The following is a 56,519-nucleotide window of genomic DNA, read 5'->3' on the forward strand; positions in this document are numbered from 1 at the left end:
ACTTTTGGCACGCTGTTGAGTTCTCAAGGAACGGACGCTTCCTTCGGTCCCGTTTCACCGGGGCCCTCCGGGCGCTTCCCTTCGTTTACTTCTTTGTCCTGCTGTCTTGCGTTTCCGACTCTATCAGACTCTTTCGTGTCCGATTCCCGGTCGAAGCGGGCCTCGCATCTCGCCTTCCAGGTTCTCCGCTTTCGCGTTTCCCCTTTCCGGCGAGTCCGACTTTACCAGACTCTCTTTCGTTCCGTTTCCGGTCCGAATTCAATTTCTGGTGGCCCGCGGAGCGGCCTTGCCTTTCGGCGGATCCGACTTTATCAGAAACTCACGGAGCTAAACGAACGACCCGATGGTTTCGATAAGGAAGAATCATTTGGCCCGGCGGAGCTAACAGACGCTCCTGCACGAGCGAGACAGAAACTACGCGCTCAACTCGAACTTGTCCAGTCCGAGGCAACCGTTCAAATCTACCTCCCCACATCGACCGTGTCAACGGTTTTGTGGGCGAGGAGGACAGTAGCAGGTCAGCAGGGGTGAAAGCACATCGGCTGTCAGGCTGCGGTGGGAAGTTCGGCGCTGCGTTCGACCGCTTCGAGGTCGCCTGTGTCGCCGGCGCGGGCCGCGCGCCCGCCGAGGAGGTAGACGTACCCGAGAAAGGCCAGCTCAGCGGCGATGCCGATGGTGATCCGGGCCCACGTCGGGAGACCGGACGGAGTTACGAAGCCCTCAATGAGTCCGGAGACGAACAGGACCAGGGCCAGGCCGATCGCCATGCCCAGGGCGGCGCGGCCCTGCTGGGCCAGGGCGGCGCGGCGTGACAGGGGGCCGGGGTCGATCACGGTCCAGCCGAGGCGTAGCCCGGTGCCGGCGGCGACGAACACCGCGGTCAGTTCGAGCAGGCCGTGGGGAAGCACCAGGCCGAGGAAGACGTCGAGACGGCCCGCGGAGGACATGAGGCCCAGGCCGACGCCGAGGTTGAGCATGTTGAGGAAGAGGATCCAGATCACCGGTATGCCGAGGAACGCCCCCAGGATCAGGCACAGGGCCGCGGCCTGGGCGTTGTTCGTCCATACCTGTGCCGCGAACGACGCCGCCGGGTGGCTGGAGTAGTAGGTCTCGTACTCCCCGCCCGGTCGGGTCATCGCACGGAGGTCCTCCGGCGCGGCGATCGCGGCCTGAACCTCGGGGTGGGTGCCGATCCACCAGCCCAGCAGAGCCGCCACCAACGTCGAGAGCACCGCTGTGGGAATCCACCAGTGGCGCGAGCGATAGACCGCGGCGGGGAATCCCGCGGTGAGGAACCGGGCCGCGTCCCGCCAGGACGCCTTGCGGGTGCCGGTCACCGTCGAACGGGCACGGGCCACGAGCTGGGTGAGACGTCCGGTGAGGAGGGGATCGGGACTGCTCGACTGGACCAGCGAGAGATGGGTCGCCGTGCGCTGGTAGAGGACGACGAGTTCGTCCGCTTCCGCGCCGGTGAGGCGGCGCCCGCGGCGCAGGAGGTGTTCCAGGCGGTCCCACTCCGTGCGGTGGGCGGTGACGAAGACGTCGAGGTCCATGGGCGTGTGCTGCTCCAGGCATGGGTGCGTACGGGTTCGTACTACTGCGGCGCGCTGGCGGTCAGCTTGGCAGACTGTGCCCGGCTGGGGCAGAGAAGGTCGGCGAAGGGTGGGGCCCGATGAGTGAGCTGGTTACCGGGGATGCGGTCGTTCTGGGGGTGAGGACCGCACGGCTGCCGAGCCGGGCGCTGGCCTCGGCGATCGATCTGGCGGTGACGTTCGTCGTCTTCATCCTGATATCCATTCTTCTGGGCATCGCTTCCGCCTCGTTGGACGAGGCAGCGGTCGCGGCGATCGGGGTCGCCTCTTTCCTGCTGGTCCTGATCGGTGGGCCGGTCGCGGTGGAGACGCTGAGTCATGGTCGGTCCCTGGGAAAGCTCGCCTGCGGGCTGCGGGTGGTGCGGGACGACGGTGGGCCGATCCGGTTCCGGCACGCGCTCGTGCGGGGGGCCATGGGGCTCGTCGAGATCCTCATGACCTTCGGTGCCCTGGCCTCCATCGCTTCCCTGGTGTCGGCACGGGGGCGCCGGATCGGTGACGTGTTCGCAGGGACGCTGGTGATTCGGGAGCGGGTCGCGGCCACGGGCCGGTCCGTCGCCGTACCGCCTCCCCCGCCCTGGCTCGTCGGCCGGTTCGCGCAGCTGGATCTGTCGGCCGTACCCGACGAACTCTGGCTCGGGATACGGCAGTACCTCACGCGGATGCGGCAGCTGGATCCCGGTGTGGGGCGTTCCCTCGCGGAGCGGCTGGCCGGTGAACTGGTCGCCCTGACGGGAGCCGCCGCGCCCCAGGGTGTTCCCGCGGCCGCGTTCCTGGCCGCGGTGGTCCATGAGCGGCAGTCCCGGGACGCGCGGCGCGTGTTCGCCGGGCCTCGCGCCGAGGGGCCGGCGCCGTTCGCGCCCGTACCGTCCGGGCCTGTGGCGCCCGGGCTCACCGGGCCTGCCGGGGTGGGTGCGCCTGGCGGGGCCGGCGGGAGTTTCGGGGGGCCCGTGTCTGCCGGGGCCGGTTCCGGGGCGGGGGGCGGTGCCGCCGGTGGTCTCGAGCAGCGACGCGGGAGTGCTCCCTCGGGCGGGTTCGCCCCGCCCGGCTAGGCGGTGTCCGGCCCGGAACCGGGCGGCGGGACCTGGGCGCCCGGGGTGCCGGAGACGCGGGGTGACGGGGGCGTCTCCAGGTGTTCGAGCTCGACGCCGGGTGCCGCGAGGACCACGTCGCCGGCGATGTGGATGGTGTGCTGCTCCCCGGTATCCAGGGCGCTGACCTGGTATTCGTCCACGATCAGGGGGCCGTTGTCAGTGGTGTGCGCTTCACTGTTCACCAGCGCCCAGGACTGGTCGACGGTCCTGGGCGCGAGCACCGGGTCCGTGAAGGTGACCACGCGGACGCGGGTCGTGGGGGAAGCGGGGGTGAGGCGAAGGAGACGGGTCATGGCGATGAGGAACGCGGGGGATGTGCCGGCGAAGGTGTGGGCGCGGACGTTGCCTTCGGTGGCGTGGCTGCCGGTCGGGTCGGTCCGGACCCAGGTCACCCCTTGCAGGGCGGCTCCTCGCACCTGCCAGCTCGCGGCATGGAGTTCGAGCCTGATGGGCCGGCCCATCTCGTCCAGGGCGAGGTCGACGGAGCCGAGGTGGTCTCCGGTGGGGGATGTGGTCCGGGAGACGTAGCGCCAGCCGGAGGGGCCGGGGGCGCAGTGGAAGTGTTCTTCGCCGAGGGGGGTGTGATCGTGGAGGTCGTGGAGCGAATACCTGCCGCGGGGCATGGGGTCCTTCGGGTTCCTCGGGTCGTGCGGGGGCGGTAACGGGAGCAGGCCCCCGGCACGGGGGTGCGGGGGCCTGCGCTCGGAGCTGCTGCTGCGGGCTGTGTCGCCGCTCGGCGTTCGGGGGGCCGGTCTCCCGAACGCCGAGGGTGGACCAGCTACCGCGGAGGGGTCAGTAGCGGTAGTGGTCGGGCTTGTACGGCCCTTCCACCTGGACGCCGATGTACGCCGCCTGCTCGGGGCGCAGCGTCGTGAGCCTGACGCCCAGGGCGTCGAGGTGGAGTCGGGCGACCTTCTCGTCCAGGTGCTTGGGCAGCACGTACACGTCGGTCGGGTATTCCTCGGGCTTCGTGAAGAGCTCGATCTGCGCGAGGGTCTGGTCGGCGAAGCTGTTGGACATCACGAAGGACGGGTGCCCGGTCGCGTTGCCCAGGTTGAGGAGGCGACCCTCGGACAAGACGATGAGGACCTTGCCGTCGGGGAACGTCCAGGTGTGGACCTGGGGCTTGACCTCGTCCTTGACGATGCCGTCGATCTTCGCGAGGCCGGCCATGTCGATCTCGTTGTCGAAGTGGCCGATGTTCCCGACGATCGCCTGGTGCTTCATCCGGGCCATGTCCTTGGCCATGATGATGTCCTTGTTGCCCGTCGTGGTGACGAAGATGTCCGCCTGCTCCACGACGTCGTCCAGCGTGGCTACCTGGTAGCCGTCCATGGCCGCCTGCAGCGCGCAGATCGGGTCGATCTCCGTGATGATCACCCGGGCGCCCTGGCCGCGCAGGGACTCCGCGCAGCCCTTGCCCACGTCTCCGTAGCCGAAGACGACGGCGGTCTTGCCGCCGATCAGGACGTCGGTGGCGCGGTTGATGCCGTCGATGAGGGAGTGGCGGCAGCCGTACTTGTTGTCGAACTTCGACTTGGTCACCGCGTCGTTCACGTTGATCGCGGGGAACAGGAGGGAACCGTCACGGTGCATCTCGTACAGGCGGTGCACACCCGTCGTCGTCTCCTCGGTGACACCGCGGATCTCGGACGCGAGCTGGGTCCACTTCTGCGGGGTCTCGCCGAGCGTGCGGTTCAGCAGGGTGAGGATGTGGGCGAACTCCTCGCTGTCCGCCGTCGACGGGTCCGGGGCGGCGCCGGCCTTCTCGAACTCCACACCCTTGTGGACGAGGAGGGTGGCGTCACCGCCGTCGTCCAGGATCATGTTCGGGCCGCCGGTCGGGGTGTTCGGCCAGGTCAGCGCCTGCTCCGTGCACCACCAGTACTCTTCCAGCGTCTCGCCCTTCCAGGCGAAGACCGGGACGCCCGCAGGGGCTTCCGGAGTGCCGTTCGGGCCCACCGCGATGGCCGCGGCGGCGTGGTCCTGGGTGGAGAAGATGTTGCAGGAGGCCCAGCGGACCTCGGCGCCCAGGGCGACGAGGGTCTCGATGAGCACGGCGGTCTGCACGGTCATGTGCAGGGAACCGGTGATCCGGGCGCCGGCCAACGGCTGAGCGGCGGCGAACTCCCTGCGGATCGACATCAGACCGGGCATCTCGTGCTCGGCGAGCGTGATCTCCTTGCGCCCGAAGGGGGCGAGGGAGAGGTCGGCGACCTTGAAGTCCTGGCGGTTGGTTGCCGTCGTCATAACGGGCTGCTCCTCGTGATGGGTCGAGGGTGGGCTTTTCTCGGGGCTGACTCTGCGGCGCGACGGGCACACGAATGCCCGGGGGTTCGCAGTGCAGTCCGTCGGAGGCCCTCTGTCCCTCGCCCGGCTCGCTTCCGCCAGCCGGTCGACCGCCATCAGCAGCGACGTCTGTTATCCGTATCCGAATCTACACCGAACGGCCCAGTGAGCCCCAGCCCGTTCGTGGAGAAGGACGTGTGTGAGGGGTCACCGGGCCGATCGGGGCCGATGCGCGCTGGGTCAGTGGCCGGAATCCTTCGAGGCCGGGCCCTCGCCTGTGGCGGGTCCCGTTTCCGGGGCCTCGGCGGCCTCGCCCGGGTCGGTTCCGGTCGCCGCGGCCTGCGCGTTGTAGATGTCCGGCTCCAGGTAGATCACCCGGGCGATCGGGCACGCCGCCCGGATGCGGTTCTCGGCGGCGTCGATGGCGTCCGCGACCTCGGTCGCGGTCTCGTCGTGCCGGACCGCGATCTTGGCGGCGACCAGCAGTTCCTCGGGACCGAGGTGGAGGGTGCGCATGTGGATGATGCGAGTGACGGTCTCGCCGTCCACCACGGCCGCCTTGATCCTCTCGACGTCCTCGACGCCGGCGGACTCGCCGAGCAGGAGGGACTTCGTCTCGACGGCCAGGACGATCGCGATGAGGATCAGCAGGATGCCGATGCAGAGGGTGCCGATGCCGTCCCAGACGCCGTTGCCGGTGCCGAGGGCGAGGCCGACGCCCGCGAGCGCCAGGATCAGGCCGACGAGCGCGCCGAGGTCCTCCAGGAGGACGACCGGGAGCTCGGGCGCCTTGGAATGGCGGACGAATTCGGTCCAGGAGCGGTCGCCGCGCGTCTGGTTGGACTCACGGATCGCCGTGCGGAAGGAGAAGATCTCCGCGATGATCGCGAAGACCAGGACCCCGACCGGCCAGTACCAGGCCTCGATCTCGTGCGGGTGCTTGATCTTCTCGTAGCCCTCGTAGACCGCGAACATGCCACCGACCGAGAAGAGGACGATGGAGACGAGGAACGCGTAGATGTAGCGCTCGCGCCCGTAGCCGAAGGGGTGCTGGGGGGTGGCTTCGCGTTTCGCCTTCTTGCCGCCGAGCAGCAGGAGTCCCTGGTTGCCCGAGTCGGCGAGCGAGTGGACGCTCTCCGCGAGCATCGACGACGAACCACTGAAGAGGAACGCTACGAATTTGGCCACGGCGATCGAGAGGTTGGCGACGAGTGCCGCCACGATCGCCTTGGTTCCGCCTGACGCGCTCATGAGTGCGTGATGTCCCTTCGTCAGTGCGCGGCAGGTGCCGCCGCTGTGAGGCGGCACATTGTTGCAGCCGCCGGGACGGTCCGTGGGTCAGGCCGCCACGGTGGCCCGGAAGAGTGTTCCCGGTCCCGCCGCCTCGACGGTCTCGCCGGCCGGAACGTACGCGGACTCCCCCGGTGCGAGGGCGAGTTCGCCGACGGTGACCGAGCCCGCCGCGCAGAGCAGGATCTGGGGCGCGGGGGCGGTCAGTTCGGTGGGGGCCGCCCCTGGGGCGAGGGTGTAGCGGGAGAGGGCGAACTCGTCGGCGGGGGTCTCGTAGAGCTCCTCGCCCGACGGGGCCGCCTCCGGGCGCAGCACGCCGGGCTCGGTGGCCTCGAACCGGACGACCCGCAGGAGTTCGGGGACGTCGATGTGCTTGGGGGTCAGGCCGCAGCGCAGAACGTTGTCCGAGTTGGCCATGATCTCGACGCCGAGGCCGTCGAGATAGGCGTGCGGGACGCCCGCGTCGAGGAACAGGGCTTCCCCGGGCTGGAGTCGCACGTAGTTCAGCAGCATCGCGGCCAGAACCCCGGGGTCGCCGGGGAAGTGGTGGGCGATGCGGGCGTACGGGGCGTGGGCGCCGCCGAGGCGTTCGGCGGCGGCCGCCGTCTCCGCCACGGTCTCGGCCATCTCCGCCGGCTCCGCGCCGAGGATCGCCGTGAGCACCTCGCGGAGGGCCGCTTCCTCGGGGTGGGCGCGGAGGAGGTCCACGTACGGCTTGAGGGAGTCGACTCCCAGCGCCTCCATCGCGTCAGCCGCCTCGGTGGGGCCGCGGAAGCCGCACAGCCCGTCGAAGGGGGTGAGGGCGCAGATGAGTTCGGGCTTGTGGTTCGCGTCCTTGTACATGCGGTGCGGGGCGTCGATCGGGACGCCCCGGGCCTCTTCGTGGGCGTAGCCCTCGCGGGCCTGCTCCAGGTTCGGGTGGACCTGGAGGGAGAGGGGGGCGCCGGCGGCGAGGAGTTTCAGAAGGAAGGGGAGGCGGGGGCCGAACCGGGTGACCGTCGGCGCGCCGAGCTCCCCCTCAGGGTCCGCGTCGATGGCCTCGGTGAGGGCCAGCTCCGTCTTACCGGACGCGGTGGTACGGGTGATGCGCGAGGGTGCTCCGGGGTGGGCTCCCATCCACATCTCGGCCTGCGGTTCGCCGGTGGGGGCGATGCCGAGCAGGGCGGGAATGGCCGTGGTGGATCCCCAGGCGTAGGGGCGCACGGTGTTGGACAGCCGGTCCATGGAGTCGTCCTCGGGTGGGGCGGGGCGGGTGAGTGTGGCACCAGGGGTATCAGTGTTACGTGAGGTCCTGGGGTCGTGGGGGTGGCCGGGGGGTGACACGGTCCTGGAGGGCTGAGGGGGCTTCCTGGACTTCCTGGGTCCCTGAGGTCCCAGGGGTCCCTGGGGCCCCTGGGGCCCCTGGGGGTCCCTGGGGGTCCCTGGGGGTCCCTGGGGGTCCCTGGGGGTCCCTGGGGGTCCCTGGGGGTCCCTGGGGGTCCCTGGGGGTCCCTGGGGTGCAGGAGTTCCTTGGGGGGCCGCGGTCCTTGTACGTGGTGTCCGGTGGCCGGGCGTCTCTGTCAGGGCTGGGAGGCCGAGGCCAGTGACAGGTAGACCGCTGCGAAGTCGGTGATCGCGAGCAGTTCGGCCACGGCCTCCAGCGTGCTGCCCTCCTCCGGCTCCAGCTCGCTCACGGGAGTGTCGTGGCCGAGTGCCAGCTCCCGGGCCGCCGGATAGGCGCTGAGGCCTCCCGTCGGGCGGTCCCGGAGCAGGACGACCCGGGCCCTCAGCGTCTCGCCCTCGTCGACCCGGTCGCGGAAGAAGTCGTCGGGGTCCGCGCCCGCCGCGAAGTCCCCGGTGAGGAGCGTGCCGTGCGAGGGCAGCGCCTCGGGCAGTTCCGCGGTCAGGGCGGGACGGCCGGCGAGCTCGGACAGTACGGCGGCGAAGCGGCGTCCCACCGGGCCCGCGGCGTCGCCCTCCGTCCACAGCAGCGGCAGGCTGTCGGCGAGCTCGGCGGCGAGTGTCTTGGCCGGGTTGCTGTACGTGGCAATGGCCGGGCCGCAGCGTTCCGCGGTGCGGTCCAGACGGTCCGCCACCTTCTGCAGGTCCTCGGGGGGCGCGGTCACCAGGCCGACCCGGTCCAGGAGGGCCAGCAGGGGGGTGAGCAGGGCCCACAGGGTGCCGGGGCCGGCGGCGGAGGTCTCCGCGTCGTACTCGCCGTACGGGGCGGCGGCCATCGGGACGACGAGGCCGTGCACTCCGTCGACCGCCTCGCGCAGCGGTGAGCGGGTGGGGGCGACGGCGACGACGGTGCAGCCGCGGCGGTAGGCCTGCTCGGCGAGCAGGGCGAGACCCGGTTCGGAACCGTCGGCGGTCGCGATGAGGAGCAGGTCCACGGATCCGGCCCAGCCGGGCAGCGCCCAGCGGAGGGCGCCGGGGGCGGGGGCCACACCCGTGGGGTGGATGCGTACGACGGGGGCGGCCGCGCCCGCCAGTGCGCCGATCAGGTCGGCGACCCCGGATGCGGCGGTGCCGGGGCCCGCGACGAGGACGGCCCGCGGCCGGCCCTCCGGGTTCAGGCCACCGATACCGGCCTCGGCGGCGTGCCGGGCGGCGGTGCGGACCCGGGCGCCGGCCTCGGCGGCGCCGCGCAGCAGATCGCGGCGGTCGGCTCGGGCCAGGGCTTCCGGGGCGTCGAGCAAGGACTCGTCGAGCATGGCGGTGGGGCCTCCGATCACCGGGCGGGGTGCGGGCTGCGGTTACGGGTACGGGCGCGGTGGCGTGGCCTCCGGGCGGGCGCGGTGGGGAACGGTGGCGCCGGCCGGTGGCCGGCCGCCTGTCGTGCGCTGCCGGGGCCGTCCCTTTCGTCCTGCCCGTACGCGTGTCGCTCGCGGTCAGGCGGGGCGGCGCGCCTCGTCGACGAGAAGGACCGGGATGCCGTCCCGGACCGGGTAGGCCAGGCCGCAGTCGTCGCCCGTGCAGACCAGCTCGGGGCTGTCGGCCGCCGAACGGTCGTCGAGCGGGGAGTGGCAGGCCGGGCAGGCCAGGATCTCCAGGAGGCCGGCTTCGAGCGCCATGGGGTGAGTCCCTTCGAGCATGCGAGTCCCGATCCGCGTGGATCAGGCGTCGCCAGCCTACCGCTGGGGTGGAGGGGGCGCGGCCTGGCCGGGGGATGAAACGGGGGATGGGAGAAGGTGGCTGCCGTGCGGGTGGGGGTGCCGTGCGCGTGCGTGTGGCGGGGGTGGACGCCTGCGGCGCGCTTCTCCCCGCCCCGCCCCTTCCCGTAACCGGGGCTCCGCCCCGGACCCCGCTCCTCAAACGCCGGAGGGGCTGGAAAGAGCGGGGCCGACGAGGGAAGGGGGCGAACGAGCAAGAGGGCGGGGCGGGCCGGTCCAGGTTGGGGCAGGCCCGGGTCCGGCCAAGCCGGGTTCGGCCGGGCCAGGTTGGCGCGGGGGGCAGACGCCGAGGTGGCGAGCGGGGCCGGAGCGGATTCTGGCTGGTTCAGGCTTTGCGGATCAGATTCAGGACCTCGTCGCGTACCGCCGCCATCATCTCCTCGCCCCTCGCCTCGACGTTCAGGCGCAGCAGCGGTTCCGTGTTCGAGGCGCGGAGGTTGAACCACCAGTCGGCGGCCGTGACCGTGAGGCCGTCCAGGTCGTCGAAGGTGATGCCGTCGCGGGCGCCGTAGACCTTTCTGACCGCGGCCAGGCTGGCGGCCTGGTCGGCGACGGTGGAGTTGATCTCGCCGGAGCCGCTGTACCGGTCGTACTCCGCGACCAGTTCGGACAGCGGCTTCTGCTGGCCGCCGAGTGCGGCGAGTACGTGGAGGGCGGCGAGCATGCCCGTATCGGCGTTCCAGAAGTCGCGGAAGTAGTAGTGCGCCGAGTGCTCGCCGCCGAAGATCGCGCCGTGCTTCGCCATCTCCGCCTTGATGAAGGAGTGGCCGACGCGGGTGCGGACCGGGGTGCCGCCGTGCTCGCGGACCACCTCGGGGACGGACCAGGAGGTGATCAGGTTGTGGATGACGATGCCCTCGCCGCCGTTGCGGGCCAGCTCACGGGCGGCGACCAGGGCAGTGATCGCGGAGGGGGAGACGCCCGCGCCCCGCTCGTCGACCACGAAGCAGCGGTCCGCGTCGCCGTCGAAGGCGAGACCGAGGTCGGCGCCCTCGGCGAGGACGCGGGCCTGGAGGTCGACGATGTTCTTGGGGTCGAGGGGGTTGGCCTCGTGGTTGGGGAAGCTGCCGTCCAGCTCGAAGTACAGGGGTACGAGGTCGAGCGGGAGGCCTGCGAAGACCGTGGGGACCGTGTGGCCCCCCATGCCGTTGCCCGCGTCGACCACGACCTTGAGGGGGCGGATCGCCTTGAGGTCGACCAGGCCGAGGAGGTGGGCGGCGTAGTCGGTGAGGGTGTCGCGCTCGGTGATCGTGCCGGGGGCGGTGGCGGCCGCCGGCTGGGGGGCGCCCTCCGACCACTGCTCGACCAGGGTGCGGATCTCGGCGAGCCCGGTGTCCTGGCCGACCGGGGCGGCGCCCGCCCGGCACATCTTGATGCCGTTGTACCGGGCCGGGTTGTGCGAGGCCGTGAACATCGCCCCGGGGAGGCCGAGGGCCCCCGACGCGTAGTACAGCTGGTCCGTCGAGCAGAGGCCGATGAGCGTGACGTCCGCCCCCCGGGCCGCCGCACCCCGGGCGAACGCGTCGGCGAGCCCCGGCGACGTGGGGCGCATGTCGTGGCCGATCACGATCGCGTCGGCGGCCGTGACCTGGACGAACGCGGATCCGAAGAGTTCGGCCAGCGATGCGTCCCACTGGTCGGGGACCACTCCGCGCACGTCGTACGCCTTGACGAGCTGCGACAGATCAGCAACCACGGCCGGTCCTCCTGGGGTCTTTGCGGACCGCCCAAACTACCCGGCCGGGCAGAGCCTCAGGAGTCGGCCTCAGGAGTCCGGTGAGCGCAGCACTCTCAGGTGGCCTCGGCGGGCCACTTCCACCGGGTCGGCGGCGCGTGGTCCCCGGCCCCCGCCGTCCGGACCCCGGTCGTGCGGGCGGGCCGCTTCGCGGACCGCGTTGGCCAGTGCTTCGAGGTCGTCGCCGCTGGGGTGCGCCGGTGCGGAGCCGTCGGAGAGCCGCACCACTTCCCAGCCCCGTGGCGCGGTAAGCCGCTCACTGTGTTCGGCGCAGAGGTCGTAACAGTGGGGCTCGGCGTAGGTGGCGAGCGGGCCGAGGACCGCAGTCGAATCGGCATAGACGTACGTCAGTGTCGCGACGGCAGGGCGGCCGCACGCGGTGCGCGAACAGCGACGTACAGGGCTCACGATGTTGGACGGTACCGCACTCTTGAGCGGGCTGCGACGACTCCCCCCTCGGGTCACCCCACCGTGTCGCCCGGTGACCTGCGGCACCGCGGCGGTCCCGGCGACTGCCCTGACCTGCGTCGGGGCGGGGCCCGGCGATCGCACCGCGGTCGCGCCGGTCGCGGGCGGGGGTGGATCGCGGCGTCGGGCTCAGGGTCGATGATCGGATCACGGGCCTGAAAAGGGCTCAACCTTGGCCGAAATGTTCAACTGCGGACATCCGGAATCGGGACGACCCCCTCTCCGGAAGGTCCGGTCAGCCGCGTCGGCGCGCCGATCACCCGGCCCCCGGAGCGTTACGCTGCGTCGGTGATGGACAGTTCCGTACCTCCCCGCCCGTTCGAGCCGCGGCCCCGGCGCCGCGACCGGCATGGCCGCGGTATGCGCGGGCCGGTGGCGCCACCGCAGGTACCGCTGTCGGCCAGCCGGGGCGAGACCTTCCGTGATCTGGTCCAGGACTCGGTGGAGCGGCTGGAGCGGCGCTGGCCGCAGCTGGCCGAGGTCGACTTCGTCGTCCTCGATGTGCCCGACACCCCGGAGGAGACCGTTCCGCTCGGCAGCGCGGTCTCCGCCGGCAAGGGGCGGCCCGCGCAGATCGTCGTCTACCGTCGGCCCGTCGAGATCCGCACCAAGAGCCGCGACGAGCGCGCCCTGCTCGTCCACGAGGTCGTCGTCGAGCAGGTCGCCGAGCTGCTGGGGCTGGCGCCCGAGTCGGTCGACCCCCGGTACGGGCAGGACTAGCCCCCGGGAGCCGGCCCCGGGGGGCTCGGGCCAGGGGGGCGGCTCGGCTGTCGGAGGTCGCTCGCCCTCAGTCGTCCAGGACCGAGAGGTCCTGGCGGGCCGACGGGACCTCGACCGTGCCCCCGTCGTCGGGGAGCGTCTGCACGGTGAACATCTGGACGCCGTCCTCGGTGCGCGCCAGGGTGCGCGACGCGTGGACCGGGCCGCCCGAGGTCGTCTCGACGGTCAGCGCGTAGGCGCCCTTGAGACCTTCCGGGACCTTCGGGGTGACGGCGAGGGTCGTGCCGGCCTTGACCGTGTGCGTCTCCACGACCGGTTCGCCTCCGTCGCTGCCCGCCGACGCGGTGACCTTCACCTCGGCGGTGGCGCCCGGCGCGGTCAGGGACAGCGTGGAGCCCTTGGCCCGGTTGTCCGGGACGCTCGCCCGTGCGCCGACCGGCCCGGTGGCCGGGATGTAGGCGATCTCCTGCTTGTCGCCCTTGCCGCGGACCACGCGCAGTGCGGCCACGATCGGGGTCGCCCGGTTCTTCTGGACGGGACTCAGCCGCAGGGAACCCGGTTCGCCCCGGGTGACGTCCTTGAGGTCGACGGCCGCCGTCATCGAGGACTTGATGTGCAGGGTGGCGTTCCCGGCCGGGGAGAACGCCGCGTTCTTCCCCAGGAGCTGGACCTTGACGTCGGCGTCGTCCTCGCCGGGTGCGAACGCCACCAGGTGTACGGAGGTGGCGTCGGCCGGGATGCCGGGCAGCACGAGTGTGCCGGCGGGGTCGTCGGACGCGGTGATCCAGTCGCTGCCCGTCTTGTCGTCGGCGCTCAGGACGACCGCCCCGACCCGGCCCGAGCGGGTGGTGACGTGGGCGGTCAGGTGGTCGACGGCCTCGTCGGTGAGGGTGGACAGCAGAACGGCGACGCTGGAGCGGGCCGGCACGGTGATGCCGTCGCCGACCTCGGACTTGAGCGCGCCCTCGGGGCCGTACAGCTCGATGTCGGCGACGGCGGCGGAGTCCTCGGGGTTGGTGAGGTGGAGGTAGTCCTGGCGGGACTTCGCGGTGCTCGCGCCCGGGAACCAGAAGTCCGTGTCGGGAGCGGTGCAGGTGACGCCGAGGAGCCCGCGGGCACCGCCCACGGTGACCTCCGTGGTCTGCTGGGCGGACCAGCCGGGGGCCAGCCTGCCGGTGGCCGTGCCGACGAGGGCCGGGGCGTCGGAGCCGTCAGCCTCGGCGACGACCGGCTTTCCGGGCTCCTTCACGGCGAGGACGGGCTTGTCGGCCTTCTCCTTCGCCTTCTTCGCCGCGTCCTCGGCCTTCTTGACCTTCTTCGGGTCGGTCTCGTCCTCGTCGTCCACGACCGGCAGGGCCGGCTTCAGCTCGGCGGTGCCCTTGGCGTCGCCGCCCTTGCCCGCCGGGGTGAACGCGGTGTACCGCGTCTCCGCGAGGTCGGAGTCGCTGGGCGCCGGGCAGACCAGGCTGGAGCGCTCGACCGGCAGCAGCGCGGCGGACTTCGTCACGGTCTCCGCCGGGGCTCCGGGCGCGGTGACCGTGGCGAATCCGGTGATGGCGGCCAGGACGGTGGCGCCCGCGATCAGGGACAGGTGGGTGGACTTCACTCGGAATCGCCTCGCGATGCGTTACCGGTCTGCCACGGGGCCTGGCCCGGGGCCGGGGGGTCGGTCTGTTCGCCGTTCTCGGCGGGATGCCGGTCGGGCCGGGGCTGCTGGGCCGGGTCGGGGTAGGGCTGCTGCTGGTACTGCCCGCCGACGTACTGCCCGTACTCGTCGTACGCGCTGGGGTCGTTGTTGTACGCGCCCTGGTCGTTGTAGGAGCCCTGGTCGTTGTACGCGGCCTGCCCGCCGTACGCGCCCTGCTCGCCGTACTGCTGTGTGTAGGGGTCCTGGGCCTCGTGACCCTGGTAGCCGGCGCCCTGTTGCTGTTGCTGTTGCTGTTGCTGGGCGTACGGGTCCGGCTGGTACGTCGCGTAGTAGTCGGCGCCCGGCTGCTGCTGACCGTCCCACTGCGCGTACTCGCCGTACTGCTGCTGTTGCGGGACCGCCGCGTAGCCGCCGTTGGCTTCCTGCGGGTCGTGCGCCGGGGGCTTCGCGGCATACGGGTCGGCGGACTGCTGCGCGGGGATGTACTCCCCCGGGTCCGCTGCCGGGTGCGGGACTCGCGACGGGTCGCGGTCGTCGGGGTGGACACCGGCCCCGGATTCCCCGGGCGCCCCGGCCTCCTCGGCGGCGGCCGCCGCCTCGGCCCGGGCCGCGGCGCGCAGCCTGCGGGCGCGGCGGCCCTCTCCGTCGACCGGCTCGGCGGCGACGGCGGGCGCCGCCTCCTCGGGCAGGTCGTCGTCGATCTCCCGACGGCGGCCGGGCAGGGCCATGACCACCAGGACCAGGAGGAGTCCGGCTTGCGCCCAGATCCACGCGGTGTGCGTGATGGGGGCGTCGTGGGTGAGGTCCAGACGGCCGCCCTCCGCAGGCAGTTCGAAGCCCTGGGCCCAGCCGTCGACGGTCTTGCGGGGCAGCGGCTTGCCGTCCAGGGTCGCCGTCCAGCCCGGGTCGGCGGCGTCCGCGATCCGCAGCACCCGTCCCTCTTCGCCGGACGGGATCTCGGAGTGGGCCTCGACGGCGGCCGAGCCGACCGGAAGGTGCTCGCCCTCGCCGGAGGCCGGGGTGATCATGACGCGGGCGACCTGGCGGTCCACCCGCCACAGGGCGCTGCCGTCGAGCTGGCTGAGGCGGCTGAGCCCGGGCGTCGAGTCGAGGACCCGGCTCATCTCGCGCGGTGCTCCGTCCCGGACGAGGACGTAGCGGATCGCGAAGCCGCCGAGCTGGCCGCCCTGGTCGGCGCCGGAGCCGGCGACGAGGTTGGCGACGACCTTGTCGAGGTGGCTGTTGCTGCCGCCCGCCTCGGTGAGTTCGCCGTCGCCGAGGCGGGCGCCCGAGCCGCGGACCAGGCTGTACTCCACGGAACCGGGCGAGCTGCCGCCGAGGACGAGGGTGCGGGGCTGGTCGCGGGTGGTGCTCTCCTCCGCCACGAAGGCGGGCACCTGGACGGGGTCGCGCCGCTCCAGGGGTCCGTCGGCGCCGCCGATCATCCAGCCGAACGCGGCCAGGACCGGGGCCAGCCCGGCGGCCAGCGCGATCAGGACGGCGACGGGCTGACGCCAGCCGAAGCTCTGTTCGGCGACCCGGATACGGGCCCCGTCCGCGCCCACCAGGGCGGCGGCGATCAGGGCGGCGCCGTAGACGAGGGTGGCGGGTCCGGCCCAGGTGGACCCGTTGGCGACGGCGGCGAAGAGGAAGCCGACGAGCGTGACCGCCCAGGCGGTGCGGACGGCGAAGTGCCGCTCCCCGCGCAGCAGCGCGGCGAGCGCCGCCAGCACGATGCCGAGGAGCAGGAAGCCGCCCGTCGCCCCGGGGCCGCCGGGGCTGATGCCGAGCAGGTCGAGGCCCGACGCCGTTCCCGTACCGAGGTCCAGGCCCGCTTCGGTCAGGAGCGCGGACGGGTCCGTCAGGAGGGTGAGCGACCAGGGGGCGAGGACCAGTACCGGGGTGCCGACGGCGGCGACGAAGCGGAGGCCGTACGCCGTGATGTCGCGCCGCCGCAGTACGAGGACGCCGATGCCGAGGACCGCGGCGAGCGGCCAGACGATCGGGGTGAACGCCATCATGACGGTCAGCAGCAGCGTGTACGCCCAGGTGGCGCGCCAGCTGCCGCGCTCCCCCGCCGCGCTGTCCACGCGCAGGCCGTGGGCGGCGACGCCCGCGCGGGCGGTCAGCGGGAGCAGGACGAGGAGGACGGCGGTGCCGAGGCGGCCGGTGGCCAGGGCGCCGGTCGCGGCGGGCAGGAAGGCGTACGCGACGCTCGCCCAGGCCCGCAGCAGCCGGGAGGGGAGCAGCGGGCGGGAGGCGAAGTAGGCGGTGAGCCCGGCCAGCGGGATCGAGCAGACCAGCAGCACGCTGATGGCGAGGCCGGTCGAGCCGAGGAAGAGGGCCGAGAGGGCGGCGAGCAGCGCGAGGTAGGGCGGGGCGGTCTGGGTGCCGCCGGTGCCGACGGTGTGCCAGGCGTCCGCGTAACTCCCCCAGAGCGCACCGAACTCGGCCGGGGCGGGCAGCAGGGCGCCGCCCGCCAGTGCGCCGCCGCTGAGGAGGTTGCGGCCGGCGATGAGGGAGACGATCAGGAGCAGCGCGAAGAGGATGGGTCCCGGTTTGCGGCCGATGCGCTTGAGGCGGGCGAACTGGTCGACTTCGAGGAAGTCGGCGTCGTCGCCGCCGGGCCCGGATTCGACGGCTCCGTGCCGTGAACCGCCGGAGTCGGCGTCGCTACGGCCGCCGAAGTTGCCCGCGACCTGGTCGACGGTGGCCCGGACGGTCGCGCCCGGCGGCGGGAACAGTGCGCGCAGCTCGGCGGCGTCGACGGCGCCCTTGCCGCGGTCGCGGCGGGCGGCGAGGATGCGGCCGGGGCGCAGGAGGGTGCCGAGCAGTCCGGTGACCTCGTCGAGGGCCTGACCGGGCACCTTGCCGACGAGGTAGGCGAGGGTACGGAGCAGGGTGCCGACGACGAGCCGGAGCAGGACCCAGGGCAGGGCCTTGCCGCGGGCGTTGACGAGCATCGTGTAGGCCGCGCCCGCCTTGTCGACGCGGTGCGGGCTGGCGACCGAGCGGCCGGCGCAGTCGATGGGGCGGCGTTCGCGGGCGGAGGCCTCGGCGTGCCGCAGGACGGCGTCCGGGGCGACGAGGACCCGATGGCCCGCCAGGTGGGCGCGCCAGCACAGGTCGACGTCGTCGCGCATCAGGGGGAGTCTGCGGTCGAAGCCGCCGAGCTCCTCGTAGACGTCGCGGCGGATGAGCATGCCGGCGGAGGAGACGGACAGGACGGTACGGACCTGGTCGTGCTGGCCCTGGTCCTGCTCGCGGCGGTCCAGGCCCGTCCAGCGGCGTCCGCTGTTGGCGATGGAGACGCCGACCTCGAGGAGTTGCTTGCGGTCGTACCAGCCGCGCAGCTTGGGTCCGACGATCGTGGCGTGCTGGTCGGTGTCGACGACGCGCAGCATCTCGGCGAGCGCGTCCGGCTCGGGCGCGCAGTCGTCGTGCAGCAGCCAGAGCCACTGGACCGGTTCGCCGTGCGGCAGTTCGGGGAGGTCGTAGTTCTCGTCGACCCAGGTCCGGCCGGCCGGGTCCCAGCCGCTGGGGCGCTTGAGGTACGGCAGGTCGTCCGGGGTCAGGATTCCCGCCGTGCGGGCCGCCTCGTCGACGGCGGTGCCGAAGCTCGTGCGGCGTGCGAGGTGCAGGACGCGTTCGTCGCCGAGCGCCTCGGTGACCAACCGGGCCGAGTCGTCGGCACTGCCGGTGTCGGCGGCGACGACGTTCTGTACGGGGCGTTCCTGCCCGAGCAGCCCGGCCAGCACGTCGGGCAGCCAGCGGGCGCCGTCGTGGGAGACGAGCACGGCGGTGACGACGTGCCGGGGGAACTCTGGGGCGGCGGCGGCCGCGTTCGGCGCCGCCGAGTGGCTGTGCACGGACATCGAGGTACGGGCCCTCCGGCCGGGTCCGGGGGCGTCCCCGGGGGCTGCATCGGTGTACACGCGCGCGCCGTCGGGGCGTTGGCGCGTCTCGGACGGGGCCCCACACTAACGGTACGGACAGGTGGCGGGGGTCGGAGCGGGTGAAGGGGCCGGGCGCGGACGTGCCGACGGCCCGCCTGCCGAGCCCCGGGGAAGGGGTCGGTGGACGGGCCGTCGGGGGGGAACGGACTCGGGCCTGCCGGACCGGAAGCCTGCCGGGCAGGGGGCGGCCTCGGCCGGAAGCGCGGGAAGGGGGGAGGTGGGGGATGGGGGGTGGGATGGGGGTGGAGTGTGCGGGGGCGTGCGGTTGGGGTGCGGGTCGCTCTGCGGCTCGCGAGGGGGCGGTCGGCGGCCGGTAGGTGGTCCGGGGTGCGCCGGGTGCCTCGTGGGGGTGCCGGGGTGCGCCCGGTCTGGTGGGGGTGCTCGGGTCCGCCCGGGGCTGGTCCGGGTGCGGTGGTCGGTGGCCGACGCGTCCTGTGGCGGGGCCTGCCTCGGGCAGACGTCAGATGGCGGCCTTCTTGAGGCGTCGTCGTTCCCGCTCGGAGAGCCCGCCCCAGATTCCGAAGCGTTCGTCGTTGGAGAGGGCGTACTCAAGGCATTCCGAACGCACCTCACAGGCGAGGCAGACCTTCTTGGCCTCGCGGGTGGATCCGCCCTTTTCGGGAAAGAAGGACTCGGGATCGGTCTGGGCGCACAGTGCGCGCTCCTGCCAGCCGAGTTCCTCGTCCGCGTCCTCGACCAGCAGTTGCTGGAACAGCTCGGTCATGTGCGCCCCTCGTCTGTCTCTTGCGTCCCGTGATGCAGCCGTTTGCGACTGAACGACACGAGTGAAATTACAAGTGTGTAGCTCCGGGCCAGTCAAGCGAGGATCTGCTATTGGCCCAGGGATTCACTCTGCGGAACCAAGCGTACGCAGAAAGTGTTGAAATCAGCAAAAACCTGACATATGCCACTGGCCCCACAACTCCACACCCTCTCCCGTGAGAGACGAGCGAAGGCGCCCTCGTGTTGCGATTTGATCACCGAAGCGATCAAGATCACAGTCAGGTCACGGAGCGTCAGTCGCGTTTGGGAGCGCGGATGATGCGCCACATGTCCCCGCTCAGGCGCGCATAAACCTTTCTCCAAACCCGGCAACCGGAAGGGGTGAAACATTGCCCCCATTTCGGGCATTGGGTTGACAGCGGACGGCCGAGCCGGTCTCCTTGGTCCCATGCCAGCGACCACAGCCATGCGCGTCACCCACCTCCGTGGGTTCCGTAGCGCTGTCCAGGCCCGCTGTTGCTGTTCCAGCTGTCACAGCTGTTGATGCCCTAGCGCTCCAGCTCTGATCCAGCCCTCTCCGGTCGAGCGTCATTCTTCGTCTCCTCCCGCTCCTCCCCGCACCTCGCACTTCCCGCGGCTCGTTTCCGGGCCGCCGACGCTCACCGCGCTCCCCGCTCGCGTACCCCCATGCCGAGGAACCACCGCAGCCATGAACAGCGACAGCGACCTTCAGATCGCCGGCGACATCCTCGAGGTCCAGCACCTCCTGCAGCCCGCCCGCGAGCACCCCTCCACCGTCTCCGAGTTCGTCGGACTCGCACGCTCCATCGCGGGCGACCGCGCCCGGTGGGCCGGAATCGTCCAGTACGACTCCGCCTCCCGCTGGTACCACCGCCTGCACCAGGGCCCCGGCTACGAGGTGTGGCTGCTCAGCTGGGTGCCCGGACAGGGCAGCGGGCGTCACGACCACGGCCTCTCCGCCGGCGTACTGACGGTCCTGGAAGGCGAGTTGACCGAGCACACCGAGCGCGGGACGCGAGCTCTCGGCGCGGGCGCGCAGCGTGCCTTCGCCCCGGGGTACGTCCACGAAGTGGTCAACGACTCGCTCGAACCGGCCGTGAGTCTGCACATCTACTACCCGGGCCTGACCGAGATGCCGATGCACGCCACGCAGAGCGCCCCGACGACCGTGGGCGCCGTACCCGCCTGACAAACTGCTCCGCATGCGCATTGTTGTTCTGGCCGGTGGCATCGGCGGTGCCCGCTTCCTTCGCGGCCTCAAGCAGGCCGCGCCCGACGCGGACATCACGGTGATCGGCAACACGGGTGATGACATCCATCTGTTCGGGCTGAAGGTCTGTCCCGACCTCGACACCGTGATGTACACGCTCGGCGGTGGCATCAACGAGGAGCAGGGCTGGGGGCGGACCGACGAGACCTTCCAGGTCAAGGAGGAGCTCGCGGCGTACGGCGTGGGCCCCGGGTGGTTCGGGCTCGGCGACCGCGACTTCGCGACCCACATCGTCCGTACGCAGATGCTGGGCGCGGGCTATCCGCTGAGCGCGGTCACCGAGGCGCTCTGCGCCCGGTGGCAGCCGGGCGTGCGGCTGCTCCCCATGTCCGACGACCGGGTCGAGACGCATGTCGCCGTCGAGACGGACGGCGAGAGCAAGGCGATCCACTTCCAGGAGTACTGGGTGAAGCTGCGCGCCTCCGTCGAGGCGCGGGCGATCGTGCCGGTCGGCGCGGAGCAGGCCAAGCCGGCCCCGGGGGTGCTGGAGGCCATCGGTTCGGCCGATGTCATCGTCTTCCCGCCGTCGAATCCGGTGGTGTCGATCGGCACGATCCTCGCCGTGCCCGGGATCCGGGAGGCCATCGCCGAGGCCGGGGTGCCGGTCGTCGGCCTCTCCCCCATCGTCGGGGACGCGCCCGTGCGCGGGATGGCAGACAAGGTGCTCGCCGCGGTGGGCGTCGAGTCGACCGCCGCCGCGGTGGCCCAGCATTACGGTTCGGGGCTGCTGGACGGCTGGCTGGTGGACACGGTGGACGCGGGTGCGGTCGGGGAGGTCGAGGCGGCGGGGATCCGCTGCCGGGCGGTGCCGCTGATGATGACGGACGTGGACACGACCGCGGCGATGGCCCGGCAGGCGCTGGAGCTGGCCGAGGAGGTCCGGGCGTGAGCGGTTCTCCTGGTGGCTCCGGCGGCGGTGGTGTCGTGGCCTCCTCCGGCGGCGGTGGGGCTGTGGCTCGCGGCGGTGGTGGCGCTACGTCCGGTGACGGTGGTGTCGCGGCTTCGGGTGCGCCCTCTTTCCGGGTCTGGGCGTTGGGCGGGATTCCCGAGGTGCGCGCCGGTGACGATCTCGCCAGGCTGATCGCCGCGGCCGAGCCCGGCCTGGTCGACGGGGACATCCTGCTCGTCACCTCGAAGATCGTTTCCAAGGCCGAGGGCAGGATCGTCCGGGCCGCCGACCGCGAGGCCGCCATAGACGCCGAGACCGTACGGGTCGTGGCCCGGCGCGGGCCGCTGCGGATCGTGGAGAACCGGCAGGGTCTGGTCATGGCCGCCGCCGGGGTCGACGCCTCGAACACGCCGGCCGGGACCGTGCTGCTGCTGCCCGAGGACGCCGACGTCTCCGCCCGGGCCATCCGGGACGGGCTGCGGGACGCCCTCGGCGTGGAGGTCGGCGTCGTCGTCACGGACACCTTCGGGCGGCCCTGGCGCAACGGGCTGACCGATGTCGCGATCGGGGCCGCCGGAGTGCGGGTGCTGGACGATCTGCGCGGCGGGACGGACGCGTACGGCAATCCGCTCAGCGCCACGGTGGTGGCCACGGCGGACGAGCTGGCCGCGGCCGGGGACCTGGTCAAGGGCAAGGCGGAGGGGCTGCCGGTCGCCGTGGTACGGGGGCTGCGGCACGTGGTGCCCCCCGACGGCGAGGACTCCCCCGGCGCGCGTGCGCTCGTACGGAGTGCGGCCGACGACATGTTCCGCCTCGGGACGTCGGAGGCGGTCCGTGAAGCGGTGACACTGCGGCGTACGGTGCGCGAGTTCACCGACGAGCCCGTGGACCCGGGGGCCGTGCGGCGGGCGGTGGCCGCCGCGGTGACCGCGCCCGCCCCTCATCACACGACGCCGTGGCGGTTCGTGCTGCTGGAGTCCGCCGCGTCGCGGACCCGGTTGCTCGACGCGATGCGGGACGCGTGGATCGAGGACCTGCGGCGCGACGGCAGGAGCGAGGAGTCGATCGCCAAGCGGGTACGGCGTGGGGATGTGCTGCGCGACGCGCCGTATCTGGCGGTGCCGTGCCTGGTGATGGACGGCTCGCACACGTACGGGGACGAGCGGCGCGACACCGCGGAGCGCGAGATGTTCGTCGTCGCGGCGGGCGCGGGCGTGCAGAACTTCCTGGTGGCGCTGGCGGGTGAGCGGCTGGGGTCGGCGTGGGTGTCCTCGACGATGTTCTGCCGGTCCGTGGTGCGGGAGGTGTTGTCGCTGCCGTCGTCCTGGGATCCGTTGGGGGCGGTGGCTGTGGGGCATCCGGCGGGGGCGCCCCGGGAGCGGGGCGTTCGGGACGCGGAGGCGTTTCTCACCGTGCGGTGAGGTCCTCGAGCGCCGGACGGGCTGCGTTCGGGGCTCCGCCCCGGTCCCCGCTCCTCGAACGCCGGAGGGGCTGGAGATGCCACACCCCGGAAACGGCTACAGGTGGGTGATGTCGCCCGGGGTCATCCTCGGGGACCGGCGTTTCGGGGTGTGGCCCGAGAGCAGGATCAGGCGGGTCGCTCGGTGGCGCTGGCCCTCGTACGGGGTCAGCAGGGACAGCATCTCCTCGTCGTCCGCGTCGCGGTTGTCCGCCAGGGCGTGGCCCACGATGCCCGGGAGGTGCAGGTCGCCGACCGTGACCGCGTCCGGTGCGCCGTTCGAGCGCTGGAGGGTCTCGGCCGAGGTCCAGGGGCCGATGCCGGGGATCAGTTCCAGGCGGGTCAGTGCCTCGGGGAGGTTCATCGTCGCGGCCTCCTCCAGTCGGCGGGCCACGCGGACCGCGCGCAGGATCGTCGACGACCGCTTGGCGTCGACGTTCGCCCTGTGCCATTCCCAGGACGGGATCAGCGCCCAGCCCCGTGGGTCCGGCATGACGTGCAGGCCCAGCTCCGCGGTGGGGCCGGGCGCAGGGGTGCCGAAGCGGCGGACCAGGTGGCGCCAGGCGCGGTACGCCTCGTCCGTCGTGACCTTCTGCTCCAGGATGGACGGGATCAGCGATTCCATGACCAGGCCCGTGCGGAGGAGTCGCAGGCCCGGGCGCCGGTGGCGGGTCAGGGCCAGCAGGCGGTGGCGGGGGGCGAAGGCGTCCGGGTCGTCGTCCGCTCCCAGGAGTGCGGGGAGCCCCTCCAGCAGCCAGTCCGCGCCGGGGCCCCAGGCCGCCGCCTCGATCCGGTCGCCGCGCGCCGCGAGGCGCAGGGTGCCGGGGCCCTCGGGCGTGCGGGTGGCCCGCCAGAACGTGCCGTCCGCGACCATCCGGAACGTGGGGTCCGCCGGGCCCCGGCGCAGGGGGCCGAGGACGAGACGGAGGTCCAGCCGGCCGGGCGGGGTCCACTCCCGGGTCAGCGGCGGTCCGTCGTGCGAGGGCGAAGCCGTCGGACGCGCCGGGGCGGCAGCCTGGTGCGGCAGCGCCGCACGCGCGGTGCGGGGGGCGAATCGTCCTGCCACGGGGGCCTCGGTGTTCCTGGTGTTCTCGGTGCGGAGGGGGCGTCCCTTCGAGGGTACGGGTACGGGGCTACTGGCACGGGGCTACTGGTCCGAGGAGAAGCGGACCGAGGCGTCCGGCAGGACCGCGCCGCACCAGATCCTGATCCCGTCGCGCAGTTCGTTGTCCGCGCCCACCTGCGCCCCGTCGCCGATCACCGCGCCCACCAGCACCGTACGGTCGCCGATCCGGGCGCCGGCCCCGACCAGGGAGTCCGTGATGACCGCGCCCGCTTCCACGACCGCGTCGGCCAGGATCGTCGAGCCGTCTATTCTCGCGCCCGCGCCGATCACCGCGCCGGCGCCGACCACCGTGCCGCCGGTGAGCTTGGCGTCCGGGGCCACGGAGGCGGTCGGCAGGACCAGGCGGTCGCCGCAGCGGCCGGGGACCGCCGGGGACGGGGCGCGGCCGAGGACGAGGTCGGCGGAGCCGCGGACGAACGCGCCCGGGGTGCCGAGGTCCAGCCAGTACGTCGAGTCGACCATGCCCTGGAGGTGGGCGCCGGCGGCGAGCAGTCCGGGGAAGGTCTCGCGTTCGACGGAGACGGGACGGCCGGCCGGGATGGAGTCGATGACCGAGCGCCGGAAGATGTACGCCCCGGCGTTGATCTGGTCGGTGACGATCTCTTCCGGCGTCTGCGGCTTCTCCAGGAACGCCGAGACCCGGCCCGTCGCGTCGGTCGGCACGAGGCCGAAGGCGCGCGGGTCCTCGACCCGGGTCAGGTGGAGGGAGACATCCGCCCCGGAGACGGTGTGCGAGGTGACCAGGGCCCGGATGTCGAGCCCGGTCAGGATGTCGCCGTTGAAGATCAGGACCGGTTCGTCGGGCCCCGAGAACAACTTCGGCGCGACGTTGCGGATGGCTCCGCCGGTGCCGAGCGGTTCCTGCTCGGTGACGTACTCGATGTGCAGGCCGAGCGAGGAACCGTCGCCGAAGTGCGGTTCGAAGACCTCCGCCAGGTAGGACGTGGCGAGCACGATGTGCTCCACCCCGGCCGCCCTGGCCCGCGCCAGTTGGTGGGTGAGGAAGGGGACCCCCGCCGCCGGAACCATCGGCTTCGGGGTGTGCACCGTGAGCGGGCGCAGCCGGGTGCCTTTGCCACCGACCAGGAGGATCGCTTCTTTTGCCTCTGTCACAGCACCGTCTCTGCTTCCTGCTGGGGCCTGGCCTGGTTGTGGCTGGCCAGTCTAAGCAGACCGGTCGGAAACGCCCCGGTCAGCGGCCCTGCAGTTTGGCGGAGGTGGTCCGGGCCTTGCCGAGCTTCTTGTAGAGACGCGCTCCGGGGCATTCGGTTGCGAAGGCGTTCCGATGGCCCGAGATGACGTTCATCTTGACCCTCTTGCCCTTCGCGTACTTGCCGCTGCCGCCGGAGACGAGGGTGACCTTGCCCTTGGGGTTGGCCCCGAACAGTCCGAGCTTCCAGGCGGTGAGCTTGGAAACGGCGGTCACCGCGGCGGCGGGCGGGTTGGTGGAGGAGTACGTGCCGAGCACGGCGACCCCCATGGTGTTGGAGTTGAAGCCCAGGGTGTGGGCGCCCAGGACGGCCTTGGAGACGCCTCCGGCGCGGCCCTCGTAGATGTTCCCGCACTTGTCGACGGCGAAGTTGTACCCGAAGTCGCGCCAGCCGCTGCTCTTGACGTGGTAGCGGTAGATGCTGCGGAGCACCGAAGGGGCCTGCTTGCAGGTGTAGTTGTTGCCGGTCGCGCTGTGGTGCACGAAGGCCGCCCTGACGGACTTGGTGTACGCGAAGTTGCGCTCGCGGAGCTTCTCGTCCGCGCCCCAGCCCTTGCGGGTGACGATCTTCGGGCGGGGGCCGATGTACGGCTTCGCCCCGGCCGCGACGATCGCCGCCTCCTCCTCCGTCGCCGCCTTGGTCAGCGCGGGGATGACGGCAGCGCCGAGCGGCGCGAGGTCCGCGTTGACGGCCGAGGCCGCGGCGGATTCGACGGTGAGCGCCTCCGGCACGGCCCCCGTCGTCGTCGGCGGCACCGGGTTGCCGACGAACGCCGCCGGGGTGACGGTCCGGCCGGCGTCGGCGGCGGGTTCGGGCGCGGGGTCCTCGCCGGGGTCGACGAGTTCGAGGCGCAGCCCTTCGGGGAGCGGCACGGCGGCGGACCCGTGCCGCGGATCGGCCGCGTCCGGGCGCACGCGTACCTCCACGCCGTCCGAGTCGCCGACCCAGAGCGGGGCGGTCGCTCCACGCGCGGCTCCGGACTTCCGTTCGGCGCTGCCGAGGTCGGGGGCGTGCTCGGCGTTGTGGGTCTCGACGTCCTGCCAGTCCGACCAGCTCGTGGAGCCGGTCGCCCTGGTGCGGACCTGGACCGTGCCGTGCAGTTCGGCTTCGGCGTCGTCCCAGACCACGCCGACCAGGGAGAACGGGCGGGCCGTCCGCCGGTCCAGCCCCTGGCCGGCCGTCGCCGGGCCGCCGGAGCGGTCGGACGGTGCGGCGAGGGGTTCCAGGGGCAGGGACTGCGTCGAGCCCGCGGGCGCGGCCGCACGGGTCTCGCCCGTGCGCGGCGGGGCCGCTTCGGGGACTTCGCGCGCGCCCCCTTCGTTCGTTTCGTTCCCCTGATTCGCTTCGTCCACTGCGTTCGCTTTGTGGGGGGCGGCTTCGATCCGGGCCGACGGCGGGCCCGACCCGGGCGACTCGGGGGCCGGGGAAGGAGGCCGGGCCGAGGCGGAGTGAGCGGCCGGGGTGGACAGGGCGGGGGCGGCGAGCGGCAGGGTGAGGGCTGCCGCGCAGGTGACGCCGACTGAGGTGACCAATAGTGCACGCATACGCATGATCCTGGCCATATGGTCAGGAGTCCGGCGACCCGGGCATCGGCCCCGGCGTGACGCGCCGTCGGCCGAACCGGTGTACGTGACACCCGTTCAGCCCGCCCCGCACAGCGGCCCCGCGTACGCTTGCGCGGATGAACTCCAGCGACCGCACCCCTGCCGACCTGCTGCGATCCGCGCTCGCCGCGGACCCGGCCCGCCCCCTGGTCACCTTCTACGACGACGCCACCGGAGAACGCGTCGAACTGTCGGTGGCCACCTTCGCCAATTGGGTGGCCAAGACCGCCAATCTGCTCCAGGGCGACCTCGCGGCGGAGCCGGGCGACCGGATCGCCCTGCTGCTCCCCGCGCACTGGCAGTCCGCGGTCTGGCTGCTCGCCTGCTCCTCCGTCGGGGTCGTCGCCGACGTCCAGGGCGACCCGGCCGCCGCCGATCTCGTCGTGACCGGCCCGGAGAGCCTGGAGCGGGCGCGGGCCTGCCGGGGCGAGCGCGTCGCCCTCGCCCTGCGTCCGCTGGGTGGCCGGTTCCCGCGGGCGCCCGAGGGGTTCGCGGACTACGCGGTGGAGGTGCCGAGCCAGGGGGACCGTTTCGCACCCTTCGCCCCGGTGGACCCGGACGCGCCCGCGCTGGCGGTCGGCGGGGTCGAGCTGACGGGGGCGCAGCTCGTCGCCCGGGCCCGCGAGGACGCCGACGCCCTCGGACTCGTACCGGGGTCCCGGCTGCTCACCGGGCGTACGTACGACACCTGGGAAGGCCTGAGCGCCGGACTGTTCGCGCCACTGGCGGCCGGCGGGTCCGTGGTGCTCTGCCGTCACCTCGGGCAGCTCGACGCGGAGGGGCTGGCCCAGCGGACCGAGAGCGAGCGGGTCACCAACACCGCGGTATGACAAGCACCCTGAGGTGCACTCGTCCGGCCCACTGCGGGCCGAGTCCTCGGGAATCGGCTCCGGAGCGGGTAGATGATCGGGCGGTACAGACCACTCTCCTGGCCGTGCACAACCAAGCGTGAGTTTCAGCCGTCTACTCCTGCGACCGGCGGCCCCTCGCGCCGCCGAACGTGAAGGATGGACGCAGACGTGACCGACAGTGCTGGCCCGCCGTCCGACCCGGACCACCCGGCCGGGGACAAGTCGCAGGGCGGGTCGCAGGAGGAGTCCGGACCCGGAGGCGTGACCCCCGGGGGCGGGACCCCCGGGGGCGGGACACCGACGGCCGGGGACGCCCAGGAGTCCGCGGAAACCCCTCGGGCGTCGGAATCCCCTCAGGCCTCGGAGGACTCGGCGGCCGCGAAGGGGACCCCGGCCGCCGGCGAGCCCGCGCCCGAGATCCAGGCGGGCGCCGAGCCCGGCCCCGACCCCGGCCCCGAGCCTGCCGAGGCCAGTAGCGGCGGGAGTGCCGGGGACGGTGACGGCCTGCCCGAGGCCGGGGGCGGCGACGGCGTGGGGACCTGGGCCGACCGGTCCACGGACGGCGGTGGCGCCCGCAAGGGCCACTGGCTCCGCTGGACCGCGCTCGCCGCCTCGTTCGTCGTGCTGGTCGCCGCGGGCGTGGGCTGGTGGATGTACCAGAAGCTCGACGGGAACATCACCACCGACACGAGCGCAGCCGCCGAGCTCAAGGCGTACGAGAAGGAACGGCCGACCCCGGTCGTCATGGACGCCCGGAACATCCTGCTCATCGGGTCCGACAGCCGGGCCGGGGACAACAGCGAGTACGGCCGGGACGAGGGCGGCAGCCAGCGCTCCGACACCACGATCCTGCTGCACCTGGCGGCGGACCGGAAGAGCGCGACCGCCGTGTCCCTCCCCCGCGACCTGATGGTGGAGATCCCCGGCTGCCGCACCTCGGACGGCAAGGAGACGCGGGAGCGGTTCACCCAGTTCAACACGGCGTTCGAGCTCGGCGGCACCGCCTGCACGATCCGCACCGTGGAACGGATGACCGGGATCCGCGTCGATCACCACATGGTCGTCGACTTCAACGGCTTCAAGGAGATGGTCGACGCCGTGGACGGGGTCGAGATCTGCCTCAAGGAGCCGATCGACGACAAGGACGCACACCTGGAACTCCCGGCCGGTCGGCAGACGCTGAACGGCGAGGAGGCCCTCGGCTACGTACGGGCGCGCAAGACCCTCGGCGACGGCAGCGACACCGAACGCATGGAGCGCCAGCAGCAGTTCCTGGGCGCCCTGGTGAACAAGATGCAGAGCAACGGCGTGCTGCTCAACCCGACGCGCCTCTACCCGGTGCTGGACGCGGCGACCAAGTCGCTGACCACGGACCCGGGTCTTGACTCGCTGCGCGACCTGTACGACCTGGTGCGCGGGATGCGCAACGTCCCGACCGAGCAGGTGCAGTTCCTGACCGTGCCCCGGCAGCCGTACCGCAACAACGCGAACCGGGACGAACTCGTCGAACCGGATGCGGGCGACCTGTTCGAGCAACTCCGCGAGGACCGGCCCGTCGCCGTGGTCCCGGCCGACGAACTCAAGGAAGCACAGCGGGACCAGGAAGGGAAGCAGGACGGGAAACCGGACGACACCGGGTCCGAGAGCCCGACGCCCACACCCACGTATTCGGGTTCGAGCGCGGCCGACGACCTGTGCAAGCAGTAAAGCAATTGCCAAGACATAGAGCGCAATCGACGCCTAATGGGAAGAATGCCCAGTTGTAAGGGGCGTGGAATGTGTCACGCACGTCGCTCGACGCGGAATCGGCCGGATAGTGTGACGCGATCCGGTGCTTCCGGCCGTCAGGTCGTGCACTGCTGGAGCGAAGGAACGAGCGCCTTGCCGGGGGAGGGCGCCTCGCGTGGCACCGACGGAGGACGCAGGCAACCGTGGACGCGCACAGTCGTGGACGGGCGGACGATATCGACCCCGCCGACCAGTGGGTACTCAACCCGCACACCGGTAATTACGAATTGCGACTGGATCACTCCACTGGGGAGTCGAGCAGCCCTTCGCGTACGGCTACGGCCGAGGGAACCGGTCGCCGGGGCGACTCCCGGACCGGTTCGTCCCGCGAGGGTTCGGGACGCCGCGGCGCCGGTACGCGTGAGGGCGAGGACGCCCCGGACGGGCCGCGCCGCGGGGTGCCCGGCCAGCGCAGCCGTCGCAGCTCCCAGGGGGGACGCGGGTCCGCCGAACCGCCCGCGCCCGGCCGTCGGAAGCGCAAGCCGCAGAAGTCGCGCAAGAAGAAGGCGTTGCTGTGGACGGGCGGGGTCATGGCGTTCGTCGTGGTCGCCGGTTCGGCCGGGGCGTACCTGCTGTACCAGAAGCTCAACGGGAACATCGACGCCATCGACGTGGGTGACGCCGGCAGCAAGAACGTCGTCACCGACGGCCCGATGAACATCCTGATCATCGGCACCGACAAGCGCACCGGCAAGGGCAACGAGGGGTACGGCGACAAGGGCAGCGAGGGCCACGCCGACACCACCATCCTGTTCCACGTCTCCGAGGACCGGACCAACGCGACGGCGATGAGCATCCCGCGCGACCTGATGACCGAGATCCCCGAGTGCGAGTCGAAGAACGAGGACGGCACCTCCACGGTCATCCCCGGCACCCCGAACCAACGGTTCAACACCAGCCTCGGCCAGAACGGCCGTAACCCCGGCTGCACCATGAAGACGGTCGAGAACATCACCGGGGTCAAGCCCCACCACTTCATGATGGTCGACTTCAACGCGGTCAAGTCCCTGACGTCGGCGGTCGGCGGCGTCAAGGTCTGCATGGCGAAGCCGGTCGACGACCCGAAGTCGCATCTGAAGCTGCCCCAGGGCGAGTCGAAGGTGCAGGGCGAGCAGGCACTGGCCCTGCTGCGCACCCGGGACAGCTTCGGCAACCGGAGCGACCTCGACCGGATCAAGGTGCAGCAGCAGTTCCTCGGCTCCATGATCCGCGAGATGAAGTCGAGCGACACCCTGACCAACCCGAAGAAGCTGTACTCGCTGGCCGACGCGGCCACGAAGGCGCTGACCGTCGACACGGCCATCGGCGACGCGACGAAGCTGATGACGCTGGCCGAGGAGATCGGCAAGGTCGACACGAAGAACATCAGCTTCCTCACGATGCCGGTCATAGACAACCCGGCCGAGCCGAAGCCCGTCACCGTGGTCGTGGACCCGGTCAAGGGCGAGCAGCTCTTCGCGATGATGCGCTCCGACACCTCGCTGACCGAGGTGAAGCAGAAGGAGAAGGCCGCCAAGGGCAAGCAGGCGGCCCTGCTCAAGGGCCCGAAGGCCGAGGCGGCCGACGTACGCGTGGACGTCCTCAACGGCGGTGAGATCCCCGGCGCGGCGGGCTCGACCGTCACCTGGCTCCAGAACGAGCAGGGGGTGCTGAAGTCGACCAACAAGGCCAACGCACCCGAGAAGATCAAGAAGACGACACTGGAGTACGCGCCCAACCAGGCCGATCAGGCCCGGGCGCTCGCCGAGATGATGGGGCTTCCCGCAACGGCCATGAAGCAGGGCACCACCGACGCCGAGGGACTTCAGGCGATGGTGCTCACGCTGGGGGCGGACTTCAAGGGCGCGGGCCAGCTCATCACCGGACCGGCGAAGCCGCCGAAGGACATCGAGAAGGCAAGCGCCGACAAGGCGGTATGCGCCCAGTGACACCGGGTCACCGCGCCGCAGCGGAAATCTGAACAGCATGGGGGGTCCGGTGGGACGGAGCAGCACGCCCGGGGAGAGAACGCGGTCACGCGTCCGCCGCGCCGATCGGCCCGGCCGGGACGGGAGCCCGCACGAGGGCGAAGGGCCGGGCGAGGGCGGCGGGCCGGGGGGCCGTGCGGAGCCAGGTGGCCGTGGGGCGCCGGGGGGCGGCCGTCGGGCGACCAGGGGCAGGGGCGGGAACGGCGGCGGCGCCCGGGCGCGCAGCAGCCGACGTGCGCCCAAGAGCGCCAAGCGGCGGGTGCTGCGCTGGAGCGCCTCCGTACTCTCGGTGCTCATACTCGCCACCGGCGGCGCCGGTTATCTCTACTACGAGCACCTCAACGGCAACATCAAGAAGGAGGATCTGACCCTCGGCGACAAGCAGATGGCCGATCACAAGGCCAACGCCGCCGGTCAGACCCCGCTCAACATCCTGCTCATCGGCTCCGACGCCCGGGACTCCAAGGCCAACCAGAAGCTGGGCGGGGCGAAGGAGACGTTCGGCGCACCGCCGCTGGCCGATGTGCAGATGCTGCTGCACATCTCCGCGGACCGCAGCAACCTCTCCGTGATCAGCATGCCGCGCGACACCATGCTGAAGATGCCCAAGTGCACGGCCCCGGACGGCGAGGTCTTCCCCGCCAGTACCACGGACGTACAGACCAACCAGAGCCTGGGTCGCGGTGGTCCGGGGTGCACGGTGGCCACCTGGTACGAGCTGACCGGCATCAGGATCGACCACTTCATGATGATCGACTTCGCCGGTGTGGTGTCGATGGCCGACGCGATCGGCGGTGTCCCGGTCTGTGTCGACGCCAACATCAACTCCCGTGGCCGGGACGGCAAGGGCTCCGGGCTGAAGCTGGAGAAGGGCACCACCTACGTCAAGGGCGAGCAGGCTCTCCAGTGGCTGCGCACCCGGTACGGCTTCGAGGACAACACCGACCTGGGGCGGGCGAAGGCCCAGCACCAGTACATGAACGCGATGGTCCGCCAACTGCGCAAGGGCACCAAACTCACCGACCCGGCGAAGCTGATGAACCTCGCCGAGGCGGCCACGAACGCGCTGACGGTCGACAAGGGCCTCGACACGGTCAAAAAGCTCTACGACCTGGCCGAGGAGTTCAAGAAGGTCCCCACGAAGCGCATCACGATGTCGACCATGCCCAACGTGTACGGCACCGGCACGAACAACGGCCGGGTCTACCCGAAGGCGGGCGACGCGGAGCAGCTGTTCCGGATGGTCCGCGACGACGTCCCGCTGGACGGCAAGGCCTCCAAGCGGAAGAAGCCGGAGGCGACGAAGGACCCGTCGGCGCCGGTCGGCGAGATCGCCGTCGCCGTGCGGAACGGGACCGCCACGGACGCGCTCGGGCCCGCTTCGGGGCGCGCCGGTGACGTGATGGAGCAGCTGAAGGAGGCGGGCTTCGCGAAGGCCACCGTCGACCCGGGCAACGTGACCGGGGCGGCGCGGACGGCGATCCTGTATCCGAGCGCGGATCTGGAGGGCGACGCGCAGGCGGTCGCCAAGGCGCTCGGGGTTCCGCTGTCCCAGGTGAAGAAGTCCACGGACGTCTCGGGGATCTCGTTCGCCGTGGGCGCGGACTGGCGCGAGGACGGGGCCTACCCGGTGTCCAAGGGCAAGGAGAAGACCCCGGAGTCGGCGGGCGCCCTCAACGGCGACGACGACAAGGCCTGCATGAAGGTGAACCCGAACTACACCTGGTGACGCCGTGACGACACCTGTACGCGAAGGGCCGCACCGCCGAGCGGTGCGGCCCTTCCGTTCTGACGCGTAAGGCTGCGGGGGTCTGTCGCGTACCCCCGTGGCGGGGCCTGTCGCGTACCCGGGGCGGGGCCTGTCGCGTACGCCCGCCGGGACGGGTACGCCTGCCGGGTCAGACGGTCTCGCTGCTGCCGTTCATCGCCGGGCGGCGGCTCGCGATGACCCGCTTGGCCAGCGACCGGGGGCTCGTGAGGAAGCCGAAGCCCCAGCACATGTGCATCGTCGCCAGCGCCACGGGGATCTGTGCGCGGGCCTTCAGCGAGAGGCCCTTGCCCGCGGGCAGCGACCCGGCGACGATCGCGGCCACGTAACCGCCGGGGACGACCAGGGCCCACGGGGTGACGGCCGCGCCCAGGACCAGGCCCGCCGCGATGGCGACGACGGCGGTCGGCGGGGCCAGGTAGCGGAGGTTGATCGAGCCGGAGTGGTAGCGGGCCACGACGTGGCGCCAGCGGCCGTAGTCCTTGTACTGCTTGGCGAGGGCCTTCACCGTGGGGCGCGGGCGGTACTGGACCTTCAGCTCGGGCGAGAACCAGATCAGCCCGCCGGCCTCGCGGATACGGAAGTTCAGCTCCCAGTCCTGCGCGCGGATGAACTCGACGTTGTAGCCGTCGGCCCGCTCCAGGGCCTCGCGGCGGAAGACGCCCAGGTAGACGGTCTCGGCCGGGCCCGCCTGGCCGCCGGTGTGGAAGGCGGCGTTGCCGACGCCGATCTTCGAGGTCATCGCGGCGGCGACGGCGTCCTCCCAGGCGTTCTCGCCCTCGGCGTGCATGATGCCACCGACGTTCTGAGCGCCGGTCTCCTCCAGGAGGCGGACGGCGGTCGCGATGTAGTTCGGCGAGAGCATGCCGTGGCCGTCGACCCGTACGACGACGGGGTGGCGGGAGGCCTTGATCGCCGCGTTGAGGGCGGCGGGGGTGCGGCCGGTGGGGTTGGGCACGGTGTGGACCCGGGGGTCCTCGGCGACCAGCTCGGCGGCGATCTCGTCCGTACGGTCGGCGGAGGGGCCGAGCGCGATCACGACCTCCATCTCACCGGGGTACTCCTGCTCCAGGATGTGCCGGACCGAGTTCCTGAGATGACGTTCCTCGTTGAGCACCGGCATGATCACGGAGACGGCGGGGTACTGCGCGGCAGACATGTGGTCCTCGGGTGGTCCTCGGGGGCGCCGGGGGGTGTCGCACCGCGGGAGGCGGGCGCCCCGGGAGGCGTCGCTATTCGGCCGCCACGTTACCGCGAATGGGGGATACCGGTGCGCGCCGCCGGGTCGCGGGCCGGGGAGGAGATCGTATGGGCCTACCGTGCGATGGTCCCCTTGCACCGCAGAGGTGTCTCCCTTGCACCCCGGAGGTGTCTCCCCGTGCCCGCACCGCAGCGCCCGCCGCGTCCCCGCCCCGCTCCCCCGCGCCACCGTCCGCCGCAGGGCACACGGCCGGTCCGCCCCCGCAAGCAGGACGAGCGGCCGCGCTGGGGCATGCGGGTGGCCACGGGTCTGTCGGTGCTGGTGCTGGGGGCAGGCGGGATCGGGCACGCCGTGGTGAGCAGCCTGGAGAGCGGCATCGGCCGGGTCGATCCGTTCAAGGACATGAAGAACCGCCCCCAGGGGGGCCACGGCACGAATCTGCTGCTCGTCGGCACCGACGGCCGGGACACGATCACCGAGGCCGAGAGGAAGAAGTACCGGCTCGGCGGTGCGCCCTGCCACTGCACCGACACGATCATGCTGGTCCATCTGTCGGCCGACCGGCAGCGGGCGAGCGTCGTGAGCCTCCCCCGGGACAGTTACGCCGAGATGCCCGCCCACACCGACCGCACCACGGGCAAGCGCCACGCGAGCCACCCGGTGAAGCTGAACGCCGCGTATGCGGAGGGGGGGCCCACGCTGACCGTGCGGACGGTCGAGAACATGACCAAGGTCAAGATCGACCACTATCTGGAGGTCGACTTCACCAGCTTCATGAAGACGGTCGACGCGGTGGGCGGGGTCAAGATCTGTACGGCGCGGCCGATGAAGGACGCGTACACCGGGCTGAACCTCCCCGCGGGCACTCATGAGCTGGACGGCGGCCAGGCGCTCCAGTACGTACGCTCCCGCCATGTGGACGTGGCCTCCGACCTGGGCCGGATGGAACGCCAGCAGAAGTTCGTGGCGGCGCTGATCAAGCAGGCGACGAGCAGCGGAGTGCTGCTGAACCCGGTGAAGTTCCAGCAGGTCTCCGCCTCGGCGCTCGGTTCGGTCCGGGCCGACAAGGGCTTCGGTACGGAGCAGATGCTGGCGCTCGGCAAGGCGATGAAGCACTTCGGTCCGGCCTCGTCGGAGTTCGCCTCCGTGCCCATCGGCAACCCCAGTTTCCCGGTCGAGGGCATCGGCTCGACGGTGCGGTGGGACGCGAAGAAGGCGAAGAAGCTGTTCCAGGCGCTGCGCGAGGACAAGCCGCTGGCCCCCTCGAAGCCGAAGCCCGCGGCCGGTCCGGAGAAGCCTCCGGCCACGCTCGTGGACGTGGCGCCGAAGGAGATCCGGGTGCAGGTCTACAACGGGACCCCGAAGGCCGGTCTCGGCCGGACGGTGGACGAGGCGCTGCGGGCGACCGGCTTCACCACCACCGAGGCCCCGCTCAACGGGGAGGTGCGGGAGCTGGAACGGACGCTCGTGGAGTACGACCCGCGCTGGGACCGGTCGGCGAAGTCCCTGGCCACGGCGCTGCCCGGGAGCGAACTGAAGGCAGTGAAGGGCCAGGGCCCGCAGCTGAAGGTGACGGTGGGCTCGGACTTCACGAAGGTGCGGCGGGTGAAGGCGGAGAGCCGCGAGACGGGCGAGTTCTCCACGGTGACGGGCGACGAGGTGGTCTGCCCGTAGGGCGCGTGCGAAGCCGCTCGCGGAGGCCCTTGAAGGACTCTCGCGACCTCAGTCGTCGATGCCGTCGGCGGCGCGCTTCTCGCGGAGCTCCTTGATCGCCCGGCGACGGGCGAGCCGGTGGGTGCGCCGGATCTGCGCCTCCTGATAGCGCCGGTTGTCGCGCTCGGTCTCGGGGATCACCGGCGGTACGCGGCGCGGCTTGCCGTCACCGTCCACGGCGGCGAAGACCAGATAGGCGCTGCCGACCTGCTGGGCGGGGGTCGACTCGTTCCAGCGTTCGGCCATGACCCGGACGCCGACCTCCATCGAGGAGCGGCCGGTCCAGTTGACCTGTGCGCGTACGTGAACGAGGTCACCGACCCTGACCGGCTCCAGGAAGACCATCTCGTCCATCGAAGCGGTCACCGCGGGCCCGCCGGAGTGCCGGCCGGCCACCGCGCCGGCGGCATCGTCGACCAGTTTCATGATCACGCCACCGTGCACCGTGCCGAGGAGGTTGGTGTCGCTGCCGGTCATGATGTGGCTGAGGGTGGTCCGGGACGCCGCGGTCGGCTTGCCCGGAATCTCGCCCTCCGGGCGGGTGGCCTGATCTGTCATACAGTCCACCTTATGCGGGGACCCGCGCCCCGCGGAATGCATCAGGTTCGCAACAGCCCTGGTGCGATTTCCCTTACACCCTGTAATAGCTGTGGGCCGGGACGGCACACTGTCCGGATGAACGATTGGCCCGATCGACGGACCGGCGACCGCAGCGAACGCTACGGACGGGGCAGTGCCAACCCCCAGCCCGAGAGTGCGCGGGCGATGCCGCACATCCAGCGTCGCCCCGCCCCGCAGAGGCCGTCGGCGCCGCCGCAGAGGCCTCAGGTACCGCAGCAGGGTCAGGGATACGACGACCGCTACGGCAACAGCCCCGACGCCGGGTACGACAGCGGCTACAACACGGGCCAGGTCTACGGCTCGGGCGGCGGGTCGGACGGCCGGGGTGGCGGAGGCGGTCGTCGCGGCGGCGGTGACGGGGGTTACGTCCACGGCCGCCCGGCCCCGGACTGGGGCCGCCGGATCAAGCTCGGCGCGCTGACCCTGGTGGTCGTGGTGCTCGCGGTCTCGATCTCGACGTACTTCTGGGCCGACTCGAAGCTGAAGCGCGAGGTCGACCTCGCCAAGGTCATCGAGCGCCCGGAGTCCGGCGACGGCACGAACTACCTGATCGTCGGGTCGGACAGCCGCGAGGGCATGTCGGCCGAGGAGAAGAAGCGGCTGCGCACCGGTTCCGCCGAGGGCAAGCGGACCGACTCGATGATGATCCTGCACGACGGCTCCAACGGTCCGACGCTGATCTCGCTGCCGCGCGACTCCAACGTCGAGATCCCGTCCTTCGTGGGGTCCGAGTCCGGGAAGAAGTTCCAGGGCGCCGGCCGGCAGGTGAAGCTGAATGCCGCCTACGCCGAGGACGGTCCCGAACTGCTGGTGCGCACGGTGGAGTTCAACACCGGACTCCACATCGACCACTACGTCGAGATCGGCTTCGGCGGCTTCGCGAAGATCGTGGACGCGATCGGCGGAGTCGAGCTGGACATCCCGAAGGCCTTCAAGGACAAGAAGTCCGGGGCCGACTTCCAGGCCGGCAAGCAGACGCTGAACGGCGAGCAGTCCCTCGCCTTCGTCCGGACCCGCTACGCGCTGCCGGGCAGCGACCTGGACCGTACGAAGAACCAGCAGAAGTTCCTCGCCGCGCTGGCGAGCCAGACGGCGACCCCGGGCACGATCATCAACCCGTTCAAGCTGTACCCGACGATGGGCGCGGGCCTGGACACGCTGATCGTGGACAAGGACATGTCGCTCTGGGCGCTGGGCAACATGTTCTTCGCGATGAAGGGCGTCACGGGCGGCGACGGCACGTCGATGAACATGCCGATCTCGGGCAGCGTCAACGGGAACCTGGTCTGGGACAAGGCCAAGGTGAAGCAGTTGGTGGAGCAGCTCAACAACGACGAGAAGGTCACGGTCAAGGGCGACTGAGCCTGCGGGCAGAGCCGTTGAAGGGCGTCGGGCTGTTGCCCGGCGCCCTTCTTCCGTCTGCGGGGCCGCCTACGAGCCGTTGGAGATGTTCCCCTTCTCGTCCATGAGGGGGTGGATCCGGGAGGGGCCGTAGTCGTCCACGTCGGACGGGCGCGACTTCTCCGGCCCGTCCGGCCCGATCCGCATCACACGCTCGACCCGGACCACCTCGTACCGGCGCCCCCGCACCACGAGTTCGTTGGGCCTCCGACGCGCGGTGAACTTCTTCGCGGCCCGCGCGTGGAGGGCCGCCTCCTTCTCGTCCACCTTCATCCAGGCGGGCAGCTCCGGCATGTCCGGCAGATCCGGCAGTTGGGGAACGGGCCTGGTGAGGTGGTGGACGAGGGCGCGGCGGGCGCCCTGCGGGGTCGAGTACTGCCCGGTCACCATCGACCAGGTCAACTCCTTCCGCTCCACCACCCGGAACGTCGTCGGGAGGAGCACGACTCCGGGGTGGGTGGACAACGCCCGCCGGGAGTCGGCCCGTACGTCCTCGGGGAAGCGGGCGGCGGTGTAGGAGAGCCCCAGCAGCCCGGCCCGGTCGATCCCCTCGGTCAGCCCGACGGCGGCCGCGTGGTCGACCACGAAGCCCTCGGTGCGGCAGGGGTCGGGCGCGTCCAGATCCCAGCTGTCCTCGTCCGGGTCGGTGGCCCGGGGCGGCTCCAGACGGTCGCCGCCGATCCGGGCGAACTCGTCGGCCCGCACGACCCGGTAGCGGACGCCGTCCGCCGACACCTCGTCGGTCGCCTCGACCTCCAGCCGTGCCACGGCGTCGAGCAGGGACCTCCGCACCGCCGGGTCCTCGGTGTCGTCCCTCGCCCTGAACCAGAGGAGCGAGTTGAGCTCGTCCCGGGCCATCTGCGGGAAGCCGCAGTCCAGTTCGCCCAGCAGCCGCCAGCGCGGCCGGTCTCCGCGCCGCTGCTCGGCAAGCCCGAACAAGGGCCCCCGGACCACGATGTTCGGGTACTTGCGGACCGAGGCGAACGCGTCCGCCTCGGTGACCTCGGAGACCGGGTCGTCGTGACGGGTGACGTTGATCGTGAGGTGATCCGGCGGTTTCCCCGAGTGAGCGTTCATGTACTCAGTGTGCCGAAGGGGGCGTGCCGGTGTCAGGGGTTTCCGCCGCAAAGGGCTTGTGCCGACCGGAGTCCACGCCGCCGAGCGCGTTCCGCCGCCCATGGGGGCCGCTGAACGCGCTCGGGCCGGAGGGGGCCGGGCCGGGCCGCGTGAACAATCCCCGGGGGGCCACCGGAAACCGCTGCTCGCGCCGGGTAGTGGCGCGCCACGACCCGGTGGGGGCCGACCGGATCGTGGCCCACCGCGACCCGGTGGGCCACGACGTCAACTACCTAAAGAACCAAGGGAAATTACCCAACCCCACCCCACCTGATCCCGGCGGTCAACTGCGGGACGGGCTGATCACCCACATGGGTGAGATTCGCCAACTGGTGTGGATTTCGGTCGGGTTGGCAGGCATATGCTCGCGCTGACACAACCCCAGACATGAGACGGCCCCCGCCGGGACGGCAATCCCGAGCGAGGACCTGACCACCAAGGAAGAGAAGAGCTTCCCGATGGATACCCAGCACGATATCGCCCTCACCCGCGCCCTGGCAGAGGTTCCCGGACCCCTGCCGGTCTCCGGCGTGATCCACGTCGCCGTACCGCACGCGAGTCGCTTCACGGTCGTCGGCAACCACCTCGCACAGCACGCCGAGCTCTCCCTCACCGCGATCGGGATCGGCGTATACATCCAGTCGCTGCCCGCCGGGTCCCAGGTCGGCATCAAGGCGCTCGCGGCCCGCTTCGCCGAAGGTGAGACGACGATCGCCGCCGCCCTGCGCGAGCTGGAGACCCACGACTATCTGCACCGGACCCGCGAGAGGCTGGCGAACGGCCGGATGGTGACCCGCACGGTGTTCTGCAACCAGCCGGGGGCTCTACTGCGGGGCGGGGCAGTGGCGCCGGTAACGGTGGCGTCGGTGCCGAGGCCGGTGGTGACGCCCGTGGTGCCCGCGCCCGTGGTCGCGCCCGAGCCCACCCCCGTACCGGAGGAAGGGCCCCCACCGGTCCGTCTACCGTCGCGCATCGCGCCGAAACCTCCGCGTCGGCCGCTCCCGCAGCCCCGCGAGCTGACCCCGGAGCTGCACCGGGCCGCGTCCGCGCTCCTCGCCGACCTTCGGCGTCACGCGCCGGAGCTGGTGCTCTCCGAGGGAGACGTCGAGGAGCTGGTCCCCGGCGCCGCTGCCTGGCTGGAACGCGGCGCGCACCCCGACGCCATCCGCCATGCTCTGACGACCGAGCTCCCGCAGCCGCCCAAGTACCCGGCGAAGATCGTCAGACACCGCCTCACCGTGCTCCTGCCACCACCGCTCCCCGGCGCCCAGGAGCTGACTGCGGCCCCCCGGACGCCCGTCACCCCCTTCCAGACCTGCGAGGGCTGCGACCGCGCCTTTCGCTCCCCGGCCCCGGGCCACTGCCGCGACTGCCGGGCCCAGTACTGGGAGGCGGCGTAGGCCCGCGCACCGACGGCCACGCGGCGGGCGCGCGGTCGGGCGTCGTCGCTATGCCTGGCGACGGCATCCGGCGAGGAGGGGCGCGACCATGGGCACGGCATCGGCCCGGTCGTAGGCCTGACCCCCACCCCGCCACCCCGGCCCCGGTCGTCGCGGGCGGCGAGGACCCGTCCCAGCTCTTTACGCCGCCGCGGCCGGCGACGGCATGTGGAGCGTCGTCGGCAAGTGCAGCCATGGCCGCCCGGCGACGTGACCGGGCGGCGTCATTCGGCGCAGTCGTACCGCTCGGCGAGCCTGGCGGCCACTTCCCGCATCACGGTCACGTTGTTGCGCAGCGCGATGTCCGCCTCGACAGGCCGCTTCCGCTCCAGCCTGGCCAGCTTCTCCTCGTCCTGCGAGGGCACGTCGAGCCACACCCTGACGTACGGGGCGGTCGAGCCCATGCGGGCGGGGCAGCCGGCAGGCAAGGTGACCGTGGCCCGCTCGGGGAGCGCCCAGCCGACCAGCCCGGAACCGAGAGAGGTGGAGCCCTTCTTGCTGCCGGGAGGGCTGGAGGTGTCCTCGATGACCAGTTTGTAGACCCCGCGCGGGTTGTCGTCGTCGTCGTACGGGTTCGCGCGCAGCACACGGCACGCTTTGAACACCGCGAAGTCAGTGGTCCTGCCCTTGCTCTCCCACTCGTCCGTGCTGATCTCCCCGCCCTGGCCGTCGTCGATCAGCTCCGCCGTCTCCCGGCTGAGCGCACCATGACACAGGCTCTGCGGCAGCGGCGGCTCCTCCTTGTCGTCGGGCCAGACACTCGCCGTCACCACAGCCACGCCGACGACGGCGAGCGTGATGGTCAACGGCAGCCACTTCTTGTCCATCGATTACTCCCCTGTCAGCTTCTTGGCCTCGGCGTGGCCGGTGAGGTACCACTCCTTGGCCTTCGCCTGGAGGTGGTTCTCGAACTCGCCGGGACTGGCGTCCAGTTCGTCCTCCGTCAGCCCGCGTTTGATCGCTATGCCACGCAACATGCCGTTCAGCTGATCCTGGCCGTCTTCGTAATGCTTGATCCTCTTCTCGCGGGTCTCGGCATCGACCGTGGCGTTGTCCCCGTTCAGGCCGTCGCTCAGGCCCCAGTCCACCGAGCGCTGAATCGCGTCGCCGGCTATCGGGATGGGGGTCAGCAGCCCGCCGACGAGGTGGTAATTGAGCATCTTCTCGTAGGCGTTGGCGTCCTTCTCCGCCTGGCCCAGGTCGAAGATGACGTCGTCGCGCACTCCATCGAGGCTGCCCAGCACATTCGCGGACTGCTGAACCCAGGCCCGCAGCTCCGGATCCTCCTTGCGGAAAGACTCCGCCGGGTAGCGTTCGAGCCCTTCACCGATAACCACGGTCTGCGAGCCATGGATCATCTTATAGGCGTTGGGGTCTTCCACCGTGGCTCGGATGATCCGGGTGAGGTCGCCCCGTTCGATCTCGAGGTTGTTGAAATCGGTTGGTCCGTTCATCTCCTTGCCCAGAATCTGGTGCACGTCGGATCCGTAGTCGGCGATCATGTCGGCCATCGGCAGGCGCATGGAGACGGGGATGGCGGTCTGGTCCTTGTGGAGCGCCTCCGTGTACTCGCCCATCACCCGCTCGAAGATCGCGGTCTCGGCGGCGTCGTGGTGAGCGGGCACCGGGTGCATCGGTGAGCCGGGCTCGCGACCGGTGGCCGCGGATTCGAGCGCGAGGCCGAGTTCGGCGCGGGCCGAGGTGTACTGCGTCTCGTCCGGCATCTTGTTCTCGACCGCACCACCGGGCCACTCCCGGTCTTCCAGGAAGTACTTGAGGTTGTCGGTGGTGTTCGGGTCGAAGTAGTGGGTGGAGGCGGACGGGTTGCGGCTCATGGCGTTCAGCAGGCCCTTCATCGGGTCCTCCTGCGTGCCCTGCCAGTTCTTCATGACGCCGTCGTAGGCGTCGTCGTTGTCCGTCTCCCAGTCGCGGATGGTGTCGCCGACCTCGGTCAGGAACGCCTCGCTGAAGACCGGGTCGCCCTCGTCCTTCTTCCAGGGCGAGGACTTCTCCTCGGGGTCCTTGTTCGGGTCGTACACAGCGTTGTCGCCGACGTCGGCGGCCATCAGGTCCGTGAGGTTCTTCAGGGTCGCGGCACCGCCCCCGATGGCCCCGGGGTGCTGGCGGGGCAGGCCGTTGCCGTCGCGGGCCGTGGTGATGAGCTTGTCGGTCCAGGCCGAGGTGACCCCGCCCGGGGCGCCGGTCGACGCATCGGGTCCCGTGGCGGTGGCCAGGGAGCCGGACAGCGCCCGGTAGAGGCGGGCGTCGGAGCCGGAGAGCTGGCCGTCGCGGCCACCCGACTCCAGGCTGCTGGCGAGCAGCAGCACGGCCTCCTGCTGGTCCCGGCCCCGGTAGCTGATGTTCGTCATCAGCTGCTCGGCGAAGGCCGGCGAGCCCTTGCCCTCCTCGGCGAGGGTGAGGAGCCGCTCGCGCTCGTCGTCGTCGAGGTGTTCCCAGCGGGCGTAGAGCTTGGCGGCCTCGCGGCCGTTCTCCGCCTGCTGCTTCTCCTCGGCGCGCAGCTTCCTGGCCTCGGCGATACCGCCGATGTCGGTGCTGCCGAAGTCGTTGGGGTGGTTGCGGACCAGTGCGCGCAGACCCCAGGCACAGAGCTCGTCGGCTTCGTTCGCACGCTTCAGGATGCCTTCGAGCTTGCCGCGCAGCGCCTCGAACTGCGCCTCGGTGGCGACGGGTTCGGTGCTGTCCTTGGAGCGGCGGTCGGGGTGCACCCGGTGGCTGAGAACGCCGTTGGGGTAGATGACGATGCCCGGCGGGGGGTTCTCGTACGCGTGCTTCAGGTCGTCCTGGGCCGACTTGAAGAGGGTGTGGGCGTCCCTCAGGAGGTCGCGCACCGACTCGGCCTCGGTGACGGCGTCACTGAACTCCTTGGCCGTCTTGGTGACGAACTCCTTGGTGACGGTGGCGTTCTCGCCCTTCCACGTGGACTTGTCGGCCTTGGACTTCATCGCCTTGGCGTTGTCCCTGAGAGGGGATTTCAGCTTGCCGATCATCTCGGTCCACTGGGTGACCGCGGTTTCCATCGGGCCGAGACCGGCCGTGAGGAGCTGCTCGAAGGTAGGCACGGCGGCGGCTCCTTACCGGAAGTACTTGTTGAGCTGCGAGGCGGAGACAGATGCGTCCGCGTCCGGGGCGACGGGGCCGACGATGCGCAGCTGCGTTTCCAGCCACTCGTCGTCGGACTTTCTCGACTTCTTCGTGTAGTCGAGGTGGTTGGAGATGTGTGCGCAGGCCTGCAGAAGGCTTTTGACCTGCTTCTCCCAGGTCCCGATCACTTCGGTGAACGCTGTACCGGTCTCGAACCCGTCGCCCTTGAGACTCTTGCCTGCGGTGTCGCTCGCCGCCTTCGCGTGCTTGCCGGCCGGTTCCAGGCCGTTGAACAGGTCGAACGCGGCGTGACCGATGCTTCCCAGCTCGTCGTCCTTGACCACGAAGTCGGCCGACCCCTTGGGCCCGGAACCGCCGGCGCCGCCGACCTGGTTCAGCCTCATCGCGGCGGCGGCCTTCAGCGCGCCCCATTCCTCTTCGAACGACATGACCCACACCCCGTGTACTGACTAGAAGTCGCTTCGAGCGCGTCACGATACCTGTGTGATCAAACGATTCTCCAGCAGTGGATCTACGACCTCCCAGCAGGCGTTGTGCCGGCGTACACCCTCGTATCCCGCCCGCCGGCGAGGAAGCTGACGGTGCCGCTGCCGCTGCCCACGTCGAGGACGCGGCTGCCGGCCCCGGCCCCGGCGGCGTCGAGGAGGGCCGCCGCCGGGTGGGCGCAGAGCCGGGCGCAGGTGCGGGCGTACGCCTCGGCCTGCCGGACCGGATACACCGCTCGGCACGGTCGAAGGGGGTGGCCGCCTCGGTCACACCCCTCATGGCACGATCCCCTTCGGTTCGAGTTCGGCGAAGTCCTCGTGGAGGGCGTCGAGATGGCGGCCGGTCGGTGCGCCGGCCGGGGTCAGCTCGGCCAGCCGCCAGCCGGGCAGCTGTGCCTCGACCTCCGCCGGGAGCGACCCGTCGGCCGGGTCCCCCAGGGCGTACAGCACCCCGAACGCGGTCTCCCTGGCGATCTCCCGGGCCAGTGCGCCGAGGTCCTCGGGGGTGAGCCCGGCCGCGAGGGCCCGGTCGACGGCGTCGGCCGCCGCCCCGTCGCTGCGGTAGGCGTCGACCCACCGCGGGGCGGCCGTGCTCCAGGCGTCGACGTCCTGCCACACCGTCCGCAGGAGGCGGTAGCGGGCGAGCTGCGGCAGCCCCTCCTCCGCCTCCGACTCGGCCCAGTCGCGGGCGTCGTCATCCGCCCCCAGGACGCTGAAGAGGGCGGTCAGCCTGTCGAGTTCGGTCATGGGGAGGGAGGCTACCGGCCGGGGCCGGGGTGCGGCTGGGGGCGGTGCGCGGTGCAAGACCGATGAGTTTTCGCGGGGTGCGCGGTCTGTACTTCCGTAAGACTGGGAGGCGGCACCGGGCACCGAACCGGGGCCCCGCAAACGACACAGCCAGGAGATCTGATGCGCACCCTGATCAGCACCGCCTTCGTTTCGCTCGACGGCGTCATGGAGGCCCCGGGCGGCGAGCCCGGCTACCGGAACTCGGGGTGGACGTTCAAGGACGTGGAGTTCCTGCCGGAGGCGTACGAGCTCAAGAGCCGGGAGCAGGACGAGGCCACGGCCCTGCTGCTGGGCCGGGCGAGCTACGAGGCGTTCAGCCCGGTGTGGCCGGGCATGGAGGAGTTCACGGGGTACAAGGCGATGCCGAAGTACGTCGTCTCCACCCAGCTGACCGAGGGCGACCTGGTGTCCGACTGGGGCGAGACCACGATCCTGCGGTCGCTCGACGAGGTCGCCGCCCTGAAGGAGACCGAGGGCGGCCCGATCATCGTCCACGGCAGCACCGAGCTGAACCGGAACCTCGCGGACGCCGACCTGGTCGACCGGTACCACCTGCTCGTCTTCCCGCTCCTGCTCGGCGCGGGCAAGCGCCTGTTCAGCGCGACGGACAAGGACGCGCAGAAGCTGAAGCTGGTCGAGCACGAGGCGTACGCCAACGGCATCCAGAAGAACGTCTTCGAGGTCGTCCGCTGACGCGCCCGGACGGGCGCCCCCGGCCGCTCCGGACCGGCGCCTCCCACCCCCCCTGGCGGACCGGTCAGCCGGTGGGCGCCCCGTGCACGACGGCCTCCGCCACCCGGGAGGGCGGGACGCCCGTCGTGTCGATTTCCCTGGCCTCCCGGCGGAGCCACGGCAGGGCCCGCTCGTAGTCGGTCAGATGGTCCAGCCGCCACTGCCGGGCGCCGGCGCTCTCGGGTTTGCTGTCGGTCTCGATGCGTTCGACGAGCGTGTCCCGGTCCGTGTGCAGCAGGACGTGGTGCACGGGGATACCGGCCCGTGTCAGACCGGCGTGGATCTCCTGCCAGTACGGCTCGACCAGGACCGTCTGCGTGACCACCAGCGTTCCGCCCACGTGGTCGAGCACCTGCCGCGCGGTCTCCACCACCAGGCCCCGCCAGGGCGGGAAGTCTTGGAAGTCCTTCTCCGGCACGCCGAGCACGTGCCAGAGCATCTCGCCGACCTTCTCGGTGTCGAACAGCCGGGAGTCCGGGAGGAGCGAGGTCACCTCCTTCGCGGTGGTGGTCTTGCCCGCGCCGAAGGTTCCGTTCAGCCAGATGATCATCGCTCCACCCTAGACATGGCCGAGCACTCCAATTCCGGCGCGGCCGAATACTCCGCGCCCCGGAGCGATCGTTCGCCGTAGGTTCGGACACACCCGTCGTGACGACGGACCCGACCTACGTATCAGGGAGCCCGCATGGCAACCGTCCACCGCACCACCATGGAGCCCACCAAGTTGGAGCTGCTCACCGGCTGGCTGCCGAAGCAGAGCTGGTACGCGGACTCCGGGCAGACGCCGGACCTGGTCAAGGCCGGCGGGTTCCGGCTGGACGACCCGGAAGGGGAGGTCGGGATCGAGTTCATGGTCGTGGCGGACACGGCCGGGCAGGAGCCGGTGGCGTATCTGGTGCCGCTGGGCTACCGCGGCGCGGCACTGGAGGGTGTCCCCGACGAGGCGCTGATCGGCACCTCCGAGCACGGAGTGCTCGGCGCCCGGTGGATCTACGACGGCGCCCACGACCCGGTGGTGCTGGCGCGGTTGCGCGCCCTTCTGCGCGGCGAGGCGGAGCCGCAGCAGCAGAGCGTGAGCGACACCCCCGACCCGACCGTCGTCGTGCACGGGGCCGGTGCCGACCAGGGCGCCGACGTCCGGATCAACCGCGTCCTGCGGGCGTCGGAAGCCGAACAGGGAGCGCCGGGCCGTCTCGTCGCCGGCTGGACCTGGCCGGACGGAACGGCCGTACGGGGAGAGCTGGCGGCCGTCGCCTCGCGGTAGCGTCCGTCACTCCGCGGTGGGCGGAGCCCATGCGAACGGCCCCCGGCGCTGCGCCGGGGGCCGTCGGCGGAAGGCGTTACGGCAGGTTGCGCGCCATCACGATGCGCTGGACCTGGTTCGTGCCCTCATAAATCTGGGTGATCTTGGCGTCGCGCATCATGCGCTCCACCGGGTAGTCCCGCGTGTAGCCGTAGCCGCCGAGCAGCTGGACCGCGTCCGTGGTGACCTCCATGGCGACGTCGGAGGCGAAGCACTTGGCCGCGGCGCCGAAGAACGTGAGGTCGCCGTCGACGCGCTGGGACTTGGCGGCGGCCGAGTAGGTGAGCTGGCGGGCCGCCTCCAGCTTCATGGCCATGTCGGCGAGCATGAACTGGATGCCCTGGAAGTCCGCGATCGGCTTGCCGAACTGCTTGCGCTCCTGGACGTACCCCTTGGCGTAGTCCAGCGCGCCCTGGGCGATGCCGAGGGCCTGGGCCGCGATGGTGATGCGGGTGTGGTCCAGGGTCTTCATCGCGGTGGCGAAGCCGGTGCCCTCCTCGCCGATCATCCGGTCGGCGGGGATGCGCACGTTGTCGAAGTAGACCTCGCGGGTCGGAGAGCCCTTGATGCCGAGCTTCTTCTCCGGGGCGCCGAAGGAGACGCCCTCGTCGGACTTCTCGACGACGAACGCGGAGATGCCCTTGGAGCGCTTGGTCGGGTCGGTGACGGCCATGACCGTGTAGTACTCGGAGACGCCCGCGTTGGTGATCCAGCGCTTCACGCCGTTGAGGACCCAGAAGTCGCCGTCGCGCACGGCCTTCGTCTTCATTCCCGCCGCGTCGGAGCCGGCGTCCGGCTCGGAGAGGGCGTACGAGAACATCGCGTCGCCCTTGGCGAGCGGGCCGAGGTACTTGCGCTTCAGCTCCTCGGAGCCGGAGAGGATCACCGGGAGCGAGCCGAGCTTGTTGACGGCCGGGATCAGGGAGGAGGAGGCACAGGCGCGGGCCACCTCCTCGATCACGATGACCGTGGCGAGCGCGTCGGCGCCGGCGCCGCCGTACTCCTCCGGGACGTGGACGGCGTGCAGGTCCGAGGCGACCAGGGCGTCCAGCGCCTCCTGCGGGAAGCGGCTCTCCTCGTCGACCGCGGCGGCGAAGGGGGCGATCTTCGTCTCGGCGAGGGCGCGGATGGTCTCGCGGAGCATGTCGTGCTCCTCGGCCGGACGGTACAGGTCGAAATCGGTCGAACCCGCCAAGACGCTCACTCCCCAGATGCTAACTACCGTTAAGTAACCCAATTTTAGTGCGCCGACCGCCGGACGGCATACGTGCCGCGTACGTGAGCTTGCCGACAGGGGTGGGACATATCAGGCACACCAGACAGATCGAGCGGTGAATTCCGGCCTTCCGCTGCCCGACTATGCTCGGTCCGCACGTCCGTCCGCATCTCCCAGGAGCACTCCATGGCCCTCAGGATCACTGTGATCGGCACCGGCTATCTCGGCGCCACCCATGCCGCGGCCATGGCCGAGCTGGGCTTCGAGGTCCTGGGGCTCGACGTCGTGCCGGAGAAGATCGAACTGCTCTCCACCGGCCGCGTGCCGATGTACGAACCGGGTCTCGAGGAGATGCTCCAGCGGCACGTCGCCGGTATCGAGGGATCCACCGGGCGGCTGCGCTTCACCACCTCCTGGGAGGAGGTCGGGGAGTTCGGCGACGTCCACTTCGTCTGTGTGAACACCCCGCAGAAGCACGGCGAGTACGCCTGCGACATGAGCTACGTCGACAGTGCCTTCGACTCGCTGGCCCCGCACCTGGCCCGGCCCGCGCTGGTCGTCGGCAAGTCGACCGTCCCGGTGGGCTCCGCCGCCCGCCTCGCGGCCCGCCTCGCGGAGCTCGCTCCGGCGGGCGCCGACGCCGAGCTGGCGTGGAACCCGGAGTTCCTCCGCGAGGGCTTCGCCGTGAAGGACACCCTGCACCCCGACCGGATCGTCGTCGGCGTCGCGAGCGAGGGGGCCGAGAAGCTGCTGCGCGAGGTGTACGCCGGGCCCGTCGCGGAGGGCTCGCCGTTCGTGGTGACCGACTTCCCGACCGCCGAGCTGGTGAAGACCTCCGCCAACTCCTTCCTGGCGACCAAGATCTCCTTCATCAACGCGATGGCCGAGGTGTGCGAGGCCGCCGACGGGGACGTCGTGAAGCTCGCGGAGGCCATCGGGCACGACGACCGCATCGGGAAGAAGTTCCTGCGGGCCGGGATCGGCTTCGGCGGCGGCTGCCTGCCCAAGGACATCCGCGCCTTCATGGCGCGCGCCGGCGAGCTGGGCGCGGACCAGGCGCTCACCTTCCTCCGCGAGGTCGACTCCATCAACATGCGCCGCCGCGGCCACATGGTGGAGCTGGCCCGGGAGGCGGTGGGCGGCGACTCGTTCCTCGGCAAGCGGGTGGCGGTGCTGGGCGCGGCGTTCAAGCCCGACTCCGACGACGTACGCGACTCCCCCGCGCTCAACGTCGCCGGGCAGATCCATCTCCAGGGCGGCCAGGTGACCGTGTTCGACCCGAAGGGGATGGCCAACGCCCGGCGACTGTTCCCGACGCTCGGCTACGCGGACTCCGCGCTGGAGGCGGTGCGCGGGGCGGACGTGGTGCTGCACCTGACGGAGTGGCGCGAGTTCCGCGAGCTGGATCCGGCGGAGCTGGGCGAGGTGGCCGCCCGCCGGATCATCCTGGACGGCCGCAACGCCCTGGACAGCGCGGTGTGGCGCCAGGCCGGGTGGACGTACCGGGCGATGGGCCGCCCGAAGGCCTGATAGCTCCGCCGTGAGGGCGAGCGCTTCAGGGCGCTCGCCCTCACGGCGCTGGGCGCGAAGACCTCCCGGCGTCAGCCGAGCGGGCCGTCCAGCTCCGCGATCGTCGAGTGGGACGGGCCGCGCCGGCTCTGCTCGTCTCGGGCCACGGCCTCCGCGTCGCGCAGCACCCGTACGGAGTTCTGCCAGGTCAGCTTGGCGAGGTCGCCCTCGGACCAGTTCCGCCGCAGCAGCTCCGCGATGAGGTTCGGGTAGCCGGAGACGTCCTCCAGGCCGCGCGGGGTGAACGCCGTGCCGTCGTAGTCGCCGCCGATGCCGATGTGGTCGACGCCCGCGACCGCGCGCATGTGGTCGAGGTGGTCCGCGATGGTCGAGACGGTGGCCTCGGGGCGCGGGTTGGCCGCCTCGAAGTCCTCGTGGATGCGCATCGCGGTCGGGGTGGTGTCGAGGTGGTGCAGGCCGTGCTCACGCATGTTGCGGTCGGCGGCCTGGGTCCAGGCGACGGCCTCGGGCAGCACGAACTTCGGGACGAAGGTCGCCATCGCGACGCCGCCGTTGGCAGGAAGGGCCGCGAGCACGTCGTCGGGGATGTTGCGCGGGTGGTCGCAGACGGCGCGGGCCGAGGAGTGCGAGAAGATCACCGGCGCGGTGCTGGTGGCGAGCGCGTCGCGCATGACGCCGTCCGCGACGTGGCTGAGGTCGACCAGCATGCCGACGCGGTTCATCTCGCGGACGACCTCGTGGCCGAAGGCGGAGAGGCCGCCGAGGCGCGGCAGGTCCGTCGCGCTGTCGGCCCAGTCGATGTTGTCGTTGTGGGTGAGCGTCAGGTAGCGGACGCCCAGGTCGTACAGGGCGCGCAGGGTGCCCAGGGAGTTGTTGATGGAGTGGCCGCCCTCGGCGCCCATCAGGGAGGCGATCCGGCCCTCGGCGCGGGCCTTCTCCAGGTCGTCGGCGGTGAGCGCCCGCCGCAGGTGCGTCGGGTAGCGGGCGATCAGCTCGCCGACGACGTCGATCTGTTCCAGGGTGGCGCTGACGGCCGCGTCGTCGGTCAGGTCGGTGCGGACGTACACCGACCAGAACTGGCCGCCGACCCCGCCGGCCCGCAGCCGGTTCAGGTCGGTGTGGAGCAGGCCGCGCTGATCGGCGGCGATGTCCCGGGCGTCGAGGTCGTAGCCGACCTGTTCGCGCAGGGCCCAGGGGAGGTCGTTGTGGCCGTCGACGACGGGGTGGGCGGCGAGGAGCTCGCGGGCCCGCTCCAGATGGTTCATGGGGAGCCCCTACTTTCCGAAGCCGAAGGAGTCCGCGCCCTGGACCTTGGCGCGCAGACGTTTGCCCTTCTCGGTGGCCTGGTCGTTCAGCTCCTGCAGGAACTCCTGCATCCGCTCCTGGAGCGCGGGGTCGGACGCGGCGAGGATCCGTGCGGCCAGCAGGCCCGCGTTGCGCGCGCCGCCGACGGAGACGGTGGCGACGGGGACCCCGGCCGGCATCTGGACGATGGAGAGCAGGCTGTCCATGCCGTCCAGGTACTTCAGCGGCACCGGGACGCCGATGACCGGCAGCGGGGTGACCGAGGCCAGCATGCCGGGCAGTGCGGCGGCGCCGCCCGCGCCCGCGACGATCGCCTTCAGGCCCCGGCCCGCGGCCGCGTCGCCGTAGGCGATCATCTCGCGCGCCATGCGGTGGGCGGAGACGACGTCGACCTCGTAGGGGATCTCGAACTCGTCGAGCGCCTTGGCGGCGGCCTCCATGACGGGCCAGTCGGAGTCCGAGCCCATGACGATGCCGACGAGAGGGGCGGCGGGGGATCCGGTGCCGGGGGAAGTCATTCGGTGATCGTTCCTCGCAGGTAGTCGGCCGCGTGCCGGGCGCGCTCCCGCACGTCCGCCAGGTCATCGCCGTAGGTGTTGACGTGGCCGACCTTGCGGCCGGGCTTCACGTCCTTGCCGTACATGTGGATCTTGAGCTGCGGGTCGCGGGCCATGCAGTGCAGATACGCCTGGTACATGTCCGGATAGTCGCCGCCCAGGACGTTGCACATGACCGTCCAGGGGGCGCGGGGGCGCGGGTCGCCGAGCGGGAGGTCGAGGACCGCCCGTACGTGGTTGGCGAACTGGGAGGTGATCGCGCCGTCCATGGTCCAGTGGCCCGAGTTGTGCGGGCGCATCGCCAGCTCGTTGACCAGGATGCCGGGCTTCCCGTCGGGTCCGCGGGTCTCGAACAGTTCCACCGCGAGGTGTCCGACGACGCCCAGCTCGGCGGCGATGCGCAGCGCGAGCCGCTGGGCCTCGCCGGCCAGTGCCTCGTCCAGCCCGGGGGCGGGGGCGATCACCGTGTCGCAGACGCCGTCGACCTGGATGGACTCGACGACCGGGTAGGCGACGGCCTGGCCGTGCGGCGAGCGGACGATGTTCGCCGCCAGCTCCCGTACGAAGTCGACCTTCTCCTCCGCGAGGACCGGGACCCCTGCGCGGAACGGGTCGGCGGCGTCCTCCTCGGAGCGGACCACCCACACGCCCTTGCCGTCGTAGCCGCCGCGGACGGTCTTGAGGATGACGGGGAAGCCCCCGACCTCCTCGGCGAACGCGGCGGCGTCGGCCGGATCGCTCACGACGCGGTGGCGGGGGCAGGGTGCGCCGATCTCCAGGAGCTTGGCGCGCATCACCCCCTTGTCCTGGGCGTGCACCAGGGCATCGGGGCCGGGACGCACGGGGATGCCGTCCGCCTCCAGGGCCCGCAGATGCTCGGTCGGCACGTGCTCGTGATCGAAGGTGATCACGTCGCAGCCGCGCGCGAAGGCGCGCAGCGTGTCCAGGTCGCGATAGTCGCCGATGACGACCTCGCTCACCACCTGGGCCGCCGAGTCCTGGGGGGTGTCACTGAGCAGCTTGAATTTCAGGCCGAGGGGGATACCCGCCTCGTGGGTCATGCGGGCGAGCTGACCGCCGCCGACCATGCCGACTACCGGGAACGTCACGTCTTCAGGATATCCGCCACGCCGGTGGTTCCCGGACGGCCGTACGGATGCAGTCCGGCCACCACCCCCGCGGACTCACGGGCGTCACACGGGTGGGCTGGTTAGCATGGCGGAGTTGACGTGCTTGCGTCGACACGTCTTCCAGACGCCTTCCGACGGACGGGGCCAGCGATCACCATGAGCGAACGGGGCGCACTGCGGACCCGGCTTGAGCTGCTGGCCCGGGAGGTCGCCAAGTTCGGCGCGGTCGGCGCTTTCGGCCTGCTGGTCAACATCGCGGTCTTCAACCTGCTGCGGCACACGACGGACCTCCAGGTGGTCCGGGCGAGCGTGGTGGCGACGTTCGTCGCGATCCTCTTCAACTACGTGGGCTTCCGCTACTGGACCTACCGGGACCGCGACAAGACCGGCCGGACCCGTGAGCTGGCCCTTTTCCTGCTGTTCAGCGCGGCGGGCGCGGTGATCGAGACGGGGGTGCTGTACCTGGCGACGTACGGCTTCGGCTGGAACACCCCGGTCCAGAGCAACGTCTTCAAGATCGTCGGCATCGGGGTCGCCACCCTGTTCCGCTTCTGGTCCTACCGGACCTGGGTCTTCAAGACCCTGCCCGCCAAGGAGGCCGTGCTGAACGCGGAACGGTTTCTGGAGCAGCGCGGGCCGGCGGAGGAGCGGGTAACGCCCGCCCCCGTACGGAACTGACCCGCGGCCCGACGCAGGATTCCTGCCCCGTACGGAACCGGCCTGCGGCACTTCCGCGGAACCGACCGGACGCGGCCGTAGGGGAACCGGTCCGGCACGCCCGTCGTTGTCAGCGCACCGGGCGCTCAGGAGTCCTGCGGTCGACCGGGACCCGGCTGAGGAAGAGCGCGAAGACCGCCGGGTGCTGCTGGAGCAGCTCCAGCCGTCCGCCGTCCGCCTCCGAGAGATCGCGGGCGACGGCCAGGCCGATGCCGGTGGAGTTGCGGCCGCTGATGGTCCGCTCGAAGATCCGCGCCCCCAGTTCGGCGGGGACGCCGGGGCCCTCGTCGGTGACCTCGATGACCGCCTGGTTGCCGGTGACCCGGGTGCGCAGGGCGACGGTGCCACCGCCGTGCATGAGGGAGTTCTCGATCAGCGCCGCCAGGACCTGGGCGACCGCGCCCGGGGTGCCGACGGCCTTCAGCCCGTGCTTGCCGGAGCAGACCAGTGCGCGGCCGGCGCTGCGGTAGGCGGGGCGCCACTCCTCGATCTGCTGCTTGACGATCTCGTCGAGGTCGAAGACGACGGCGGAGCCGGTGCGCGGGTCGCGGGAGTTCGTCAGGAGCCGTTCGACGACGTCGGTGAGGCGCTCGACCTGGGTGAGGGCGATGTTCGCCTCCTCCTTCACCGTGTCGGGGTCGTCGGTGACGGAGATCTCCTCGATCCGCATGGAGAGGGCGGTCAGCGGCGTCCGCAGTTGGTGCGAGGCGTCCGCGGCGAGCCGGCGTTCGGCGGTCAGCATCCGGGCGATCCGCTCGGCAGAGGAGTCCAGGACGTCGGCGACCCGGTCCAGCTCGGGCACCCCGTACCGCTTGTGACGCGGGCGGGGGTCCCCGGAGCCGAGGCGCTCCGCGGTCTCGGCGAGGTCGGTGAGCGGGGAGGCCAGCCGGTTCGCCTGGCGTACGGCGAGCAGTACGGCCGAGACGATCGCCAGCAGCGCCACCGCACCGATGATCAGGAGCGTGCGGCCGACCTCGCGGGTGACCGCCGAGCGGGACTCCTCGACGGTGACGGTCTCGCCCTGCTCGCCGGTCTCGACGGCGCGCAGGACGCTGCCGACGGGACGCTCGCCGACGGCGATGGGCTCGCGGCCGGGGATCTCGACCAGGGCGTACCGCTTGGGGTCGATCTGCTCGGCCAGCACCCCGGGATTGATGCGCTCAGCGCCCAGCAGCCGGCTGTCGACCACGCTGATCAGCCGGAGCGCCTCGGACTCGACGCTCTCCTGGGCGCTGGCGCTGATGGTGCGCGTCTCGACGATCACCAGCGAGACGCCGAAGACGGCGATGACGACGAGCACCACGGCGAGCGTGGAGTTGATCAGCCGGCGGCGCATACCCGCCTCTTCAGGTCGTCGGGACGCACGTGGCCACCCGCGTCGGGGTGGTGTCCGGAGCGGACTTCAGGGTGCGGGGGAGTTTCGGGTGCATGGGGGTTTCGTACGTCAGCTCTTCTCGAACCGGAAGCCGACGCCCCGGACGGTGGCGATGTAGCGCGGATTGGCGGCGTCGTCGCCGAGCTTCTTGCGCAGCCAGGAGATGTGCATGTCGAGGGTCTTGGTGGAGGACCACCAGGTGGTGTCCCAGACCTCGCGCATCAGCTGGTCGCGGGTGACGACCCGGCCGGCGTCCCGGACCAGGACCCGCAGGAGGTCGAACTCCTTGGCGGTGAGCTGGAGTTCCTCCTCGCCCATCCAGGCCCGGTGCGACTCGACGTCGATCCTGACCCCGTGGGTGGCGGGCTGCGGCACGGGCTCGGAGGCCCCGCGGCGCAGCAGGGCGCGGACCCGGGCGAGCAGCTCGGCGAGCCGGAACGGCTTGGTGACGTAGTCGTCGGCCCCCGCGTCCAGACCGACGACCGTGTCGACCTCGTCGGCGCGGGCCGTCAGGACCAGGATCGGGATGGTGTGACCGCCGGCCCGGAGCCTGCGGGCGACTTCGAGACCGTCCATCCCGGGCAGCCCCAGGTCGAGGACGACCAGGTCGATGCCGCCCTGGAGTCCGGCGTCGAGCGCGGTCGGACCGTCCTGGCGGACCTCGACCTCGTAGCCCTCCCGACGCAGTGCGCGGGCCAGTGGCTCCGAGATGGATGCGTCGTCCTCGGCGAGCAGTACACGGGTCATGGACTGATGGTAGTCCGGACGGGGGGTCCGAGGTGAGGCCCACGACGTCACCTGCGGGTCAGCGCCACAAAGCGGACAGGGACCTTTGAATAGGGGAGTACGGTTCCACTCGGACCTGTGATCCATGTCTCAAGTCCTTTCATATCCCGCTGTGTCGTGTCGTATGGTGTCCCAACGCCTGTTGCACTACTCAAGGACCTTTGGGCAGCCATGAGCGCCAAGGGTCTCTTTTGTGTGCGGGGCCGGTACCCGCCGGCTCCTGAGTGAATGACCTGTGAGCCGGGCCCGGAGCGTGAGGACGCGCTCCGGGCGTGGATCCCGACGCGGTTCTTCCCCGCTCCGCCGCCGTACCTCCGTCAGGAGCCCGGCCGCACGGAGCACGTCCCCCTTCAGGCGTGGGGCCGGGGTATGCCGCGCCGGTGCCGGCTGCCCCCCACCGGGCGCGTACAGCTCACGAGGCGTCGCGTCCCGACCAGCAAGGATCGACCATGGCGTCCAGCCTGACGAAGGACTCGCCGAGTTCCGGCGAGAAGACCTTCTTCGGCCACCCCCGCGGTATGGCCACCCTGTTCATGACGGAGATGTGGGAACGCTTCTCCTTCTACGGGATGCGCGCCATCCTCACCCTGTACTTGGTGGCCGCCGTGCTCGACGGCCCCCTGGAGGGCCGGGAGGCGCTCGCCGCCTCCATCTACGGTGTCTACAACGCCGTCGTCTACATGGCCGCGATGCCCGGCGGCTGGGTCGCCGACCGCCTCTGGGGCGCCCGCAAGGCCGTTCTGGTCGGCGGGATCGTCATCGCACTGGGTCACTTCGCGCTCGCGCTGCCGAGCGACATCACGTTCTTCTTCGGCCTCGCGCTGATCGCGGTCGGTACGGGTCTGCTGAAGCCGAACATCTCGGCGATGGTGGGCGCGCTCTACGAGAACCAGTCCAGTGCCCGCCGTGACGCCGGCTTCACCCTGTTCTACATGGCGATCAACATCGGTGGCTTCGCCGCTCCGCTGCTGGTCGGCTACCTCGGCGAGAACGTCAACTGGCACCTCGGCTTCGGTGTCGCCGGTGTGGGTATGACCTTCGCGGTCATCCAGTACGTGCTGGGCTCCAAGCACCTCGGCGACATCGGCAAGCTGCCCGCGAAGCCCGCCTCCCCCGAGGAGCGGCGGCAGATGCTGCGCAAGGTGGGCCTGTGGTCCGGCGTCGCGGTCGCGGCGCTGCTGATCGACCTGGCGCTGGGCACGTACGACATCGAGCACATCGTCAACGTCCTGGCCGTGCTGGGCGTCGTCGTGCCGGTCGTCTACTTCATCACGATCTTCCGGGACCCGGCGCTGACCAAGGAGGACCGGCCGAAGATCAAGGCCTACGTGTGGTTCTTCATCACGGCCGTGCTCT

The 56,519-nt window shown here is 71.3% G+C and carries 47 protein-coding genes (1 of these 47 running past the window's edge); 17 read left to right on the forward strand and 30 right to left on the reverse strand.

Annotated features, from left to right (window positions below; genetic code table 11):
- Positions 1-545: 545 nt before the first annotated feature.
- Positions 546-1,553: a stage II sporulation protein M gene (locus ACH4RG_RS22490; RefSeq protein ID WP_397925997.1), complete on the reverse strand. Its 1,008-nt coding sequence runs from the start codon at positions 1,551-1,553 to the stop codon at positions 546-548.
- Positions 1,554-1,672: 119 nt separating this feature from the next.
- On the opposite strand from ACH4RG_RS22490, the gene ACH4RG_RS22495 reads away from it, so the two are divergent.
- Positions 1,673-2,644: an RDD family protein gene (locus tag ACH4RG_RS22495; protein WP_398540041.1), complete on the forward strand. Its 972-nt coding sequence runs from the start codon at positions 1,673-1,675 to the stop codon at positions 2,642-2,644.
- Here ACH4RG_RS22495 and ACH4RG_RS22500 read toward each other — a convergent pair.
- From ACH4RG_RS22500 to ACH4RG_RS22535, 8 genes are all read right to left on the reverse strand, one after another.
- Positions 2,641-3,309, reverse strand: a complete 669-nt coding sequence (locus ACH4RG_RS22500; protein WP_397925993.1) for a hypothetical protein — start codon at positions 3,307-3,309, stop codon at positions 2,641-2,643. The genes ACH4RG_RS22495 and ACH4RG_RS22500 overlap by 4 nt on opposite strands.
- Before the next feature lie 169 nt (positions 3,310-3,478).
- Positions 3,479-4,936 (reverse strand): adenosylhomocysteinase, encoded by a 1,458-nt coding sequence (gene ahcY / locus ACH4RG_RS22505; protein ID WP_397925991.1) that lies wholly within the window; start codon positions 4,934-4,936, stop codon positions 3,479-3,481.
- 279 nt (positions 4,937-5,215) lie between these two features.
- Positions 5,216-6,226 carry a cation diffusion facilitator family transporter gene (locus ACH4RG_RS22510; protein ID WP_397925989.1) on the reverse strand — a complete coding sequence of 337 codons (1,011 nt, stop codon included), beginning with the start codon at positions 6,224-6,226 and terminating at the stop codon, positions 5,216-5,218.
- Positions 6,227-6,313: 87 nt separating this feature from the next.
- Positions 6,314-7,489: a mannose-6-phosphate isomerase, class I gene (gene manA / locus ACH4RG_RS22515; protein ID WP_398540042.1), complete on the reverse strand. Its 1,176-nt coding sequence runs from the start codon at positions 7,487-7,489 to the stop codon at positions 6,314-6,316.
- Between the two features lie 335 nt (positions 7,490-7,824).
- Entirely contained in the window at positions 7,825-8,961 is a 1,137-nt protein-coding gene (locus ACH4RG_RS22520) for an SIS domain-containing protein (protein ID WP_397928201.1), read from the reverse strand.
- A gap of 177 nt (positions 8,962-9,138) precedes the next feature.
- Entirely contained in the window at positions 9,139-9,321 is a 183-nt protein-coding gene (locus ACH4RG_RS22525) for a Trm112 family protein (RefSeq protein WP_003968734.1), read from the reverse strand.
- Between the two features lie 424 nt (positions 9,322-9,745).
- Positions 9,746-11,116: a phosphomannomutase/phosphoglucomutase gene (locus tag ACH4RG_RS22530; protein WP_398540043.1), complete on the reverse strand. Its 1,371-nt coding sequence runs from the start codon at positions 11,114-11,116 to the stop codon at positions 9,746-9,748.
- A gap of 69 nt (positions 11,117-11,185) precedes the next feature.
- Entirely contained in the window at positions 11,186-11,620 is a 435-nt protein-coding gene (locus ACH4RG_RS22535) for a DUF3499 domain-containing protein (protein ID WP_397925981.1), read from the reverse strand.
- Positions 11,621-11,914: 294 nt separating this feature from the next.
- On the opposite strand from ACH4RG_RS22535, the gene ACH4RG_RS22540 reads away from it, so the two are divergent.
- Positions 11,915-12,343 (forward strand): metallopeptidase family protein, encoded by a 429-nt coding sequence (locus tag ACH4RG_RS22540; protein ID WP_020679279.1) that lies wholly within the window; start codon positions 11,915-11,917, stop codon positions 12,341-12,343.
- Positions 12,344-12,410: 67 nt separating this feature from the next.
- Here the strand turns inward: ACH4RG_RS22540 and ACH4RG_RS22545 are convergent, their stop codons facing one another.
- The 3 genes from ACH4RG_RS22545 to ACH4RG_RS22555 form a co-directional block, all read right to left on the reverse strand.
- On the reverse strand, positions 12,411-13,949 hold the full coding sequence (locus tag ACH4RG_RS22545; RefSeq protein ID WP_398540044.1) for a DUF5719 family protein: 1,539 nt from the start codon (positions 13,947-13,949) through the stop codon (positions 12,411-12,413).
- Positions 13,946-17,866, reverse strand: coding sequence for a glycosyltransferase (locus ACH4RG_RS22550; RefSeq protein ID WP_398540278.1), 3,921 nt, complete (start codon positions 17,864-17,866; stop codon positions 13,946-13,948). The genes ACH4RG_RS22545 and ACH4RG_RS22550 overlap by 4 nt, the downstream gene beginning before the upstream one ends.
- A 541-nt stretch (positions 17,867-18,407) precedes the next feature.
- Positions 18,408-18,671 carry a WhiB family transcriptional regulator gene (locus ACH4RG_RS22555; protein WP_003968728.1) on the reverse strand — a complete coding sequence of 88 codons (264 nt, stop codon included), beginning with the start codon at positions 18,669-18,671 and terminating at the stop codon, positions 18,408-18,410.
- 708 nt (positions 18,672-19,379) lie between these two features.
- Between ACH4RG_RS22555 and ACH4RG_RS22560 the strand changes: the two genes are divergently transcribed.
- From ACH4RG_RS22560 to ACH4RG_RS22570, 3 genes are all read left to right on the forward strand, one after another.
- On the forward strand, positions 19,380-19,880 hold the full coding sequence (locus ACH4RG_RS22560) for a cysteine dioxygenase (protein WP_397925975.1): 501 nt from the start codon (positions 19,380-19,382) through the stop codon (positions 19,878-19,880).
- A 13-nt stretch (positions 19,881-19,893) separates the two neighbouring features.
- Positions 19,894-20,850 carry a 2-phospho-L-lactate transferase gene (cofD, locus tag ACH4RG_RS22565; protein ID WP_397925973.1) on the forward strand — a complete coding sequence of 319 codons (957 nt, stop codon included), beginning with the start codon at positions 19,894-19,896 and terminating at the stop codon, positions 20,848-20,850.
- Positions 20,851-20,912: 62 nt separating this feature from the next.
- Positions 20,913-22,271, forward strand: a complete 1,359-nt coding sequence (locus ACH4RG_RS22570) for a coenzyme F420-0:L-glutamate ligase (RefSeq protein ID WP_397926001.1) — start codon at positions 20,913-20,915, stop codon at positions 22,269-22,271.
- Between the two features lie 96 nt (positions 22,272-22,367).
- On the opposite strand, the gene ACH4RG_RS22575 is transcribed toward ACH4RG_RS22570, so the two are convergent.
- The 3 genes from ACH4RG_RS22575 to ACH4RG_RS22585 form a co-directional block, all read right to left on the reverse strand.
- Entirely contained in the window at positions 22,368-23,375 is a 1,008-nt protein-coding gene (locus ACH4RG_RS22575) for a DNA-3-methyladenine glycosylase family protein (RefSeq protein ID WP_397925971.1), read from the reverse strand.
- Positions 23,376-23,456: 81 nt separating this feature from the next.
- A complete protein-coding gene (locus tag ACH4RG_RS22580; protein WP_397925969.1) occupies positions 23,457-24,548 on the reverse strand; it encodes a sugar phosphate nucleotidyltransferase in 1,092 nt (363 codons plus the stop codon).
- 79 nt (positions 24,549-24,627) lie between these two features.
- Entirely contained in the window at positions 24,628-26,190 is a 1,563-nt protein-coding gene (locus ACH4RG_RS22585) for an N-acetylmuramoyl-L-alanine amidase (RefSeq protein WP_397928206.1), read from the reverse strand.
- Between the two features lie 137 nt (positions 26,191-26,327).
- Between ACH4RG_RS22585 and ACH4RG_RS22590 the strand changes: the two genes are divergently transcribed.
- The 4 genes from ACH4RG_RS22590 to ACH4RG_RS22605 all read left to right on the forward strand — a co-directional run bounded on the left by ACH4RG_RS22590 (position 26,328) and on the right by ACH4RG_RS22605 (position 32,585).
- The gene (locus tag ACH4RG_RS22590) at positions 26,328-27,080 is read left to right on the forward strand and encodes a TIGR03089 family protein (RefSeq protein WP_398540045.1); all 753 of its coding nucleotides are present in this window, start codon (positions 26,328-26,330) and stop codon (positions 27,078-27,080) included.
- Between the two features lie 177 nt (positions 27,081-27,257).
- The gene (locus ACH4RG_RS22595) at positions 27,258-28,808 is read left to right on the forward strand and encodes an LCP family protein (RefSeq protein ID WP_398540046.1); all 1,551 of its coding nucleotides are present in this window, start codon (positions 27,258-27,260) and stop codon (positions 28,806-28,808) included.
- Between the two features lie 224 nt (positions 28,809-29,032).
- On the forward strand, positions 29,033-30,817 hold the full coding sequence (locus tag ACH4RG_RS22600) for an LCP family protein (protein WP_397925961.1): 1,785 nt from the start codon (positions 29,033-29,035) through the stop codon (positions 30,815-30,817).
- Between the two features lie 37 nt (positions 30,818-30,854).
- Positions 30,855-32,585 (forward strand): LCP family protein, encoded by a 1,731-nt coding sequence (locus ACH4RG_RS22605; protein WP_397925959.1) that lies wholly within the window; start codon positions 30,855-30,857, stop codon positions 32,583-32,585.
- A 169-nt stretch (positions 32,586-32,754) separates the two neighbouring features.
- On the opposite strand, the gene ACH4RG_RS22610 is transcribed toward ACH4RG_RS22605, so the two are convergent.
- On the reverse strand, positions 32,755-33,783 hold the full coding sequence (locus ACH4RG_RS22610) for a glycosyltransferase family 2 protein (RefSeq protein ID WP_397925957.1): 1,029 nt from the start codon (positions 33,781-33,783) through the stop codon (positions 32,755-32,757).
- A gap of 333 nt (positions 33,784-34,116) precedes the next feature.
- Between ACH4RG_RS22610 and ACH4RG_RS22615 the strand changes: the two genes are divergently transcribed.
- The gene (locus tag ACH4RG_RS22615; protein ID WP_397925999.1) at positions 34,117-35,499 is read left to right on the forward strand and encodes an LCP family protein; all 1,383 of its coding nucleotides are present in this window, start codon (positions 34,117-34,119) and stop codon (positions 35,497-35,499) included.
- 48 nt (positions 35,500-35,547) lie between these two features.
- On the opposite strand, the gene ACH4RG_RS22620 is transcribed toward ACH4RG_RS22615, so the two are convergent.
- Positions 35,548-36,096: an acyl-CoA thioesterase gene (locus ACH4RG_RS22620; RefSeq protein ID WP_018961270.1), complete on the reverse strand. Its 549-nt coding sequence runs from the start codon at positions 36,094-36,096 to the stop codon at positions 35,548-35,550.
- 117 nt (positions 36,097-36,213) lie between these two features.
- On the opposite strand from ACH4RG_RS22620, the gene ACH4RG_RS22625 reads away from it, so the two are divergent.
- Positions 36,214-37,521: an LCP family protein gene (locus ACH4RG_RS22625; protein ID WP_398540047.1), complete on the forward strand. Its 1,308-nt coding sequence runs from the start codon at positions 36,214-36,216 to the stop codon at positions 37,519-37,521.
- Between the two features lie 69 nt (positions 37,522-37,590).
- On the opposite strand, the gene ACH4RG_RS22630 is transcribed toward ACH4RG_RS22625, so the two are convergent.
- On the reverse strand, positions 37,591-38,637 hold the full coding sequence (locus ACH4RG_RS22630) for a DUF5954 family protein (RefSeq protein ID WP_397925953.1): 1,047 nt from the start codon (positions 38,635-38,637) through the stop codon (positions 37,591-37,593).
- Between the two features lie 497 nt (positions 38,638-39,134).
- Here ACH4RG_RS22630 and ACH4RG_RS22635 point away from each other — a divergent pair, with 497 nt between their 5' ends.
- Positions 39,135-40,076 carry a hypothetical protein gene (locus ACH4RG_RS22635; protein WP_398540048.1) on the forward strand — a complete coding sequence of 314 codons (942 nt, stop codon included), beginning with the start codon at positions 39,135-39,137 and terminating at the stop codon, positions 40,074-40,076.
- A 263-nt stretch (positions 40,077-40,339) separates the two neighbouring features.
- Here the strand turns inward: ACH4RG_RS22635 and ACH4RG_RS22640 are convergent, their stop codons facing one another.
- From ACH4RG_RS22640 to ACH4RG_RS22660, 5 genes are all read right to left on the reverse strand, one after another.
- The gene (locus ACH4RG_RS22640; RefSeq protein WP_397925950.1) at positions 40,340-40,942 is read right to left on the reverse strand and encodes a hypothetical protein; all 603 of its coding nucleotides are present in this window, start codon (positions 40,940-40,942) and stop codon (positions 40,340-40,342) included.
- A gap of 3 nt (positions 40,943-40,945) precedes the next feature.
- On the reverse strand, positions 40,946-43,195 hold the full coding sequence (locus ACH4RG_RS22645) for a DUF6571 family protein (RefSeq protein ID WP_397928212.1): 2,250 nt from the start codon (positions 43,193-43,195) through the stop codon (positions 40,946-40,948).
- 12 nt (positions 43,196-43,207) lie between these two features.
- Entirely contained in the window at positions 43,208-43,666 is a 459-nt protein-coding gene (locus tag ACH4RG_RS22650; protein ID WP_397925946.1) for a hypothetical protein, read from the reverse strand.
- An 83-nt stretch (positions 43,667-43,749) separates the two neighbouring features.
- Complete coding sequence (locus ACH4RG_RS22655) at positions 43,750-43,956, reverse strand: hypothetical protein (RefSeq protein WP_398540049.1); 207 nt, start codon at positions 43,954-43,956, stop codon at positions 43,750-43,752.
- A gap of 43 nt (positions 43,957-43,999) precedes the next feature.
- On the reverse strand, positions 44,000-44,470 hold the full coding sequence (locus tag ACH4RG_RS22660) for a hypothetical protein (protein ID WP_398540050.1): 471 nt from the start codon (positions 44,468-44,470) through the stop codon (positions 44,000-44,002).
- 162 nt (positions 44,471-44,632) lie between these two features.
- Between ACH4RG_RS22660 and ACH4RG_RS22665 the strand changes: the two genes are divergently transcribed.
- On the forward strand, positions 44,633-45,205 hold the full coding sequence (locus tag ACH4RG_RS22665) for a dihydrofolate reductase family protein (RefSeq protein WP_397925940.1): 573 nt from the start codon (positions 44,633-44,635) through the stop codon (positions 45,203-45,205).
- Positions 45,206-45,269: 64 nt separating this feature from the next.
- Here the strand turns inward: ACH4RG_RS22665 and ACH4RG_RS22670 are convergent, their stop codons facing one another.
- Positions 45,270-45,794 carry an AAA family ATPase gene (locus ACH4RG_RS22670; protein WP_397925938.1) on the reverse strand — a complete coding sequence of 175 codons (525 nt, stop codon included), beginning with the start codon at positions 45,792-45,794 and terminating at the stop codon, positions 45,270-45,272.
- A 135-nt stretch (positions 45,795-45,929) separates the two neighbouring features.
- Between ACH4RG_RS22670 and ACH4RG_RS22675 the strand changes: the two genes are divergently transcribed.
- Positions 45,930-46,508: a 1,4-alpha-glucan branching protein gene (locus tag ACH4RG_RS22675; RefSeq protein WP_398540051.1), complete on the forward strand. Its 579-nt coding sequence runs from the start codon at positions 45,930-45,932 to the stop codon at positions 46,506-46,508.
- A gap of 76 nt (positions 46,509-46,584) precedes the next feature.
- Here the strand turns inward: ACH4RG_RS22675 and ACH4RG_RS22680 are convergent, their stop codons facing one another.
- Positions 46,585-47,742, reverse strand: a complete 1,158-nt coding sequence (locus ACH4RG_RS22680; RefSeq protein ID WP_215106737.1) for an acyl-CoA dehydrogenase — start codon at positions 47,740-47,742, stop codon at positions 46,585-46,587.
- 207 nt (positions 47,743-47,949) lie between these two features.
- On the opposite strand from ACH4RG_RS22680, the gene ACH4RG_RS22685 reads away from it, so the two are divergent.
- On the forward strand, positions 47,950-49,293 hold the full coding sequence (locus tag ACH4RG_RS22685) for a UDP-glucose dehydrogenase family protein (RefSeq protein ID WP_397925934.1): 1,344 nt from the start codon (positions 47,950-47,952) through the stop codon (positions 49,291-49,293).
- A gap of 71 nt (positions 49,294-49,364) precedes the next feature.
- Here ACH4RG_RS22685 and ACH4RG_RS22690 read toward each other — a convergent pair whose 3' ends face one another.
- The 3 genes from ACH4RG_RS22690 to ACH4RG_RS22700 are packed head-to-tail and all read right to left on the reverse strand — an operon-like array spanning position 49,365 to position 52,264.
- On the reverse strand, positions 49,365-50,558 hold the full coding sequence (locus ACH4RG_RS22690) for a dipeptidase (RefSeq protein WP_398540052.1): 1,194 nt from the start codon (positions 50,556-50,558) through the stop codon (positions 49,365-49,367).
- Between the two features lie 9 nt (positions 50,559-50,567).
- Positions 50,568-51,116, reverse strand: a complete 549-nt coding sequence (purE, locus tag ACH4RG_RS22695; RefSeq protein ID WP_007450124.1) for a 5-(carboxyamino)imidazole ribonucleotide mutase — start codon at positions 51,114-51,116, stop codon at positions 50,568-50,570.
- Positions 51,113-52,264 carry a 5-(carboxyamino)imidazole ribonucleotide synthase gene (locus ACH4RG_RS22700; RefSeq protein ID WP_398540053.1) on the reverse strand — a complete coding sequence of 384 codons (1,152 nt, stop codon included), beginning with the start codon at positions 52,262-52,264 and terminating at the stop codon, positions 51,113-51,115. The genes purE and ACH4RG_RS22700 overlap by 4 nt, the downstream gene beginning before the upstream one ends.
- A 177-nt stretch (positions 52,265-52,441) precedes the next feature.
- Here ACH4RG_RS22700 and ACH4RG_RS22705 point away from each other — a divergent pair, with 177 nt between their 5' ends.
- Positions 52,442-52,963: a GtrA family protein gene (locus ACH4RG_RS22705; protein ID WP_397925928.1), complete on the forward strand. Its 522-nt coding sequence runs from the start codon at positions 52,442-52,444 to the stop codon at positions 52,961-52,963.
- A gap of 109 nt (positions 52,964-53,072) precedes the next feature.
- Here ACH4RG_RS22705 and ACH4RG_RS22710 read toward each other — a convergent pair whose 3' ends face one another.
- Positions 53,073-54,338: an ATP-binding protein gene (locus ACH4RG_RS22710; RefSeq protein ID WP_361881660.1), complete on the reverse strand. Its 1,266-nt coding sequence runs from the start codon at positions 54,336-54,338 to the stop codon at positions 53,073-53,075.
- 108 nt (positions 54,339-54,446) lie between these two features.
- Positions 54,447-55,124, reverse strand: coding sequence for a response regulator transcription factor (locus ACH4RG_RS22715; RefSeq protein ID WP_007450117.1), 678 nt, complete (start codon positions 55,122-55,124; stop codon positions 54,447-54,449).
- 488 nt (positions 55,125-55,612) lie between these two features.
- Between ACH4RG_RS22715 and ACH4RG_RS22720 the strand changes: the two genes are divergently transcribed.
- Positions 55,613-56,519 carry the 5' portion of a peptide MFS transporter gene (locus ACH4RG_RS22720; protein WP_398540054.1) on the forward strand. 593 nt of this gene lie beyond the right edge of the window, so the window shows 907 of its 1,500 coding nt (coding positions 1-907); the start codon lies at positions 55,613-55,615; its stop codon lies beyond the right edge, outside the window.

Source organism: Streptomyces sp. NPDC021019, assembly GCF_044333295.1.
Lineage (GTDB): Bacteria > Actinomycetota > Actinomycetes > Streptomycetales > Streptomycetaceae > Streptomyces.

Bases quoted from the DNA above. Each gene is read 5' to 3' on its own strand.
- ACH4RG_RS22490 (WP_397925997.1), bottom strand. From the start codon at position 1,553: ATGGACCTCGACGTCTTCGTCACCGCCCACCGCACGGAGTGGGACCGC.
- ACH4RG_RS22495 (WP_398540041.1), top strand. From the start codon at position 1,673: ATGAGTGAGCTGGTTACCGGGGATGCGGTCGTTCTGGGGGTGAGGACC.
- ACH4RG_RS22500 (WP_397925993.1), bottom strand. From the start codon at position 3,309: ATGCCCCGCGGCAGGTATTCGCTCCACGACCTCCACGATCACACCCCC.
- ahcY (WP_397925991.1), bottom strand. From the start codon at position 4,936: ATGACGACGGCAACCAACCGCCAGGACTTCAAGGTCGCCGACCTCTCC.
- ACH4RG_RS22510 (WP_397925989.1), bottom strand. From the start codon at position 6,226: ATGAGCGCGTCAGGCGGAACCAAGGCGATCGTGGCGGCACTCGTCGCC.
- manA (WP_398540042.1), bottom strand. From the start codon at position 7,489: ATGGACCGGCTGTCCAACACCGTGCGCCCCTACGCCTGGGGATCCACC.
- ACH4RG_RS22520 (WP_397928201.1), bottom strand. From the start codon at position 8,961: ATGCTCGACGAGTCCTTGCTCGACGCCCCGGAAGCCCTGGCCCGAGCC.
- ACH4RG_RS22525 (WP_003968734.1), bottom strand. From the start codon at position 9,321: ATGGCGCTCGAAGCCGGCCTCCTGGAGATCCTGGCCTGCCCGGCCTGC.
- ACH4RG_RS22540 (WP_020679279.1), top strand. From the start codon at position 11,915: ATGGACAGTTCCGTACCTCCCCGCCCGTTCGAGCCGCGGCCCCGGCGC.
- ACH4RG_RS22550 (WP_398540278.1), bottom strand. From the start codon at position 17,866: ATGTCCGTGCACAGCCACTCGGCGGCGCCGAACGCGGCCGCCGCCGCC.
- ACH4RG_RS22555 (WP_003968728.1), bottom strand. From the start codon at position 18,671: ATGACCGAGCTGTTCCAGCAACTGCTGGTCGAGGACGCGGACGAGGAA.
- ACH4RG_RS22560 (WP_397925975.1), top strand. From the start codon at position 19,380: ATGAACAGCGACAGCGACCTTCAGATCGCCGGCGACATCCTCGAGGTC.
- cofD (WP_397925973.1), top strand. From the start codon at position 19,894: ATGCGCATTGTTGTTCTGGCCGGTGGCATCGGCGGTGCCCGCTTCCTT.
- ACH4RG_RS22585 (WP_397928206.1), bottom strand. From the start codon at position 26,190: ATGCGTGCACTATTGGTCACCTCAGTCGGCGTCACCTGCGCGGCAGCC.
- ACH4RG_RS22590 (WP_398540045.1), top strand. From the start codon at position 26,328: ATGAACTCCAGCGACCGCACCCCTGCCGACCTGCTGCGATCCGCGCTC.
- ACH4RG_RS22595 (WP_398540046.1), top strand. From the start codon at position 27,258: ATGGACGCAGACGTGACCGACAGTGCTGGCCCGCCGTCCGACCCGGAC.
- ACH4RG_RS22605 (WP_397925959.1), top strand. From the start codon at position 30,855: ATGGGGGGTCCGGTGGGACGGAGCAGCACGCCCGGGGAGAGAACGCGG.
- ACH4RG_RS22610 (WP_397925957.1), bottom strand. From the start codon at position 33,783: ATGTCTGCCGCGCAGTACCCCGCCGTCTCCGTGATCATGCCGGTGCTC.
- ACH4RG_RS22615 (WP_397925999.1), top strand. From the start codon at position 34,117: ATGCGGGTGGCCACGGGTCTGTCGGTGCTGGTGCTGGGGGCAGGCGGG.
- ACH4RG_RS22620 (WP_018961270.1), bottom strand. From the start codon at position 36,096: ATGACAGATCAGGCCACCCGCCCGGAGGGCGAGATTCCGGGCAAGCCG.
- ACH4RG_RS22625 (WP_398540047.1), top strand. From the start codon at position 36,214: ATGAACGATTGGCCCGATCGACGGACCGGCGACCGCAGCGAACGCTAC.
- ACH4RG_RS22630 (WP_397925953.1), bottom strand. From the start codon at position 38,637: ATGAACGCTCACTCGGGGAAACCGCCGGATCACCTCACGATCAACGTC.
- ACH4RG_RS22635 (WP_398540048.1), top strand. From the start codon at position 39,135: ATGGATACCCAGCACGATATCGCCCTCACCCGCGCCCTGGCAGAGGTT.
- ACH4RG_RS22640 (WP_397925950.1), bottom strand. From the start codon at position 40,942: ATGGACAAGAAGTGGCTGCCGTTGACCATCACGCTCGCCGTCGTCGGC.
- ACH4RG_RS22650 (WP_397925946.1), bottom strand. From the start codon at position 43,666: ATGTCGTTCGAAGAGGAATGGGGCGCGCTGAAGGCCGCCGCCGCGATG.
- ACH4RG_RS22660 (WP_398540050.1), bottom strand. From the start codon at position 44,470: ATGACCGAACTCGACAGGCTGACCGCCCTCTTCAGCGTCCTGGGGGCG.
- ACH4RG_RS22665 (WP_397925940.1), top strand. From the start codon at position 44,633: ATGCGCACCCTGATCAGCACCGCCTTCGTTTCGCTCGACGGCGTCATG.
- ACH4RG_RS22670 (WP_397925938.1), bottom strand. From the start codon at position 45,794: ATGATCATCTGGCTGAACGGAACCTTCGGCGCGGGCAAGACCACCACC.
- ACH4RG_RS22675 (WP_398540051.1), top strand. From the start codon at position 45,930: ATGGCAACCGTCCACCGCACCACCATGGAGCCCACCAAGTTGGAGCTG.
- ACH4RG_RS22685 (WP_397925934.1), top strand. From the start codon at position 47,950: ATGGCCCTCAGGATCACTGTGATCGGCACCGGCTATCTCGGCGCCACC.
- ACH4RG_RS22690 (WP_398540052.1), bottom strand. From the start codon at position 50,558: ATGAACCATCTGGAGCGGGCCCGCGAGCTCCTCGCCGCCCACCCCGTC.
- purE (WP_007450124.1), bottom strand. From the start codon at position 51,116: ATGACTTCCCCCGGCACCGGATCCCCCGCCGCCCCTCTCGTCGGCATC.
- ACH4RG_RS22705 (WP_397925928.1), top strand. From the start codon at position 52,442: ATGAGCGAACGGGGCGCACTGCGGACCCGGCTTGAGCTGCTGGCCCGG.
- ACH4RG_RS22710 (WP_361881660.1), bottom strand. From the start codon at position 54,338: ATGCGCCGCCGGCTGATCAACTCCACGCTCGCCGTGGTGCTCGTCGTC.
- ACH4RG_RS22715 (WP_007450117.1), bottom strand. From the start codon at position 55,124: ATGACCCGTGTACTGCTCGCCGAGGACGACGCATCCATCTCGGAGCCA.